This is a genomic window from Arcobacter siniprincipis (SeqCode), assembly GCF_048571125.1.
Lineage (GTDB): Bacteria > Campylobacterota > Campylobacteria > Campylobacterales > Arcobacteraceae > Arcobacter > Arcobacter siniprincipis.
Genome location: NZ_CP182343.1, coordinates 2763378 through 2821048 on the forward strand (window position 1 = coordinate 2763378; position 57671 = coordinate 2821048).

At 29.5% G+C, this 57671-nt stretch carries 59 protein-coding genes and 8 tRNA genes (2 of these 67 cut by a window edge); 61 read left to right on the forward strand and 6 right to left on the reverse strand.

Going from position 1 to position 57671, the window contains the following annotated elements:
- Both ACNI3D_RS14020 and ACNI3D_RS14025 read left to right on the forward strand, forming a co-directional pair.
- Positions 1-1009: the 3' portion of an ABC transporter permease gene (locus ACNI3D_RS14020; protein WP_419767443.1), read on the forward strand. The gene continues 569 nt to the left of window position 1, outside the view; 1009 of the gene's 1578 nt are visible here — the last part of the coding sequence; the start codon falls outside the window, past its left edge; its stop codon occupies positions 1007-1009.
- Positions 1010-1020: 11 nt separating this feature from the next.
- Positions 1021-2010: an ABC transporter ATP-binding protein gene (locus tag ACNI3D_RS14025; protein WP_419767444.1), complete on the forward strand. Its 990-nt coding sequence runs from the start codon at positions 1021-1023 to the stop codon at positions 2008-2010.
- A gap of 20 nt (positions 2011-2030) precedes the next feature.
- Here ACNI3D_RS14025 and ACNI3D_RS14030 read toward each other — a convergent pair whose 3' ends face one another.
- Positions 2031-3842 carry a menaquinone biosynthesis decarboxylase gene (locus ACNI3D_RS14030; protein WP_419767445.1) on the reverse strand — a complete coding sequence of 604 codons (1812 nt, stop codon included), beginning with the start codon at positions 3840-3842 and terminating at the stop codon, positions 2031-2033.
- An 85-nt stretch (positions 3843-3927) separates the two neighbouring features.
- On the opposite strand from ACNI3D_RS14030, the gene ACNI3D_RS14035 reads away from it, so the two are divergent.
- From ACNI3D_RS14035 to ACNI3D_RS14240, 42 genes are all read left to right on the forward strand, one after another.
- On the forward strand, positions 3928-5076 hold the full coding sequence (locus ACNI3D_RS14035) for a MalY/PatB family protein (RefSeq protein ID WP_419767446.1): 1149 nt from the start codon (positions 3928-3930) through the stop codon (positions 5074-5076).
- A gap of 132 nt (positions 5077-5208) precedes the next feature.
- Positions 5209-5571, forward strand: coding sequence for an NADH-quinone oxidoreductase subunit A (locus ACNI3D_RS14040; protein WP_013136445.1), 363 nt, complete (start codon positions 5209-5211; stop codon positions 5569-5571).
- A complete protein-coding gene (locus ACNI3D_RS14045; protein WP_419767447.1) occupies positions 5562-6077 on the forward strand; it encodes an NADH-quinone oxidoreductase subunit B in 516 nt (171 codons plus the stop codon). The genes ACNI3D_RS14040 and ACNI3D_RS14045 overlap by 10 nt, the downstream gene beginning before the upstream one ends.
- On the forward strand, positions 6070-7704 hold the full coding sequence (locus ACNI3D_RS14050; RefSeq protein WP_419767448.1) for an NADH-quinone oxidoreductase subunit D: 1635 nt from the start codon (positions 6070-6072) through the stop codon (positions 7702-7704). Before ACNI3D_RS14045 ends, ACNI3D_RS14050 begins: the two co-directional genes overlap by 8 nt.
- A complete protein-coding gene (locus ACNI3D_RS14055) occupies positions 7704-8180 on the forward strand; it encodes an NADH-quinone oxidoreductase subunit NuoE family protein (protein WP_013136448.1) in 477 nt (158 codons plus the stop codon). The genes ACNI3D_RS14050 and ACNI3D_RS14055 overlap by 1 nt, the downstream gene beginning before the upstream one ends.
- A 14-nt stretch (positions 8181-8194) precedes the next feature.
- The gene (gene nuoF, locus ACNI3D_RS14060; protein ID WP_419769000.1) at positions 8195-9451 is read left to right on the forward strand and encodes an NADH-quinone oxidoreductase subunit NuoF; all 1257 of its coding nucleotides are present in this window, start codon (positions 8195-8197) and stop codon (positions 9449-9451) included.
- Between the two features lie 9 nt (positions 9452-9460).
- The gene (locus tag ACNI3D_RS14065; protein WP_129099678.1) at positions 9461-10747 is read left to right on the forward strand and encodes a citrate synthase; all 1287 of its coding nucleotides are present in this window, start codon (positions 9461-9463) and stop codon (positions 10745-10747) included.
- 34 nt (positions 10748-10781) lie between these two features.
- Complete coding sequence (locus ACNI3D_RS14070; protein WP_419767449.1) at positions 10782-12218, forward strand: NADH-quinone oxidoreductase subunit G; 1437 nt, start codon at positions 10782-10784, stop codon at positions 12216-12218.
- On the forward strand, positions 12215-13498 hold the full coding sequence (locus ACNI3D_RS14075; protein WP_419767450.1) for a complex I subunit 1/NuoH family protein: 1284 nt from the start codon (positions 12215-12217) through the stop codon (positions 13496-13498). Before ACNI3D_RS14070 ends, ACNI3D_RS14075 begins: the two co-directional genes overlap by 4 nt.
- A 1-nt stretch (position 13499) precedes the next feature.
- Positions 13500-14012: a NuoI/complex I 23 kDa subunit family protein gene (locus ACNI3D_RS14080; protein ID WP_419767451.1), complete on the forward strand. Its 513-nt coding sequence runs from the start codon at positions 13500-13502 to the stop codon at positions 14010-14012.
- Entirely contained in the window at positions 14005-14520 is a 516-nt protein-coding gene (locus tag ACNI3D_RS14085; RefSeq protein WP_419767452.1) for an NADH-quinone oxidoreductase subunit J family protein, read from the forward strand. Before ACNI3D_RS14080 ends, ACNI3D_RS14085 begins: the two co-directional genes overlap by 8 nt.
- On the forward strand, positions 14517-14828 hold the full coding sequence (gene nuoK, locus ACNI3D_RS14090; protein ID WP_013136455.1) for an NADH-quinone oxidoreductase subunit NuoK: 312 nt from the start codon (positions 14517-14519) through the stop codon (positions 14826-14828). The genes ACNI3D_RS14085 and nuoK overlap by 4 nt, the downstream gene beginning before the upstream one ends.
- Complete coding sequence (gene nuoL, locus ACNI3D_RS14095) at positions 14828-16717, forward strand: NADH-quinone oxidoreductase subunit L (RefSeq protein WP_419767453.1); 1890 nt, start codon at positions 14828-14830, stop codon at positions 16715-16717. The genes nuoK and nuoL overlap by 1 nt, the downstream gene beginning before the upstream one ends.
- A 1-nt stretch (position 16718) precedes the next feature.
- Positions 16719-18200: a complex I subunit 4 family protein gene (locus tag ACNI3D_RS14100; protein WP_129099672.1), complete on the forward strand. Its 1482-nt coding sequence runs from the start codon at positions 16719-16721 to the stop codon at positions 18198-18200.
- Positions 18200-19702: an NADH-quinone oxidoreductase subunit N gene (locus tag ACNI3D_RS14105; protein ID WP_129099671.1), complete on the forward strand. Its 1503-nt coding sequence runs from the start codon at positions 18200-18202 to the stop codon at positions 19700-19702. Before ACNI3D_RS14100 ends, ACNI3D_RS14105 begins: the two co-directional genes overlap by 1 nt.
- Before the next feature lie 237 nt (positions 19703-19939).
- On the forward strand, positions 19940-20731 hold the full coding sequence (locus ACNI3D_RS14110; RefSeq protein ID WP_129099670.1) for a fumarate reductase cytochrome b subunit: 792 nt from the start codon (positions 19940-19942) through the stop codon (positions 20729-20731).
- Positions 20731-22716: a fumarate reductase flavoprotein subunit gene (locus ACNI3D_RS14115; protein ID WP_419767454.1), complete on the forward strand. Its 1986-nt coding sequence runs from the start codon at positions 20731-20733 to the stop codon at positions 22714-22716. Before ACNI3D_RS14110 ends, ACNI3D_RS14115 begins: the two co-directional genes overlap by 1 nt.
- Positions 22716-23447, forward strand: a complete 732-nt coding sequence (locus tag ACNI3D_RS14120) for a fumarate reductase iron-sulfur subunit (RefSeq protein WP_013136461.1) — start codon at positions 22716-22718, stop codon at positions 23445-23447. The genes ACNI3D_RS14115 and ACNI3D_RS14120 overlap by 1 nt, the downstream gene beginning before the upstream one ends.
- A gap of 153 nt (positions 23448-23600) precedes the next feature.
- A complete protein-coding gene (locus ACNI3D_RS14125) occupies positions 23601-25937 on the forward strand; it encodes a dynamin family protein (RefSeq protein ID WP_419767455.1) in 2337 nt (778 codons plus the stop codon).
- The gene (locus tag ACNI3D_RS14130; RefSeq protein ID WP_419767456.1) at positions 25934-27949 is read left to right on the forward strand and encodes a dynamin family protein; all 2016 of its coding nucleotides are present in this window, start codon (positions 25934-25936) and stop codon (positions 27947-27949) included. Before ACNI3D_RS14125 ends, ACNI3D_RS14130 begins: the two co-directional genes overlap by 4 nt.
- Positions 27950-28044: 95 nt before the next feature.
- Positions 28045-28119, forward strand: a tRNA-Gln gene (locus ACNI3D_RS14135).
- Positions 28120-28135: 16 nt separating this feature from the next.
- Positions 28136-28222 (forward strand) — tRNA-Leu (locus ACNI3D_RS14140).
- Positions 28223-28229: 7 nt separating this feature from the next.
- Positions 28230-28306, forward strand: a tRNA-Gly gene (locus ACNI3D_RS14145).
- A 13-nt stretch (positions 28307-28319) separates the two neighbouring features.
- A tRNA-Lys gene (locus tag ACNI3D_RS14150) sits at positions 28320-28395 on the forward strand.
- A gap of 14 nt (positions 28396-28409) precedes the next feature.
- Positions 28410-28486: transfer RNA gene (locus ACNI3D_RS14155), tRNA-Met, on the forward strand.
- Between the two features lie 17 nt (positions 28487-28503).
- Positions 28504-28580 (forward strand) — tRNA-Met (locus tag ACNI3D_RS14160).
- Positions 28581-28592: 12 nt separating this feature from the next.
- Positions 28593-28669: transfer RNA gene (locus ACNI3D_RS14165), tRNA-Thr, on the forward strand.
- A 30-nt stretch (positions 28670-28699) separates the two neighbouring features.
- Positions 28700-28788: transfer RNA gene (locus ACNI3D_RS14170), tRNA-Ser, on the forward strand.
- Between the two features lie 91 nt (positions 28789-28879).
- Positions 28880-29392, forward strand: coding sequence for a hypothetical protein (locus ACNI3D_RS14175; RefSeq protein WP_419767457.1), 513 nt, complete (start codon positions 28880-28882; stop codon positions 29390-29392).
- Positions 29389-29748 (forward strand): S24 family peptidase, encoded by a 360-nt coding sequence (locus ACNI3D_RS14180; RefSeq protein WP_419767458.1) that lies wholly within the window; start codon positions 29389-29391, stop codon positions 29746-29748. Before ACNI3D_RS14175 ends, ACNI3D_RS14180 begins: the two co-directional genes overlap by 4 nt.
- Before the next feature lie 116 nt (positions 29749-29864).
- Positions 29865-31010, forward strand: coding sequence for an NAD(P)/FAD-dependent oxidoreductase (locus ACNI3D_RS14185; protein ID WP_419767459.1), 1146 nt, complete (start codon positions 29865-29867; stop codon positions 31008-31010).
- A 109-nt stretch (positions 31011-31119) separates the two neighbouring features.
- Entirely contained in the window at positions 31120-32007 is an 888-nt protein-coding gene (gene mmsB / locus ACNI3D_RS14190) for a 3-hydroxyisobutyrate dehydrogenase (protein WP_419767460.1), read from the forward strand.
- A gap of 47 nt (positions 32008-32054) precedes the next feature.
- On the forward strand, positions 32055-33107 hold the full coding sequence (locus ACNI3D_RS14195) for a TRAP transporter substrate-binding protein (RefSeq protein ID WP_419767461.1): 1053 nt from the start codon (positions 32055-32057) through the stop codon (positions 33105-33107).
- Positions 33108-33127: 20 nt separating this feature from the next.
- On the forward strand, positions 33128-33733 hold the full coding sequence (locus ACNI3D_RS14200) for a TRAP transporter small permease subunit (RefSeq protein WP_129099660.1): 606 nt from the start codon (positions 33128-33130) through the stop codon (positions 33731-33733).
- Positions 33723-35114, forward strand: coding sequence for a TRAP transporter large permease (locus ACNI3D_RS14205; protein WP_419767462.1), 1392 nt, complete (start codon positions 33723-33725; stop codon positions 35112-35114). Before ACNI3D_RS14200 ends, ACNI3D_RS14205 begins: the two co-directional genes overlap by 11 nt.
- A 21-nt stretch (positions 35115-35135) precedes the next feature.
- Positions 35136-36635 (forward strand): CoA-acylating methylmalonate-semialdehyde dehydrogenase, encoded by a 1500-nt coding sequence (locus tag ACNI3D_RS14210; protein WP_419767463.1) that lies wholly within the window; start codon positions 35136-35138, stop codon positions 36633-36635.
- 59 nt (positions 36636-36694) lie between these two features.
- Positions 36695-37342, forward strand: a complete 648-nt coding sequence (locus ACNI3D_RS14215; RefSeq protein ID WP_419767464.1) for a CoA transferase subunit A — start codon at positions 36695-36697, stop codon at positions 37340-37342.
- 1 nt (position 37343) lies between these two features.
- Positions 37344-37985: a 3-oxoacid CoA-transferase subunit B gene (locus ACNI3D_RS14220; protein ID WP_419767465.1), complete on the forward strand. Its 642-nt coding sequence runs from the start codon at positions 37344-37346 to the stop codon at positions 37983-37985.
- 16 nt (positions 37986-38001) lie between these two features.
- A complete protein-coding gene (locus ACNI3D_RS14225) occupies positions 38002-38778 on the forward strand; it encodes a 3-hydroxybutyrate dehydrogenase (RefSeq protein ID WP_419767466.1) in 777 nt (258 codons plus the stop codon).
- An 8-nt stretch (positions 38779-38786) separates the two neighbouring features.
- A complete protein-coding gene (locus tag ACNI3D_RS14230) occupies positions 38787-39986 on the forward strand; it encodes a thiolase family protein (protein WP_419767467.1) in 1200 nt (399 codons plus the stop codon).
- 24 nt (positions 39987-40010) lie between these two features.
- The gene (locus ACNI3D_RS14235) at positions 40011-41123 is read left to right on the forward strand and encodes a PAS domain-containing sensor histidine kinase (RefSeq protein ID WP_419767468.1); all 1113 of its coding nucleotides are present in this window, start codon (positions 40011-40013) and stop codon (positions 41121-41123) included.
- Between the two features lie 7 nt (positions 41124-41130).
- The gene (locus ACNI3D_RS14240) at positions 41131-41781 is read left to right on the forward strand and encodes a response regulator transcription factor (RefSeq protein ID WP_129099652.1); all 651 of its coding nucleotides are present in this window, start codon (positions 41131-41133) and stop codon (positions 41779-41781) included.
- Positions 41782-41797: 16 nt separating this feature from the next.
- Here ACNI3D_RS14240 and ACNI3D_RS14245 read toward each other — a convergent pair whose 3' ends face one another.
- Positions 41798-42193 (reverse strand): hypothetical protein, encoded by a 396-nt coding sequence (locus ACNI3D_RS14245; protein ID WP_419767469.1) that lies wholly within the window; start codon positions 42191-42193, stop codon positions 41798-41800.
- A gap of 131 nt (positions 42194-42324) precedes the next feature.
- Between ACNI3D_RS14245 and ACNI3D_RS14250 the strand changes: the two genes are divergently transcribed.
- The 9 genes from ACNI3D_RS14250 (at position 42325) to ACNI3D_RS14290 (ending at position 47417) form a co-directional block, all read left to right on the forward strand.
- Positions 42325-42456, forward strand: a complete 132-nt coding sequence (locus ACNI3D_RS14250) for a hypothetical protein (RefSeq protein WP_419767470.1) — start codon at positions 42325-42327, stop codon at positions 42454-42456.
- Positions 42449-42901: a Fur family transcriptional regulator gene (locus ACNI3D_RS14255; RefSeq protein WP_419767471.1), complete on the forward strand. Its 453-nt coding sequence runs from the start codon at positions 42449-42451 to the stop codon at positions 42899-42901. Before ACNI3D_RS14250 ends, ACNI3D_RS14255 begins: the two co-directional genes overlap by 8 nt.
- A gap of 88 nt (positions 42902-42989) precedes the next feature.
- Positions 42990-43304 carry an HMA2 domain-containing protein gene (locus ACNI3D_RS14260; protein ID WP_129099649.1) on the forward strand — a complete coding sequence of 105 codons (315 nt, stop codon included), beginning with the start codon at positions 42990-42992 and terminating at the stop codon, positions 43302-43304.
- Positions 43305-43982, forward strand: coding sequence for a ferritin-like domain-containing protein (locus ACNI3D_RS14265; RefSeq protein WP_419767472.1), 678 nt, complete (start codon positions 43305-43307; stop codon positions 43980-43982). It abuts the gene before it with no gap.
- Between the two features lie 3 nt (positions 43983-43985).
- Entirely contained in the window at positions 43986-44216 is a 231-nt protein-coding gene (locus tag ACNI3D_RS14270; RefSeq protein WP_419767473.1) for a hypothetical protein, read from the forward strand.
- The gene (locus ACNI3D_RS14275) at positions 44213-44575 is read left to right on the forward strand and encodes a magnetosome protein MamC family protein (RefSeq protein WP_129099646.1); all 363 of its coding nucleotides are present in this window, start codon (positions 44213-44215) and stop codon (positions 44573-44575) included. The genes ACNI3D_RS14270 and ACNI3D_RS14275 overlap by 4 nt, the downstream gene beginning before the upstream one ends.
- Complete coding sequence (locus ACNI3D_RS14280) at positions 44568-44909, forward strand: YtxH domain-containing protein (protein WP_419767474.1); 342 nt, start codon at positions 44568-44570, stop codon at positions 44907-44909. The genes ACNI3D_RS14275 and ACNI3D_RS14280 overlap by 8 nt, the downstream gene beginning before the upstream one ends.
- Before the next feature lie 4 nt (positions 44910-44913).
- Entirely contained in the window at positions 44914-47010 is a 2097-nt protein-coding gene (locus tag ACNI3D_RS14285; protein ID WP_419767475.1) for a heavy metal translocating P-type ATPase, read from the forward strand.
- 179 nt (positions 47011-47189) lie between these two features.
- Complete coding sequence (locus ACNI3D_RS14290) at positions 47190-47417, forward strand: hypothetical protein (protein WP_258238610.1); 228 nt, start codon at positions 47190-47192, stop codon at positions 47415-47417.
- Between the two features lie 139 nt (positions 47418-47556).
- Here the strand turns inward: ACNI3D_RS14290 and ACNI3D_RS14295 are convergent, their stop codons facing one another.
- Both ACNI3D_RS14295 and ACNI3D_RS14300 read right to left on the reverse strand, forming a co-directional pair.
- Positions 47557-48057 carry a flavodoxin gene (locus ACNI3D_RS14295; RefSeq protein WP_129099643.1) on the reverse strand — a complete coding sequence of 167 codons (501 nt, stop codon included), beginning with the start codon at positions 48055-48057 and terminating at the stop codon, positions 47557-47559.
- The gene (locus ACNI3D_RS14300; RefSeq protein WP_129099642.1) at positions 48029-48472 is read right to left on the reverse strand and encodes a hypothetical protein; all 444 of its coding nucleotides are present in this window, start codon (positions 48470-48472) and stop codon (positions 48029-48031) included. The genes ACNI3D_RS14295 and ACNI3D_RS14300 overlap by 29 nt, the downstream gene beginning before the upstream one ends.
- A gap of 203 nt (positions 48473-48675) precedes the next feature.
- Between ACNI3D_RS14300 and sucC the strand changes: the two genes are divergently transcribed.
- The 6 genes from sucC to ygiD all read left to right on the forward strand — a co-directional run bounded on the left by sucC (position 48676) and on the right by ygiD (position 55089).
- Positions 48676-49848, forward strand: a complete 1173-nt coding sequence (sucC, locus tag ACNI3D_RS14305) for an ADP-forming succinate--CoA ligase subunit beta (protein WP_129099641.1) — start codon at positions 48676-48678, stop codon at positions 49846-49848.
- The gene (sucD, locus tag ACNI3D_RS14310) at positions 49848-50720 is read left to right on the forward strand and encodes a succinate--CoA ligase subunit alpha (RefSeq protein ID WP_129099640.1); all 873 of its coding nucleotides are present in this window, start codon (positions 49848-49850) and stop codon (positions 50718-50720) included. Before sucC ends, sucD begins: the two co-directional genes overlap by 1 nt.
- A gap of 13 nt (positions 50721-50733) precedes the next feature.
- Positions 50734-51468 (forward strand): phytanoyl-CoA dioxygenase family protein, encoded by a 735-nt coding sequence (locus tag ACNI3D_RS14315; RefSeq protein ID WP_419767476.1) that lies wholly within the window; start codon positions 50734-50736, stop codon positions 51466-51468.
- Positions 51461-53569 carry a helix-hairpin-helix domain-containing protein gene (locus tag ACNI3D_RS14320; RefSeq protein ID WP_419767477.1) on the forward strand — a complete coding sequence of 703 codons (2109 nt, stop codon included), beginning with the start codon at positions 51461-51463 and terminating at the stop codon, positions 53567-53569. Before ACNI3D_RS14315 ends, ACNI3D_RS14320 begins: the two co-directional genes overlap by 8 nt.
- Before the next feature lie 132 nt (positions 53570-53701).
- Positions 53702-54136 carry a hypothetical protein gene (locus ACNI3D_RS14325; RefSeq protein WP_419767478.1) on the forward strand — a complete coding sequence of 145 codons (435 nt, stop codon included), beginning with the start codon at positions 53702-53704 and terminating at the stop codon, positions 54134-54136.
- 86 nt (positions 54137-54222) lie between these two features.
- Positions 54223-55089: a 4,5-DOPA-extradiol-dioxygenase gene (ygiD, locus tag ACNI3D_RS14330; protein WP_419767479.1), complete on the forward strand. Its 867-nt coding sequence runs from the start codon at positions 54223-54225 to the stop codon at positions 55087-55089.
- A gap of 4 nt (positions 55090-55093) precedes the next feature.
- Here ygiD and ACNI3D_RS14335 read toward each other — a convergent pair whose 3' ends face one another.
- Positions 55094-55468, reverse strand: coding sequence for an acyl-CoA thioesterase (locus ACNI3D_RS14335; protein ID WP_129099635.1), 375 nt, complete (start codon positions 55466-55468; stop codon positions 55094-55096).
- 136 nt (positions 55469-55604) lie between these two features.
- Here ACNI3D_RS14335 and ACNI3D_RS14340 point away from each other — a divergent pair, with 136 nt between their 5' ends.
- Positions 55605-56717: a glycosyltransferase gene (locus ACNI3D_RS14340; RefSeq protein WP_419767480.1), complete on the forward strand. Its 1113-nt coding sequence runs from the start codon at positions 55605-55607 to the stop codon at positions 56715-56717.
- A gap of 20 nt (positions 56718-56737) precedes the next feature.
- On the opposite strand, the gene ACNI3D_RS14345 is transcribed toward ACNI3D_RS14340, so the two are convergent.
- Positions 56738-57565, reverse strand: a complete 828-nt coding sequence (locus ACNI3D_RS14345) for a LysR family transcriptional regulator (protein WP_419767481.1) — start codon at positions 57563-57565, stop codon at positions 56738-56740.
- 89 nt (positions 57566-57654) lie between these two features.
- Between ACNI3D_RS14345 and ACNI3D_RS14350 the strand changes: the two genes are divergently transcribed.
- A protein-coding gene (locus ACNI3D_RS14350; RefSeq protein WP_419767482.1) for a YbfB/YjiJ family MFS transporter crosses the window boundary here: on the forward strand, positions 57655-57671 show its start. It continues 1168 nt past the right edge of the window; 17 of the gene's 1185 nt are visible here — the first part of the coding sequence; the start codon lies at positions 57655-57657; its stop codon lies beyond the right edge, outside the window.

Here is a 57671-nt window from a genome sequence, read left to right on the forward strand (position 1 = left end):
ACCAGCGATTGTTGCAGGGGTTATTTTAGCTGTTATGGAAGCTGTTTCTGATTTTGGTGTTATGGATTATTATGGAGTTTCTACTTTTGTAACAGGAATATTTAGAACTTGGTTTGGAATGGGAAGTGTTGAAGATGCTTCTAAACTAGCTTCTATGCTTATGCTATTTATATTTTTATTAATATTTTTGGAAAAGTATCAAAGAAAAAATACACGATATAGAAGTGCTGGAAAAGATTTTAAACCAATTAAAAAAGAAAAATTAACTGGATATAAAAATGTATTAGCTTTTATTTTATGTTTTATTCCATTTTTTTTAGGATTTTTACTTCCTTTTTCTCAAATGAGTTATTGGTTTTATTTATCATATAAATCAACAATAAATGAAGACTTTTTGACTGTCTTTTATCAAACCTTGTCTTTAGGAATTGGAACATCTGTTCTAATTACTTTTTTAGCTTTTATTTTTACATATAATGTTCGAGTGCACAAAAGTAAATTAGCAGATTATATAACCCAAATATCAAAGCTTGGGTACTCTATTCCAGGTTCAGTTATAGCTGTTGGAATTTTATCATTCTTTTTAATTGTAAATAAAGCTTTTGATATTTTACTTGTAGGAAGTATTGTGGCTGTTATTTTTGGATATGTAGTTAGATTCTTAGCAATTTCAATCAACAACTATGAATCTGGATTTGCAAAAATACCCCAAACTTATGATGATGCTTGTAAAACTATGGATATAAGTACATTTGGAACTTTTTTTAGAGTTATATTCCCTTTGATAAAAAACTCAATAATTGTAAGCTTGATAATTATATTTATAGAAGTAATAAAAGAGTTACCTTTAACTATGATATTAAGACCCTTTAACTTTGATACACTTGCAGTATTTTCACATGAGTTAGTTGGGCAAGCCCAAATATTTGAATCAAGTGTTCCTGCAATGTTTATTGTAATACTTGGAATTATATCTGTTTTAATTCTCGCACAAAAAATGAAAAATTAATAAGGAATTTAATGATTGGCATTAGTATAAAAAACTTTTCTATAGCTTTTGGAGATAATGAGATATTAAATGATATCTCTTTTGATGTTCAAGCTGGAGAAATAGTTACAATATTAGGACCTAGTGGTTGTGGTAAAAGTACTATATTAAGAAGTATAGCTTCACTAGAAGAAGGATATACTGGTTCTATATTTCTAAATGAAACCTGCTTAATAAATGGGGCAAATAAATGTAATAAAGATATTGGTTATATATTCCAAGACTATGCTTTATTTCCCCATTTAAATGTAAAAGAAAATATAGAGTTTGCTTTGTTTAAGTTAAAATCAAATGAAAGACAAAAAAGAGTTGATGAGTTATTAAAACAATTCGATTTAGTAGAACATAAAAATAAACAGATTCATGAGTTAAGTGGAGGGCAACAACAAAGAGTTTCAATAGCAAGAGTAATAGCATATAAACCCAAAATATTACTACTTGATGAGCCTTTTTCAAATCTTGATTCTATTTTAAGAGCAAAAACAAAACTGTGGCTAAAGAATCTAATAAAAGAGTTAGGACTATCTGCTATATTAGTAACGCACGATCAAAAAGAAGCCTTATCTATGTCTGATAAAATAGGAATTATTCATAATAAAAGAATCGTACAATTTGATACTCCAAAAAATATATACAAAAATCCTAATAGTTTTTATATTGCAAACTTTTTAGGGGAAGTTAATACTTTACCAAAATTTATTGCTCAAGATTTAAATTTAGACGAGGATAGAACAAGTATCATTAGAATACATGAGACAAAAATAACAAACAAAACAAACAATTATAAATTAAATATTGTAAACAGATTATATTGTGGCGAATATGAAGAAGTAATTCTTAGCTTTGAAAAAGAGTTAAAGTCTCAAATTAAGCTAAGAGTATATATAGATAGTGATATCTCTTTAGAAGAAGAGATATATTTAGATATAAATAAAGACAAAGTCATAAGTGTAAAAAACTAAAGTAGCTTTTCTACTTTAGTTTATATTTGAAATTTAGAAATAAGTTCATCTGAGCAATCTAAAATTCCACGACTTCTCAAATCATCAATCACACTTTTTGTGCAATCAACATCATCCGGCCATCTTCTTTGAAAATTATCATATGAATTTTTATTTGTAGCATCAACACCTAAAGTATCATTTGATATAAAAATATCTCTATTTGAATCAATATTATTACAAACTCTCCAAATAAGCATGTAAGGATTGCTTACATCATTTTTAGCCTCATCTACTATGATTAGAATTCTTAAGTGCTCATAGAGAGGTTTAAGCTCTTCAAATAGATATTTTTGGCTTCTAGTTTTATTTACAGTTATTATTGTAACTGGATTTTTTGTATATTTATAATATTGTTTTAGATTAATAATATCACTTGAAATATCTTTCATCTTAGTTAATAGTTCATCATCAGCTAAAACTTTTACTCCACTATCACTTATCTCTTTTCCTGTACAATCAAGTCCTAGTTTTCCACCTACTGCAAATTTTGGACTTGAATGGTCAAGTGCATCAACTACACCCCTTGAGATAAAAAGATCATTTATATCTATTCTATTTAAAATATGTTTTGTTATCTCTTCATGGTTTGTGAGTTCTGGCGCATCATGGTTTACAAAAATAGCATGTTTTACAAAACTCATTTGCCCTACTCCCCAAAATGCATGCATCATTTGACTTGCATGTCCTGGGTATAGAGTTTTTATTTTTGCAATTATAAGATTGTGAAAAACACCATTTTCAGGCATATAATAATCAATCAAATCAGGTGCAGTAGTTTTTAATAAGGGTAAAAATATTCTCTCAGTTGCATGTCCCATATATTTATCTTCTAATGGTGGTTTTCCAACAACTGTTGCTAAATATGTAGGTTTTGCCTTTGATGTGATTGCACTAACTTCCATAAATGGATATTCTTCTTCTAAAGTATAGTAACCAGTATGGTCACCAAAAGGTCCTTCAATTCTCATTTTTGAAGGATCAACAAAACCTTCTATTATAAAGTCATTATCCCTTGGTACATATATATCATTTGTTATACTTTTCACAAGTTGCGCATTTTTATTTTTAACAAAACCATAAAGCATAAGTTCAAAAATTCCAATAGGTAAAGGTGCTTGTCCACACCAAATATACATAGGATCTCCACCAACACCTATTGATACTGGCATTTTTTTACCTGCGGCTTTATATTCATGAAAGAAATGATTACTATCTTTATGTATTTGCCAATGCATTCCTAAAGTATAATCATCATAAACTTGAAGTCTATACATTCCTAAGTTTTTAAGCTCTCCATTTAAACTAGTTGTATAAACTTGCCCCATAGTAATAAAAGGCCCACCATCTTGCTCCCAAGTTGTTAAAATAGGTAAATCAGATAATTTAGCATCCTCTCCTAGTTTTATTACTTGTTGACATTCACCTTTTCCTTTATTTTTTTTAGGAATAGTGTTTTTTAGTGCGAAAAGTTTTCCAAAAGTTGAGAGTTTTTCACTAAAAGTTGTTGGTGGTTTCATTTTTAGTAAGCTTTCTATCTCAGTTCCTATCTTATCACCATCACCAATGAAGAGTTTTACAGCTTTTTCATTACAAAATACATTCATCAATACTGGAATATCAAATTTCTTTCCAGTTTTTTTATCAATAGGATTTGTAAATAAAATCGCCTTTGAATCTTCTTTTTTAACCTCTACATATGCGATGTGTGGTATCTCTAAGTAAATATCCAAATCATCGTCAATCACTTTTAATAAATCATTTTTTTTAAGTAGTTCTATTGCTTTTTCCATATTTCCCTCTAAAGTAAACAAATAATTAGTATAAATCTTATATCATTTTATCGTTAAAAAATAGTTTATAATAGAGGTTTTAAATATGTTTGATAAAATAATTGATAGAAAAAATAGTTCGTGTAGTAAATATGATAATTTAGAACAATATTTCGGGAAAACTGATTTAGATCCATTTTGGGTAGCAGATATGGATTTTGAAATACCAGAATTTTTACAAGAGGCTATACAAAAAAGAGCACAACACAATGTCTTTGGATATGGAAAACAAAATAAAGAGATATTCGAAGCAATAAAAAACTGGATGAGTTCTCAACATCAATGGAATATAGATACTTCTTCAATATCATTATGCAATGGTGTAGTTCCAGCATACGCAGCTTGTATTGAAGCATTTAGTAATGTTGATGATGAAATTATAGTTCAAACTCCTGTTTATTTTCCCTTATTTCAATGTATTAAGGCAAATAATAGAAAAATTCTAGAGAATCCATTAAAAGAAGATAATGGATATTATACAATGGATTTAGAGCACTTAAAATCAATTATTACACCAAAAACAAAAATGATTGCTTTATGTTCTCCCCATAATCCAGTTGGAAGAGTTTGGAATAAAGAAGAGTTAGAAGACTTAGCTAATATATGTATTGAAAATAACATTACTATTGTAAGTGATGAAATACATTCAGATCTAACATTTAAAAAATTTATACCAATTGCTTCTATAAATGACAAAATTGCAAATATTACTGTAACCTTAAACTCTCCGGGAAAGACATTTAATATTGCAGGTTTAAATGCTTCATATTGTATCACTTCAAATGGTAAATTAAAAAACACATTAGATGATATTATAAAACAAAGAGTAATAGGAACTATAAATGTCTTTGGTTTGATTGCTATGCAATGTGCATATGAGAATGGAACACAATGGTTAGAAAATCTAAAAAAATACCTTGAATCTAATATTGATTATACAATTGAAACACTCAAAAATAACACCAAGATAAAAGTTCAAAAGCCCGAAGCTACCTATCTTTTATGGCTTAATTTTGAAGAATATAATTTATCACATCAGAAGATAAAAGAGATATTATTAAATGATTGTAAAGTTGCTTTAAACGATGGATTAACTTTTGGAAAAAATGGAAAATCACACTTCAGATTTAATGTAGCAACATCAAAAAATCAACTTAAAATAGGTTTAAATAAAATTATTAACTTCAACAAATAAAATTAAATGAAAAATAAAGTATTACCTTTTTTCTCACTTTTTTCTCTTTGCTTTTTTTTGTAACAAATGCTAGCTATTTGAAATAAACTTAGTGTACAATGAAGTTACATATTATTATGAAATGGATTAAGCATGTCAAATGAACTATTATTGTCAGCAGCAATTTTTGTTGTTATAGGTATTGTTGTTGTATCAATATTTATACTTTCAAAATTTGTTGGACCTCAAAATAAAGAGGACAAATCAAAAAATACCGTTTATGAATCTGGGGTAAGTAACCCAGTTGGTGGAACTAAACTTAGGTTTAGTATCAAATTTTATTTAGTAGCAATTTTATTTGTACTATTTGATGTCGAAATAATTTTTATGTTTCCATGGGCTGTAAATATTAGAGAACTAGGATTTTTAGGTCTTGGCGAAATGTTTATGTTTATGGGATTATTATTTGCAGGTTTAATTTACATCTATAAGAAAAAGGCATTATCATGGGAGTAGGAGCAGAATCAGTATTAGGTGATTCAGTAATCACAACAAGACTTGACAAAGCAGTAAACTGGGCAAGATCATATTCATTGTGGCCAATGGTATTTGGAACTGCATGTTGTGGGATTGAGTTTATGTCAGTAGCAGCAGCGAAATATGATATATCAAGATTTGGAGCAGAAGTTGTAAGATTTTCTCCAAGACAAGCAGACTTATTAATTATCGCAGGAACTATTACATATAAACAAGCACCTGTATTAAAAAAGATTTATGATCAAATGTGTGAGCCTAAGTGGGTTATATCAATGGGAGCATGTGCGAGTTCTGGTGGGTTTTATGACAACTACACAACTTTACAAGGTGTTGATCAAATTATTCCGGTTGATGAATATGTTTCAGGTTGTCCACCTAGACCAGAAGCAGTACTTGATGCAATTATGAATATTCAGAAAAAAGCTCAAAATGAATCTATTATTGTAGATAGAGTAAAAAAGTTCAAAGGAATCCTTGATGCTTAAACCAGATATGTTAATTTCACAAAATGAAGTTAAATCAACTATCAAAAGATTAAAAGAAGAAGAAGATTATATTTTACTTCTTGATATCACGGCAATTGATTATTTAAAATACCCAGATGTAACTCCTTCAAGATTTGCACTTATATATATACTAAGAGATAAAACTTTTAAAAAACAAATTGTTATAAAAACTTATGTTGCAGATAACAACTTAAATGTTGATACTATTAGTGATTTATATGAAGCTGCAAATTGGGCAGAAAGAGAAACTTATGACCAATATGGTATTAATTTTATTGGTCATCCAAATATGAAAAGAGTTTTAAATCATCATCAATTTGTTGGATATCCATTAAGAAAAGATTACAACATAACTGATGGACAAATTTGTACTGAAACTGAAGATTTGATGGATGAAATGGTTCCATTACTAAAATCTAAAGGTTATAGTCAAGATGATTTAGAAGAACTTATGTTATTAAATGTAGGTCCTTCTCACCCAGCTTCTCATGGTACAATTAGAAATTTTGTTGCAATGGAAGGTGAGACAATCACTGCCTGTGTTACAGAGATTGGTTACTTACATAGAGGTTTTGAAAAAGCCTGTGAAACACATAATTATTCTCAAGTTATTCCATATACAGATAGACTTAATTATTGTAGTGCTATTTTAAATAATATTGGATATGCAAAAGCAGTTGAAGATATGTTAAAAATAGATATTACTCCAAGAGCAAAAATGATTAGAATCGTTATTGGAGAACTAAGTAGAATAACTGATCACCTTGTTTGTAATGCAGCAAATATGGTTGATATGGGTGGTTTAACAAACTATTGGTATCTTTTTGCTCCAAGAGACAAAGCTTATGATATTTTATCAAAACTAACTGGTGCTAGATTAACTAACTCTTATACTAGAATTGGTGGTTTAGAGTTTGACTTGTATGATGGTTTTGAAAGAGATTTAAATGAAGTTTTAAGAGATGTTGAAAAAGCTATTGAAGATGCTTTATCATTAGTTGAAAGAAATAGAATATTCCAAGATAGAACACAAGATGTTGGTATTATAAATTCAGAATTTGCTTTAAGTGCTGGAATTACAGGTCCTAACTTAAGAGCAACTGGAGTTGCTTTTGACTTAAGAAAAGACAAACCATATTATGGTTATGAAAACTTTGACTTTGATGTTGTAGTTGGTTCTCATGGTGATGTTTATGATAGATTTATGTGTAGATTTGAAGAGATGAAACAATCTATTAGAATCATTGAACAAGCAATGAAAGAGATGCCAGATGGTCCTATTAATGTAGGAGCTCCGGGAATATTTTTACCAGCCAAAAAAGATGTTTATGGAAACATTGAAGGTTTAATGAATCAATTCAAACTTACATTTGAAGGTATTAAAGTTCCAAAAGGTGAATACTATGGATTTACTGAAGGTGGAAATGGTGAATTAGGTTTCCACATTACAAGTGATGGTACAGGAACACCTTATAAAGTAAAATGTAGACCACCTAGTTTCTATTCACTTGCAGCATATGCAAAAATTGTAGAAAATTCAATGTTAGCTGATGCAGTTATTACAATGGCATCAATGAACTTTATTGCAGGGGAGTTTGATAGATAATGGCAAAATTTCAATATACAAAAGAAAATGAAGAAAAATTCCAAATAACAGCTAAAAAATACCCAAAAATAGATGCTATGTTATTACCAGCTTTATGGTTAGTACAAGAGCAAGAGGGATGGGTAAGCCCAGAAGCCATGATTTTCGTAGCTGATAAAATTGGGAAACAACCAATTGAAGTTTATGAGTTCGCAACATTTTATACAATGTTTAACTTAAAACCTATTGGAACATATCACATTGAGTTATGTAAAACTTTATCATGTATGTTAATGGGTGCAAATAATCTTAAAAAATTTATAAAAGATACAATTGGAATAGAACCAGGTCAAACTTCTGCAGATGGAAAATTTCACTTAAGTGAAGTTGAGTGTCTTGGAGCTTGTGGTGGTGCACCAATGTTTGCTTTAAATGGTCAATACCATGAAAATCAAACAGTTGAATCTCTTAAAAATCTTATAGAGGAGTGTAAATAATGGCTGCAAATAACATGATTGTAAAAATCGTAAGTAAAAATTTTGACATTCCTGATTCTCATAAATTAGATGTTGCACTAAAAAATGGAAGATATACTTCAATTGATAAACTATTTACTATGGCTCCCGATGAAGTTACAGAAGAAGTTTGTAAAAGTGGATTAAGAGGAAAAGGTGGTGGAGGTGCTGCTTGTGGACCTAAGTGGAAACTTATGCCACCAGTTGATGAAAGACCTAGATATTTAATCGTAAATGGGGATGAATCAGAACCAGGAACTTTTAAAGATAGACAAATATTCCAATATGATCCCCATCTTTTAATAGAAGGTATCATTTGCTCTTGTTATGCAATAGGAGCACATGATGCATATATTTATATTAGAGGTGAATATAAGTGGTTTATTGATAGATTAGATGCAGCTATTGAAGAAGCTTATGCAGCTGGAATTATTGGGGCTAAAATCATGGGAAAACATGATTTTAGAGTTGATATTACAGTTCACAGAGGTGGTGGAGCATATATTTGTGGTGAAAAATCTGCACTTATTGAATCTCTTGAAGGTAAAAGAGGACATCCAAGACTTAAACCACATGGTAAAGAGTGTGAGTGGTTCTATGATATGCCAGCAACTGTAAATAATGTTGAAACAATTGCATCAGTACCAAATATCGTTGAAAATGGTTTTGAATCATATACAAAATATGGAACTGAAAAAGCTCCCGGAACTATGCTTTTTGCAATGAGTGGTCCAGTTAAAAACCCAGGTGTTTATGAATTACAATATGGTTGTAAAATGACCGATGTAATCAATGAAATTGGTGGAGGAATGAAAGATGGCTTAAAATTAAAAGCTGTTATTCCAGGTGGAGCTTCTTGTCCTATCTTAACTGCCCAGGATGTTGAAAAAGCATATTTAGATTATGAATCTATGTGGGAAATTGGTTCAACTTTAGGAACAGGAGGAATGATGATAATTCCAGAAGGCGTTTCTATGGTGGATGTTGCTAAAAATCTAATTGAGTTTTATCACCATGAATCTTGCGGTCAGTGTACTCCTTGTAGAGAAGGAACTGGTTGGATTGATAAAATTTTAAAAGAATTAATAGAAGGTGTTGCAAAAGAAGATGATATAGAAACACTTTTAGAAGTATGTGACACAATGAATGGAAAAACAATTTGTGTTTTTGCACCAGCTGTAAAAGATATTATTAAAAGTATTGTTGAAAAATATAAACATGAATTTCTTGAATTAATTGAAAATAAACTATAAGGAAAATAGATGGCAAAAGATACATTTACATTAACAGACAATAGAAGTGGTAAAGCTTATGAGTACAATATTATAGATGGTACAAGAGGCCCAAGTGTTGTTGATATTAGAACATTTTACAAAGATACTGGAATGTTTACTTATGATCCTGGTTATACATCAACTGCATCTTGTGATTCAAAAATCACATTCATAGATGGTGAAAATTCTGAATTAAGATACAGAGGATATGATATTGCTGATTTAGCTGGTAAACACTCATTTTTAGATGTTTCTTATTTACTTATGAGAGGTCAACTTCCAACAGAAGAAGCTTCAAGAAACTTTGATTTAGAAATTAGACATAGATCATTTTTAAATGAAGGTATTATTAGATTATTTGATGCCTTACCTGATGGTGCTCACCCAATGGCAACTATGGGAGCGGCAACTATGGCATTAGCAGCATTTTATAAAGATCACTTACATTTAGAAGATGAAGAACAATTTAAAATGATGAGAAGAAGAATCTTAGCTAAAATGCCTACAATTGCTGCAATGGCTTATAGAAATTCTATTGGTACACCACTTATTTATCCAGATGTGGATAAATATTTCACTGAAAACTTCTTATATATGTTAAGAGCATATCCAGGTGGAAAGATGAAATACCTAGGAAATGGTAAAAGCCAAGAGATAAGACAAGTAGAAGTAGATGCTCTTGATGCTATTTTTACTTTACATGCTGACCATGAGCAAAATGCCTCTACAACAACTGTAAGAAATGTTGGTTCTACTGAAGCTCACCCTTATGTTGCAATTGCTTCTGGTATTTCTGCTTTATGGGGTTCTGCACATGGTGGAGCAAATGAAAAAGTTATGGATCAATTAAAAATGATAGGTGATGTTAAAAATGTACCTTCTTATATTGCTAAAGCAAAAGATAAAAATGATCCATTTAGATTGATGGGATTTGGGCATAGAGTTTATAAAAATAGAGACCCAAGAGCTGAAGCATTAAAAGGATTACAAGATAAATTAAGAGAAGAGTTAAATCTTGATTCTAAATTACTTGATATCGCAGCAGCAGTAGAAGAAGCAGCATTAAGTGATGATTATTTTATCCAAAGAGGATTATATCCAAATATTGATTTCTATTCAGGAGTTATTTTAACTGCTCTTAGAATTCCAATTGCAATGTTTACACCAATCTTTGTTATTGGTAGAACACCAGGATGGTTAGCACAATGGTCAGAATTAAAACATGATAAAACTGCAAAAATTGCAAGACCTAGACAGTTATATACTGGAAAATAATTAATACAACAAAATTTTAAAGAGGATTTATTAAATGAGCGAAATGGTAAAACTGATAATCAATGATCAGGAGATGGAGGCAGAAAAAGGAAGTCTCTTAATTGATAAATTATTAGATGAAGATATACATATTCCTCATTTTTGTTATCACAAAGCATTGGGGAAAGATGGAAACTGTAGAATGTGTATGGTTGAAATCGCTGGACAAAAAAGACCCCAAATTGCCTGTGATACTCCTGTAAAAGAAGGTATGGTAGTTAGTACAACAAGTGATAATATTATGGCTGTGAGAAGAGATATCTTAGAGTTAGAACTAATCAATCACCCTATTGACTGTCCTACCTGTGATCAAGCAGGAGAGTGTAAACTACAAGATTTTTACATGGAATCAGGTTTTTATGAATCTAGAATAAATGTTGAAGAAAAAAATCATGCAAGAAAAAGAGAAGACTTAGGTTCTAATGTAATGCTAGACCAAGAAAGATGTGTTCTTTGTACTAGATGTGTTAGATTTTGTTCAGACATAACAGGAACAAATGAGTTAGGTGTTATCAATAGAGCTGACCATTCAGTTATTGGTACATTCCCAGGAAGACCACTTAGTAATCCTTATGCTATGAATGTAGTAGATTTATGTCCTGTAGGTGCTTTAACTTCAAAAGACTTTAGATTCAAACAAAGAGTTTGGTTTATGGAGACATTTAATTCTATTTGTAATGGTTGTTCAAAAGGATGTAATATCTTTGTTGACCATAGAAAAGAAAAGTATGAAGATGACAAAATATTCAGATTTAGACCTAGACTTAATAATGATGTTAATGGTTATTTCATGTGTGATTACGGTAGATTATCATATAAAAATGAAGAAGAAAATAGATTAGAAAAAGCAATAGTAAATGGTAAAGAAGATACTACAAGTAATGCAATAGCTGCTTTATATACAGAAGTTGCAAAAAATAACAATGCCTTATTTCTTGTAAGTCCAAACTTATGTTTAGAAGAATTACAAAATGTAAAAGCATTTGCAGATGCTGTAAAAGCGAATATTTCTGGATATTCACCACAATACATAGATGAAACTTTTGGTGATGATTATTTGAAAAAGAATGACAAAAGTGCAAATAGAGCCTCTTTTCAAGAAGTAGGTATAGAAGAAGATGAGTCTTCATTTAAAACTTATTTTGATAAAGCATCACTTGTAGTAGTTTTTGATAATAATTATTTTGATGAGAATATTGAACTACTAACAAATAAGAAAGTTATCTCTTGTTTTTCACATAAAGTTAAAACTATTGAAAAATCAGATGTTGCAATTCCTACTGCTTCATTTTATGAGAAAAGCGGGACTTACATAAATCTTGATGGAATCAAACAAAAAGCAATTTCAGGTATGAAAAGAAATGATCAAGCAAAAACAATATCATCAATAGTTGAAACTATTAAAACAATGATAGAAAAAGGAAATATATGAATACAGCATCAATAGTTGTTATTATAGTAAATATTCTTTTAGCTGTAGTACTAGCAGTTGGTTTAACACCTGTGTTTGTATGGTGGGAGAGAAGAATAGCTGGATTTATCCAAGATAGATCAGGACCAAATAGATGTCATATTGGACCAATGCGACTAGGAGGATTAATCCAAAGTTTAGCAGATATGTTAAAACTTGTATTTAAAGAAGACTTCACACCAGGACATATTAAATATAAATTTATGTTTACTATTGCTCCTTCCATAGTATTTGTTTGTTACTTTCTAACATTTGCAGTTATTCCTTTTGCAGATAATGTAGTAATTGATGGTCAAAGCCATGCAATGCAAGCCTTACCAATGCAATTAGGAGTAATGTGGTTTTTAGCATATGCTGGATTATCTGTATACGGAATCATTCTAGGTGGTTATGCATCAGGAAGTAAATATGGTCTTTTAGGTGCAATTAGAGCATCAGCTCAAGTTATCTCTTATGAAGCATCAATGGCGTTAGCTTTAATCTCTATGTTATTAACTTATGGTTCTATTCACTTAAATGAAATTGTACATTTTCAAGGTGGAACTTTTTGGGAAATAATTCCTTCATGGGGTGCATTTATGCAACCATTAGCTGCTATTATTTTTATTGTTTGTGCTTTTGCAGAGACAAATAGAACTCCTTTTGATATTGCAGAAGGTGAATCAGAAATTGTTGCAGGTTATCATACAGAATACAGTGCAATGAGATTTGGACTTTTCCAAGTATCAGAATTTGCAGCAATGGCAGGAGCATCAGCTATTATTGTAACCCTATTCTTTGGTGGATATCAAATTCCATGGCTAGATACACAAACATTAAAAGCAAATATTGATATTGTTATTATTGTACTTATGGCTTTATTGCCTATTAAGATTTATATCTTCACAAAATGGATTAAGAAAAATAATAATTGGGCAGATAAAAATGATTCAAGATCAAAAGAAACAGGTATTTTAGTAAAAGCATTTTGGACTATTGGTATAGTTTCATTTATAGCCCTAGGTGCTTTATTAGCTACAGGGTTAGGTGAGAATGGTTCAAGTATTGCGGTTGCTGTTATTCAAGTAGTAACTTTCTTAGTGAAATTTTTAATGATGGTATTTGTTTTCATGTGGGTTAGATGGACTTTATTAAGATTTAGATATGACCAACTACAAATGCTAGGATGGAAAATTTTACTTCCATTATCACTATTAAATATTGTTATAACTGCTTCAGTTATAGTTTTGACAGGAATGTAATATGGGTATTAAAATAATAAAAAGACAAGGTCAAACTTTTAAAGATAAGCTTTTCATACCAGCTATTATGGGTGGTATGAAAACAACTTTTGGACACTTTACAAAGAATCTAAAAGATGTTTCAAATTTAAAAACTATTCAGTATCCAGAAGAACAACCAACAGATGTAGCAACAAATGATAGATACAGAGGTGTTCATAGACTTACAAAGTGGGAAGATGAATCTGAAAAATGTGTTGCATGTTATATGTGTGCAACTGCATGTCCAGCTGAGTGTATATTTATTGATGCAGAAGAAAGATTTGATGGTAAAGCTGAAAAGAGACCAAAAGAGTTTAAAATAGATCTTTTAGAGTGCGTATATTGTGGATATTGTGTTGAAGCTTGTCCGTGTGATGCAATTAGAATGGATACAGGTATTTTAAGTTTTACTGGAAGTTCAAGAGAAGAATTTCTTGTAGATAAAAAATACTTAATGAATAACGAAAGAGCAAAGGATTTATCAAATGACTGATATTTTATTTATTGGTTTAAGTTTTATGGCAATAGCTGGTGGTATCACCATGTTAATACATAAACAACCTATGTATGCAGCACTTGGATTATTAATATCTATTTTATCTGTTTCTGGACTTTTTGCATTGTTGAGTGCAACTTTTCTTTTCATGGTTCAAATAATAGTTTATGCAGGTGCAATTATGACTCTTCTATTATTTATATTAATGTTTTTAAATATTGATGAGCATGATTTACCAAAAGAGCCTAAAAAAACTAGAAATATTATTATAGGTGCAATTGTTATGTTACCGTTGAATATTGTAATATTAACAGCTGTATCCGCACTACCAAAAAAAGACATGAGTATTATTGAGACAAATTTTGGTGGAATAAAAGAGATTGGAATGCTTTTATATCAAAATTGGTTAATCTCATTTGAGTTGATTTCAATACTACTTTTAGTTGCATTAGTTGGTGCTATTGTATTGGCTAAAAGAAAAAAAACTAGAGGAATACAATCATGATATCACTAACATCATATGCATTTGTTTCAATGATGCTTTTTTCAATTGGTGCAATTGGAGTTATTGCAAGAAGAAATATTTTTGTAATATATATGTCAATAGAACTTATGTTAAATGGAATAAATCTATTTTTAGTTACTTTTGCTAGATACCATTTCAATATGGACCCACAAGTAATTACAGTAATGGTTATTGCAATAGCTGCTGCTGAAGCTGCGATTTTCTTATCAGTAATAATACTTTTATTTAGAACAAAAAGATCACTAGATACTGATTTATTTACAGCACTTAAACAAGGAGAGAAATAATGCATACAAATCTATTAGTATGGATAATATTAGCTCCATTACTTGGTGCTATATTAAATGGTGGATTCTATTTTTATAATATAAAGAAAAGAGCTTTACCACAAAGATTATTTTCATTAATAGGTACTATAGCTCCAATTATTGGTTTTATTTTTACTTTAATAATCTTTATAGATATGGTTAATAATAACACTACATATCACCAAACTATCTTTACATGGTTAGAAGTAGATAAATTAACTATTGAAATGAAATTTTTAGGTGATAATTTATCAATTTTTATGGCTATGTTTGTAACTTTTGTTGGATCTTTAATTCATATTTATGCAGTTGGTTATATGCACAAAGATGAAGGCTTTGGTAAATTTTTTGCTTATTTTAACCTTTTCTTAGCATCAATGTTAATTTTAGTACTTGCTGACAATCCAATTATTTTATTCATTGGTTGGGAAGGTGTTGGAGTTTGTTCTTACTTACTAATTAAATTCTATTATGGTAATAAAGAGAATGTTCTTGCAGCAAACAAAGCATTTATTGTAAATAGAGTTGGAGACTTTGGATTTATATTAGGTGTGATTACTCTATTTTTTGCAATTGGACAAGGAAATTTATCATTTACTTCAATAGAAGCTAACTTAGGTAATGCCTCAACTGAACTACTTATTCTTTCTGGTTTCTTATTATTTGTGGGGGCAATGGGTAAATCAGCACAGATTCCATTATATACATGGCTTCCAGATGCGATGGCAGGACCTACACCAATTTCAGCACTTATTCACGCTGCTACAATGGTAACAGCTGGTGTTTATATGGTTGCAAGATTTCATTTTCTTTATGAAGGTATTGAAGGTGTTGGTACATTTATTGCTTACATTGGGGCTTTTTCAGCTTTATTTGCAGCAATTATTGCAACTAAGCAACAAGATATTAAAAAGATACTTGCATACTCAACTATGTCACAACTTGGATATATGTTTATAGGAGTTGGTTTAGGTTTTTATTCAACAGGTTTATTTCATGTATTTACACATGCATTTTTTAAAGCAATGTTGTTCATGGCAGCAGGTGGGATGATTATGGCTCAACATCATGAACAGAACATCTTCAAAATGGCACAACATAGAGTAAGTACTCCAATCGTTGGATTTTGTATGTTAGTTGGTGTTATTGCAATTTCTGGTATTCCTCCATTTTCTGGTTTCTTTTCAAAAGATGCAATTTTAGGTGCAGCATTTCATGAAGGAGAATATGTAATTTGGGCAATTGGAATGTTTACAGCATTTTTGACAGCCTTTTATATGTTTAGATTATATTTTATTCTTTTTGTTGCTCCAAATAAAAACAATACCAACCAATATGTTTATACATCTAAAACAATAACCTTACCATTGTTAGTGTTAGCAATTGGTGCCATATCTGCTGGTTTCTTAAACTTACCAGAAGTTTTAGGTGGTCATCACATGGTTGATACATGGCTTGCACAACTTGATTCAAAAGAGTTACATATGAGTCACAGTACAGAATATATTTTAATGGTAGTATCTGTTTTATTTGCAGTTGCTGGAATATATGCAGCATATAAAAAATATGCAAACTTTGATATATATAATCCTGAAAGTGAACAAGGACTTGTTGCTAATAAATTCTATGTTGATGAAATATATAACGCAGTATTTGTTCAAAGTGCAAAAAAATTATCAACTTTTATTGATAAAGTAGTAGATGAAAAAATCATTGATAACTTCATCATGGGAAGTTGTAACCAGTTTATCAACCTTGGTAAAGTAGTTGGTAGGCTTCAAAATGCAAATGTAAGATTTTATGGTCTATTCATGCTTGTTGGCATGAGTGCAATCTTCATTTATTTATTTATTTCGTTAGGATTGTAGTATGAGTGCAGAAAGTTTATCATTTATTATATTTTTACCAGCAATTGTTGCCTTTGGTTTGATGATTACAACAGCAAATGTGGAAGCAGTTAGAAATATAGCATTTTTAACTACTACTGTTGTATTAGCATTAGTTTTAAAAATCTATATCAACTTTGACCCAAATGCTGGAATGCAATTTGTCACAAATGCACCTTGGATTCAAACTTACGGTATAAATTATTATGTCGGAGTTGATGGTTTTTCTTTAACTATTTTAATGCTTATTGCTATTTTAATTCCTACTTCATATTTACTATTATGGGAAGGTAGAACAAAAGGTTATTGGATTAATATGCTACTTGTACAAACAGGTGTTACAGGTGCATTATTATCTTTAGATGTTATTTTATTCTACTTCTTCTGGGAAGTTATGTTATTGCCAGTATTCTTAATGATTGGTATTGATGGTTTTGGGGATAAAGTATTTACAACTATTAAAGTTACTATTTATACAATGGCTGGTTCATTGTTGATGTTTATTGGTATTATTTACCTTGGTGTTACATTTTTTAACGAGTTTGGTTTTTGGTCTTTCCAATACAATGATTTTACAAAAATTACAACCTTGTCTTATCATGAGCAAGTATACTTATTTTTAACATTTGTTATTGCTTTTGGTATTAAAATTCCAATTTTCCCATTACATACTTGGATTATGGATACATATAAAAATGCTCCTACTGGTGCTGTTTTCTTATTATCTTCAATCATGGCAAAACTTGGGGTTTATGCAATCGTTAGATTCATGATTCCAATATTTCCAGAAATTTATATTGAATACTCTACTTGGTTTGTATTTATTGGATTATTTGGTTTAGTTTATTTTGGAATTGCAGCACTAATGCAAAATGACATTAAAAGAATGTTTGCATATTCATCGGCATCTCACTTAAGTTTTATAGCAGCAGGTATATTTTCATTAAATGCTTACGGTATTAATGGAGCATTATATTTAATCATTGCTCATGCAATTGCAACAGGTGCTTTATTTTTACTTGTTGGTATTTTACATGATGAATCTAAATTTAAAACTATTAGTGACTTAGGTGGAATTGCAAAAGTTGCTCCAATATTTACTTTCATATTTGCAATCATGTTATTTGCAAATATTGGATTACCTGGAACAAATGGATTTGTATCAGAATTATTAATCATTTTTGGAATTTATGAATTTAATCATACATTAGGTTACATCTCAGCTCTTACAGTTATCATTGGTGCTTCATATATGTTATGGATGTTCCAAAGAGCTATTTTACAAGATAGAGTTGGAGAACCAAGAAAAATGAGAGACCTTAAAATAAAAGAGATTATCGGTTTAGCACCATGGATAATCTTAGTATTTCTAATGGGTGTTTACCCAGAACCATTCATTGATAAGTTTGAGCCAACTGTAACTCACTTTTTAAATGACATATTAAAAATTGGAGTGATGAGATAATGACTGAATTCTTATATCTAGTACCCCTTCTAACCGTACTTGTAGGTGCTCTTGTATTGATGTTTATGAGTATGTATGACAAGTTTACACTTAAGCATTTTATTACGACTACATCAATATTTTTGATAATTGCCTTAGGTTTTTCTGTTGCAGAATTTGGTGATCTTTTTTCTGTTAAACCATATAATCAATTATTTAATAATGCTTTAGTTTTTGATACATATGCAAACTTTTTTGGTGTATTATTGATTTTTGGTACATTACTTATTGTACTAATTGGTGAACATTACTTTTATGAACATTCATATTTTAAAGGTGAGTTTTTTTCAGTATTGATGTTTGCTCTATTTGGAATGATGTTAATTGCTAATTCAAACGAGCTAATTACTGCTTATATTTCACTAGAAATTGCATCATTTGCAATATACATATTAGTTGGTTTCCAAAGTGAAGATGCTAAAAGAGTTGAAGCTATGTTTAAATACTTAGTTTTGGGTTCATTTATTGGTGCATTTTTCCTATTAGGAACAGTATTAATTTATGGTGTAAGTGGAAGTACAAACTTAAATGATATTTCAACTTATATTACAACACATAGTGGAAGCGATTTAAATCTTATTTATATTGGTATAACACTATTATTATTTACTTTCCTTTTCAAAATTGCAGCTTTCCCATTCCAATCTTGGGTTTTAGATGTATATAGAGGTGCTCCAATGCTAGTAACTGCATATATGGCATCTACATTTAAAGTAGCAATATTCTCACTATTTTTAAGAGCATATTTACAAACATTCTCAACTATTCAAAATTTTTGGGATCCTATTTTATATGTACTTATTATATTTACACTTGCTTATGGTACATGGATTGCAATTACTCAAAAAATTATTAAAAGAATGCTTGCTGCATCTTCAATAGTTCATACAGGATATATCTTATTAGGATTTATATCTTTAGGACAAAATATTGACAATGCTTATGCAATTATGTTCTATTTAATATCTTATTTATTAACTGCAATTGGTGCATTTGGACTTATTTCTCATATTATTTCTGAGACAAAAGTTAGAGTTACATACGAAGATTTTAAAGGGTTAGCACATGAAAGACCTTTCTTAGCAGCTGCTATGACTATTTTCTTATTTTCTTTAGCAGGTATTCCTTCTACAATTGGATTTATTGGAAAATTTTATATCTTTACAGAAGCCATTAATTCAGGATATGCAAGTTTAACAATAGTTGCAATTATTGCAACTATCATTTCGGTATACTACTACTTTAGATTAATTGCAATGATGTATTTTTATCCAGCAACTGATGCTTGTACAAGTGAAGGATTCAATGATAAAAGGATATCTACATATATTGTAGCGTTTTTGGCTGCTTTAGTTGTATGGGGTGGTATAGGTTCTGCTATAGTATTTTTCATTCCTGCACCAAATATTGATGCAATAATAGAGGTTTCAAAATTAGCAATTGAATCTTTGTTTCTAAAGTAAACACTGTTAATAAATTAGTATATTAGTATTAAAAATTATTTTTTTAGTACTAATTTTTTAAAGGTCGATTTTATCGACCTTTTTTTTAAGGCAAAAATTATTAAAGATAATTTAAGATAGAATTAATTGAATTTTTAAAATTCTATTCAAGATTATCTTCGCTATAATAATGCTATGTTTTAAAAGGAATTTTTTGTTTGAAATATTCCATCATAAATTAAACACAAAGGATTGATAATGAGTGACCTAATAGAAGGTTATTTAGGCAAAACAGTTGAAGGGAAGAAAAGTAGAACTCCTGCAAAATTAGATTATTTGCAAAGTGCGACGGGATTATTCCTTGGTCTATTTATGTGGGGACATATGCTATTTGTCTCAACAATTTTAGTCAGTAAAGATTTTATGTATTCAGTTACAAAATTCTTTGAAGCTAGTTTTATTTTCAATGAGGGGCAACCTATAATTGTTTCTGCAATTGCATTTTTTGTATTTGTAGTATTTATTTCACATGCTGCAATGGGTATGAGAAAATTACCAGCTAATTTCAAACAATATCAAGTGATGAAAGCACATGCAAATAGCATGGCTCATGAAGATACAAAATTGTGGTTTGTTCAAGCATTTACTGGTTTTGCAATGTTCTTTTTAGGTTCAGTTCACTTATATATTATTATGACTCAAGCAGATGCAATCGGACCATATGCAAGTGCAGATAGAGTTTGGTCTAACTGGATGTGGCCTTTATATATTCTTTTACTATTAGCAGTTGAATTCCATGGAACTATTGGATTATATAGACTTGCTGTTAAATGGGGATGGTTTGACGGTAAAGATCCAAAAGCTTCAAGAAAAAAATTAAAAGCTTATAAAAAAATTCTTACAGTGTTCTTTTTAGTTTTAGGTTTCGCTACATTAGCAGCTTATATGAAAATTGGTATGGATCACGCAGCTGCAGGAAAAGTTGGGGAAAGATATACTCCAACAGCACAAGTAATGGAATATAAAATAAATAATGGGAGAGTGGCATAATGAAAATTAATTATTGTGATGCATTAGTTATTGGTGGTGGTTTAGCAGGTTTAAGAGCTGCAGTTGCTGCACAAAAAAAAGGCTTAAATACAGTAGTTTTATCACTTGTTCCAGTTAAAAGATCACATAGTGCTGCTGCACAAGGTGGTATGCAGGCATCTTTAGGTAACTCTAAAATGAGTGATGGGGATAATGAAGATTTACACTTTGCAGATACTGTAAAAGGTTCGGATTGGGGATGTGACCAAGAAGTTGCAAGAATGTTTGTAAATACTGCACCAAAAGCTATTAGAGAATTAGCTGGTTGGGGTGTGCCTTGGACAAGAGTTAGAGAAGGTGCAAGAGAAGCAGTTATCAATGCTAAAAAAACAACAATAACTGAAGATGCTGATAGACATGGATTAATTACATCAAGAGACTTTGGTGGAACTAAAAAATGGAGAACATGTTATACAGCTGATGCAACAGGACATACAATGTTATTTGGTGTTGCAAATGAAGCTTTAAAACATGAAGTTGATATTAGAGATAGAAAAGAAGCTGTATCAATTATACATGAAGATGGAAGATGTTATGGTGCTATTGTAAGAGATTTGATTTCTGGAGAATTAGAAGCTTATGTTGCTAAAGGAACATGTATCGCAACAGGTGGATATGGAAGAGTATTTAAACAAACAACTAATGCAGTTATTTGTGAAGGTATTGGTGCTGCTATTGCACTTGAAACAGGAATTGCAACTTTAGGAAATATGGAAGCTGTTCAATTTCACCCAACTCCAATTGTACCATCAGGTATTTTATTAACTGAAGGGTGTAGAGGTGATGGTGGAATTTTAAGAGACGTTGATGGACATAGATTTATGCCAGATTATGAGCCTGAGAAAAAAGAACTTGCATCAAGAGATGTTGTTTCAAGAAGAATGATTGAACATATTAGAAATGGTAAAGGTGTACCTTCTCCATATGGTGATCATATTTGGTTAGATATCTCTATTCTTGGTCGTGAACACATTGAGAAAAACTTAAGAGATGTGCAAGAAATTTGTCAAATTTTTAATGGTATTGATCCAGCTGATGAAGGTCCAAAAGGTTGGGCTCCAGTTTTACCTATGCAACATTACTCAATGGGTGGAATTAGAACAAAACCAACTGGTGAATCACAAACATTAAAAGGTCTATTTGCTTGTGGTGAAGCTGCTTGTTGGGATATGCATGGATTCAATAGACTTGGAGGAAATTCTGTTTCTGAAACAGTTGTTGCTGGTATGATTATTGGTAATTATTTTGCTGATTTCTGTTTAGAAAATGATGTAACAATTGGTACTAAAACAGTTCAAAAATTCCTTGATGAAGAAGATGCATATTTAAATGAGATTTTATCTTACAATGGAAATGAAGATATATTTAGAATCAAAAATAGAATGCAAAATCTAATGGATCAAAAAGTAGGTATCTTTAGAGATGGACCTCACTTAGAAGAAGCTGTTAATGAATTAAAAGAATTATTAGTTAAAACTAAACAAATTACTGTTAAATCAAAAGAAAGAGTTGGAAATCCAGAACTTGAAGAAGCTTATAGAGTTCCAAAAATGTTAAAAATTGCATTATGTGTTGCTAAAGGTGCTAGAGATAGAACTGAATCAAGAGGGGCACATTATAGAGAAGATTATTTAAAAAGAGATGATGCGAACTGGTTAAATAGAACATTAACTTCTTGGCCAGATAAAAATGCAATCGAACCAGAAATCACTTATGAGCCATTAGACATTATGAAGATGGAAATGCCTCCAGCATTTAGAGGTTATGGTGCTAAAGGGATGATTATTGAAAATGATTTATCTGCAAAAAGACAAGCCCAAGTTGATGAAATAACTGAAAGAATGCAAGCAGAAGGTAAAGATAGACATGAGCTACAACATGCACTTATGCCATTTGAATTACCAATGAATTATAAAGAAAAAAATGAAAGAGTAGGAGATAAATAATGAGTGACCACAAAGGTAGAGAAGTTACTATAAAAGTACTTAAATTTAATCCAAGAAGTAAAATTTCTAAACCTCATTATGTAGAGTATAAATTAGAAGAGACACCAGGTATGACTCTTTTTATTGCACTAATGAAAATTAGAGAAGAGCATGATGCAGATTTATCTTTTGACTTCGTTTGTAGAGCTGGTATTTGTGGATCTTGTGGAATGGTAGTTAATGGAAAACCTGCACTTGCGTGTAGAACACTAATTGCTAATTATCCAGATGGAGTTATTACTTTACTTCCAATGCCTGCATTCGAACTAATTAAAGATTTATCAGTTAATACAGGTAAATGGATGGATGCAATGTCTAATAGAGTTGAATCATGGATTCATACAAATCATAAACCAGACATCACAAAAATCGAAGAAAAAATTGACCCAGATATTGCAGATCAAACATTTGAATTAGATAGATGTATTGAGTGTGGAATTTGTGTTGCTTCTTGCGGAACAATGTTAATGAGACCTGATTTTGTTGGTCCTGTTGGATTAAACAGAATTGCAAGATTTGAAGTTGATCCTCATGACAATAGAACTGCTGAAGATTTTTATGAATTAGTTGGTGATGATAATGGAATCTTTGGTTGTATGTCATTAATGGCATGTGAAGATCATTGTCCAAAACATTTACCATTACAAAATAAAATTGCATATTTACGAAGAAGATTAGTAGCATTAAGATAATTATACAAGAGAGTTTTCTCTTGTATAAATTAAAAAGTATAAAAAGTTAATTATCCTATGGGTAATTAACTTTTTGTATTTTAGGGGTATTAAAATTAATTTATTTTTTAATTATTTCTCATGTGTACAGAAAAAGCCTTTAATGGAGATTGAATGTCATTAGTTAACGATTATTTTTTGCTTTATCATGGTAAAACTTGTGAGCAGAAAATTACATATGGAACAGAGCACTACAAAAATAGAGATGAGTTTTTTGAAGTAGCAGCATTAGTACTAGCCCCTACAAGAAAAGATTATGAAAAGTATATATCATTAGATAGTTTTAAAAAATTAATTACCCATGTTACAAACAAAAAAGTAAAAAGTTTAGATGAGTTAAATCAACTACAATATTGCATAATAGATTCAATTGAAAATGATACAAAGAATTGCCAAATTGAGAAACTTCATGAGAGTTTAGAGTATCTAAAAAAAGAGCGTATTTTAGACTCTTCAAATTTTAATAAACTAATATCTCTTTTTGATCCTAAAGAACTAGGACTTTGTGATGAAGATTCAAAAGATGACCATATTCAAATTGATGAATCAAAATCATTTAAAGAAATAAAAATTGATTTTGAAAACCTAATAATAGAATTAGAAGAAATTTTTCAATCACAAGAGTATAAAGAAGAATTAGCAAATACAAAAGAATATCTAGAAAACCAGAAGTTCTCAATAGGAATTACAGGTGTTATGAATGCTGGTAAATCTACAATGCTAAATGCTCTAATGGGAAAAGAAATTCTAGGTAGTGCAGTAGTTCCAGAAACAGCAAATTTGACTATTGTAAAGCATGGTACACCAGAAGCAAATGTTTTTTATTGGAATAAAGAAGAGTGGAATAGAATTGAACAATCAGGAAAACAATTAGAGTCAATCAAAGAGTTTGTACATGAAACTAAAAAAATATTTGGTGATGAAATAAATAATTATATACAAGAAGATTCATATAGCGAAAAAGTTGATATTAATAATCTTGCAGCTTATACATCAGCAGAAGCCAGCGGTAAAAAATGTAATTTAGTAAAATATGTTGAACTAAAATCTGATTTAAGATTTTTGGAAGATGGAATAGAAATCGTTGATACTCCAGGATTAGATGACCCCGTAATTCAAAGGGAAGAGATAACAAAAGAGTATTTAAATCAATGTGATTTAATGATTCACTTAATGAATGTATCCCAAAGTGCAACACTAAAAGATGTAGAGTTTATAATAGATGCCCTACTTTATCAAAATATAACAAAACTTTTAATTGTAATAACAAGAGCAGATACTGTTGAAAAAGAGCAATTACAAGAAGTAATAGACTACACAAAAACTTCCATTGAAGCTCAATTAAAAGCTCAAAATAAAGATAGCCAGCTAGATTACATACTTAGAAATATAAAATTTATACCAATTTCTGGAATGATGGCATTGTACCATCGAACAGGAAGAGAAAAGAAAGCATTAGATGCTGGCTTTAAAGTAGAAGATACAGGTATTATAGACATTGAAAACTATCTTGAAGAAACACTATTTGGTAAAAGCTCCTCAAAAACTGATTTGATAATAAAAGGTATTAAAACTCAACTTAGAAAAACAATAGAAAAAGAGATAAAATCTTTTAATTATGAATTGATTTTATTAGGTAAATCAAAAGAAGAATTAGAAGAAGATTTAAAGGACTTTGCAAAGAAAAAATCTACAAATGAATCAATTTTTGAAGCAATGAATGAAGACATTGTTGTATATAAAAATGATGCCAAAAGTTATATTCTTACCTTAGAAACATTTTTGGAAAATGAGCTTTTAGATTTACAAGAGATTATTAGAAAAAGAGTTTTTTCAGATGTTAAATACTCTTTTGAAAAGACTAAAAAAAGACCAGAATCAAAGAGAATCAAAAGTATAGTTGAAACAGCTATAAAAGATGGAATTGTAGATGTCATTAGAGACTATAGATACAAATTTATTAAAAAGTCTCAGAATATTGGTGAAGTATTTGAACAAAAATATCAAGAAATGGGATTTACTATTGGGCATAAAAATGAAAATTTTGATGCTAGAGGATTCTTTGAAAATGATTTTAAAACAGGATTTTTGACATCATCAAATGAAGTATTAATAAATAAAATAACAAATGAAGTTTCAAAAAGTAAAGATTCAAAACTAGGTGAATTAGATAGAAGTTTACAAGAGTTTATAAAAGAAGAATTTGAACCAATCGAAAAAAACATAAAAGAAAAAGCCCAAAATGTCTCACAAATTTTAATTGATAATTTCTTTACACAAATTTCTGAACCACTTAAAGTTTTTGAGAAAAAATTAATAAAAGACGAAAAAGCTTTACAAGATAGAATTTCTTCATTTGAAGAAAATGACTCACAAAAAGATGAGTTAACTATAGAGATTCACAAAAAAATCAAAAAACTTGAAACATTTAGCAGGGAGCTTAAAGCATGAGTATCTTAAATAGTTTTGTAAAAGAGTACAGCGATAAGTTTTTTGAAAAAGAAGAGGTATTTGAGACTGGATTAGTAGGTGATATAAAAAAAGTAAGTGTAAAGCTTATGGATGAAAAGTTTCACCCATCTTTTCAATTAAAATCTATATTAGATAAACAATTAAGACGAGCAAGATACCCTATGGAAGTTGCAATTACTGGACAATTTTCTTCAGGTAAATCTACATTTTTAAATGCCCTACTTTCAAAAAATATTTTGCCAACAGGAATTACTCCTGTTACTTCAAAAGTTAACTTTTTAAATTATGGAGAAGAGTATAAATTAAAAATAACTTATTACTCAGGTGCTCAAGAATATGCCCCTATTGAAGCAATAGCTGACTTTACAGATCAAAGAAAGAGTGAGATGAGTGAGATCAAGTATCTTACACTTTATGCGCCTATGGACATATTAAAAGATATCTCTTTTGTGGATACACCAGGACTTAATTCTCAAAGTCAAAGTGATACAGATACTACAAGAAAAGTATTAAGAGATGTTGGTGGTATTATTTGGTTAACACTTATTGATAATGCAGGTAAAAAATCTGAAGCAGAAGTGCTAGAAGAGTATATGGAACAATTTAAAAATAAATCTCTTTGTGTACTTAATCAAAAAGACAAATTTACCCAAGAACAAATCGAAACTACAACAAAATATGTAAGAGAAAAATTCTCTAAATATTTTGCCCAAGTTACACCAATCTCAGCTAAAATGGCACTTCAAGCAAGAGCCCATGATAAAGATGTTTTGATAAATGATGAATATGAAAAATTCATTAGTGAATTTAAAAATGATTTAAAAAATAACGAAGTTGAATCTTTAAACTTTTTTGAAAATAAATTTACAGAATACAAAAATAAAATATCAAAAATAAATCTTCAAGACTCAAAAGATAATATAAAACTTCAAGAAGAATCAAATATACAAAAAGTAATTGATTTCATAGAAAATACAATAAGACCACAAGCACTAGAATCAAAAGAATTTGCGATTAAAAGAGACCTTATGGGGATTTGCGATATTTTAGTAAGTGAATATCAAAATATTCTAGGAGTATATGATAATCTAGTAGAAATTCTGAAATCATCAGAAAATGATGTGTTAAATGCCTTAGACAATATTCATAAAAAATACTCTAAAGAGCTATTTGCCATTTACAACTCATTAGAAGCTATTATGGAAAAAATGGCACATGAAACATTTAAAAATATCAAAACAGTAAAAGCAAATAGATACGAAAATAAAACAGGCTTTTTAAATAAAGAAAACTATGCAAAAATAGAATACAATACATATTGGATAGACAGTGATAATGTATATAAAAACCTATTTTATGACGACCAAACAATTGACAAAATGTTTAAAAAATCAATTAAAGATTTAAAACAAATAGAACTAAGTGCAGATGAATCATTTAGAGATGTTTATCGAACAATAAAAAGTAATGTTCACAGATGGCAAGAACCGTATGAATTAATTAAAAAAAATAGAGATGTTGCTTCAGATGTAGAGTTTTCAACAACAAGACACTTTGCAGCAAAAGTTTATGAAAATGTACTAATTTCATACCATAGAGCAATATTAGAAAATATTTCAGCACTTAGAAAAAAGTTTGCATATTTTAATGGTGCCTTATCATATAGCTATATTCAAACGACACAAGCTACTATTGCTCACTTTGAACAACAAATAGCTGAATCAATAATATTATATGAAAAAGAACCAACAAAATTTACAGTATATCATCCAAGAGAAGATGAGATACTAACAAAATTAAAAGCAAATTTTGGATTTGAAAAAATTGAAGACTTTTTAACTTCAAAAAGAAACTATTTATTTAAAATTATAAAATATTCAAAAGAACAATATCTAGAAATAAATGAAGAGAGAATAAACTTTGTTGAATCAAGAAAAGGTGAATATATAGATAAAATCGAGGATTTGAAAAAGATAAAAGATGAAATTTAATAAGTTTTATCTTAAATTTCCAAATTTAGATAGATTTAAGCTAAATACTATTGACAATATTGCATTTTTTTAATATTATTTCAGTCCATTTTGATTGGGGTATCGCCAAGTGGTAAGGCCTCGGCTTTTGGTGCCGATATTCGCAGGTTCGAATCCTGCTACCCCATCCAAATTGTTTTTTTATGTGCGAGTGTGGCGGAATAGGTAGACGCGTGGGACTTAAAATCCCATTCCGGTTTCGGAGTATCGGTTCGATTCCGATCATTCGCACCATAAAAGAGCGGGAGTAGCTCAGTTGGCTAGAGCTTCTGCCTTCCAAGCAGATTGTCGCGAGTTCGAGTCTCGTCTCCCGCTCCACTTTATATGTAATGACCCGTTAGCTCAGTTGGTAGAGCATCTCACTTTTAATGAGGGGGCCAATGGTTCGAATCCATTACGGGTCACCATTACAATTTTATACCGCGGAATAGAGCAGCCCGGTAGCTCGTCGGGCTCATAACCCGAAGGTCGTAGGTTCAAATCCTGCTTCCGCAACCAAAAAATTTAGCCATAGTGTCAAGGTAGCTCAGCTGGCTAGAGCGCTGGTCTCATAAGCCGGAGGTCGGGAGTTCAAGTCTCCCTCTTGACACCATTTCTAACACACGCTGGTGTAGCTCAGTTGGCTAGAGCAGCTGATTTGTAATCAGCAGGTCGGGGGTTCAACTCCCTTCACCAGCTCCATTTTATAAATTACACACTAATAACAAACATAGAGAGTTGCCAGAGTTGGTCGAATGGACCGGTTTTGAAAACCGGCGAGGTTCACGCCTCCGAGGGTTCGAATCCCTTGCTCTCTGCCACTATTTAATTACTTTTTAAAACTTATCTTCTTTTAAACAAAAAATAATCATATTTGGAATATACTTCGCAAAAATAGCAGGGACTTCTCAAATGAGCGAAGAAATAGAAAATATTGTCACTAAAAAAGATAAAAATTTATTTGAAAGATTTTTTTCAAATATTACAAATTTTGACCGTTTTTTAGATCAAAAAATTGACTTTGTATTATTAAAAATAATCAATATCCTTAGATATGCTTTTATAATAGTTATGATTATGTATCTTGCCGTTTGTCTTATGAGTTTATCCCATAAAGTTATTGCTATGACTATTAATCAAGGAGTATTAGACTTTGACTCAATAAAAAATATTTTAACAGATGGTTTATTTATCTTGATTATTTTAGCAATCGTAAAATCTTTTTTTATCAAACATAGTTTTGATTATGCAATTACATTTTTAGAAATAGCCTTTGTTGTTTTGGTTCGAAAACTAATACTACTTCAAACTGAACCATCAGAAACATTTCTTTTACTTGTTTTAGGTTTTACCTCTGCTTTATTTTTTGTTCTTATAATATATGTGCATCAATACATAAAAAAAGAAAAGGTGGAAAATAAATGATTAATTTAGAATATACAGATATTTTTGATGGTAATAAAATAAAAAAAATACAATTTTCTAAACACCTTATAAAAAGTCCATATAAAGAGAAGTCACTCTTTGCCATTTTAGTTGATGGTAAATCAATGGAGCCTGTTATAAATCACAAGGCAGTAATAATTGCAGACTTATCAAATAAAAAACTTGAAGATTCAAGTATTTATTTAATTTATTATGAAAATAAAATGTGGGTTAAAAAATATGATTTATTAAATAAAATTTTTATCTCTATCAATCCTGATTTCTCTCATTTAGTTTACAAAGAAGAAGATATTCATTTAGTAGCCAAAGTAATACTCACTTTTACCACATTTTAACCTTCATAAAAAAAACTACACAATTTCTTTCAAAATCACTAATCAATAATACTATGCCATAAATATGCCATTATTTATTTGTACTATTTTTTCAATTAAATATAAAAGGTACAATTATGAAAAAAGTAATTATTATTGGGGCAAGTTACGCGGGTTTATATGCGGCAAAAGAACTTTCAAAGAATAAAAATATTGAGATTTTACTCTTTGATAAAAATGACTATCATTACATGCAAGTGGAAGCTTATGGCTTTGTTGCTACAAAATATGATACTTCAGAAATAACAATAAGTATAAATAATTTTGTACAAAAGTTAAATTCAAATATCACATTTTACAAAAAAGAAATTCTCTCCTTTGATGCAAATTCTAATACTATCACTACAAAAGATAAAAATACTTTTAACTATGATTATTTAATTATAGCTACAGGTTCTCTCACTAATTTCCCAATTCAAGTTCCAAATATACAAAAATATTCTACAGGAATAAAAACTCTCCAAAGGGCAACTCAAGTAAATAAAATGTATCTAGATATCCTAGAAAAAATGAATATGAGTTCTTCTGATATAGAGGAATATAATATTGTTATTGGTGGAGCTGGACTTTCAGGTGTTGAGATTGCAGCAGAAATGTCAACAGTATTTAAAAATAAGAATATTTCTAAAATAAATATCTCTATTGTTGATGGGATGAATATGGTCCTACCAAATATGAATGAAAGATTAGTTTCAGAATGCCAAAAAAGACTAAAAGAACTAGGTATACAAATATATTTAGGATCTTTTATAAAAGATGTAGATGAAAAAAATATATATTTAGCAAATGATACACAAATAAAATATGACTATTTCATATTTACAGGTGGAATAAAAGGAATAACAATTGATTCACAAAAAGATTACGAAGTAAATAAACTTAATCAATATATTACGGATGACTACTTACATCTAAAAGGTGAAGATAATATATTTGTAATTGGAGATGTTGCGGAAGTTACTTATAATAATAAATATTTTGCCCCTACTGCACAATTAGCCATCAGTGCAGGTCATTATGTTGCTTCATATATTCAAAAAGAAATTAATAATTCTCAATACAATATCATGGATACTTTCAAGCCAAAACTAAAAGGTACACTTATCTCTCTAGGTGGTAATTATGCCATTGGATTACTATTTAATAAGTACTTTGCAAAAGGATTCTTCATCCATATGTTAAAACATTTTGTTACAAAACTTCATAGAAATGCACTTTCATAAAATATAAAGTAATGACATAATTTTGTCATTTTTTACAATTATAATCATTTTGGAAAAAGAGAACTGGTATTTTTATAACAAATGTAACTTATAAATTAAAGGAGTATAAATGTCAAAAATAGCTTTTATTGGTTTAGGGAATATGGGTGAACCTATGGCTATAAATTTAATCAAATCTGGACATAAATTGAAAGTATTTGATTTAGCTGCTGAACCATTAAAAAGAACAGAAAAACTTGGTGCAACTATTGCAAAAACTGCAGGGGAATGTGTTGAAGATGCAGAGTTTGTTATTAGTATGTTACCAGCTGGTAAACATGTAGAGGGGTTATATTTAGGCGAAACTAATCTATTAGAAAAAGTTTCAAAAGATTGCATTGTAATTGATTGTAGCACTATTGATGTAGCTACAACAAAAAAATTATCACAAGAAGCAAATAAAAGAAATATTAATATCCTTGATGCACCTGTATCAGGTGGTGTAGGTGGAGCGAAAGCTGGAACTTTAAGTTTTATGGTTGGGGGAACTAAACAAAACTTTGAAGTAATTAAAAGTTTATTATCGTGTATGGGTAAAAATATATTTCATGCAGGAGAATCTGGTGCTGGTCAAATGGCAAAAGCTTGTAATAACATGTTATTAGGAATTTTGATGGTGGGAACATCAGAAACTTTACAACTTGGAATTGCAAATGGCTTAGATCCAAAAATTTTATCTGAAATTATGTTAAATAGTAGCGGAAGAAATTGGACCTTGGAAGTTTACAATCCATCACCTAATATATTAGAAAATGTTCCATCAAGTAATAACTATGAAGGGGGATTTGCATTGGATTTAATGTTAAAAGATATGAATTTAGCTATGCAAGCTAGTTCTGAAAGTAAATCAGCTACACCCTTAGGATCTCTGTCTAGATGTTTATATGCACAATACTCAAATATGGGTAATGGACACAAAGATTTTTCATCTATTTATGATTATTTTTCTACAAAGTAAGAAAGATATTAATATAAAAATTAAATTATAAAAAACAAAGGACTACTATGAAAATTACGAATTTAGCGATGGCATCTGTTATCACTTTAAGCATTGGTGCCACTTCTGGTTTGGCTGAAGATAAAAAAGTTTTACTTAAAGTTCCAACAGCATATACAACTAATTTAGTTGGTTTAGGAACACCGTTAGTCTCTTTTAAGAAAACAGTAGAATCAATTTCTTCAACAATAAAAGTAAAGATTTATGAACCAAATAAACTTATTGCTCCATTTGAAATCTTAGATGCTGTATCTGATGGTAAAGTAAATGCAGGTTGGGCATATGCTGGTTATTGGAAGGGTAAAATTCCTTCGGCAGCAATTTTCTCAGCTGTACCATTTGGTCCAGAAGCTCCAGAATTTATTGCTTGGATGTATAAAGGAAATGGATTAAAGCTGTATCAAAAAATGTATGATACTGCAAAATATAATGTACATGTATTACCTTGTTCAATATCTTCTCCAGAAACTGCTGGTTGGTTTACAAAAGAAATTAATGGCCCAGAAGACTTTAAAGGTCTAAAAATGAGATTTGCAGGTTTAGGGGGAGATGTTTTAACTAAATTAGGAACATCTGTATCATTACTTCCAGGTGGTGAACTATTTTCGGGATTAGAAAAAGGTGTAATTGATGCAACTGAATTTTCAATGCCTGCAGTTGACCAAAAATTAGGATTTTCTAAAATTGCTAAATATAATTATTTCCCAGGTTGGCATCAACAAGCTACATTTTTTGAATTATTAATTAATAAAGACACATGGAATGGTATGAGTGCACAACAACAAAGTGCAGTATCAACTACTTGTGAAGCAAATATAACTGATTCATTAGCAGAAAGTGAAGCTATACAAGGTGCTGTTATTAAGAAAAATATAAAAGAAAGAGGTGTACTTGTAAAAAAATTATCGCCAGAAACATTAGAAGCGCTTAGAGGTGCTTGGAAAGAAGCATTAGTAGACCTTAGAAAAGATCCAGAATTTGATGCCGTATGGAAAGATTTATCAGAATTTAGAGCTAATTATAAATACTGGAATGACTTAGCATTTTTACCTAGAAACTAAAAAATTTAAAAAGGAATACTATGAAAATAACAGACCACATAGTTGAACCATTAAAAATTTATGATGATATTACACATACAAGGGATAGTGAAGTAACTTCAAAAGATGAAGAGTTTCCTAAAATTTGTAAAATTTTAAATGCTTTTGTATTTAAAGTTGGGACAGCCATTTCATGGCTGTCTATTCTTTTAATTGCAATAATAGTTATACAAGTACTTTTAAGATATTTATTTTCTATAAATTTAGTGCAACTAGAAGAGTTACAGTGGCATCTATATGCCACCATTATAATGTTTGGATTATCTTATGCAATGGTTAATCACTCACATGTTAGAGTTGATATTTTAAGAGTGAAGTTTAATCCAAGACTACAAAGAAAAATTGAAATATTTGGTGTTTTAATATTAATGATTCCATTTATATTAATTGTTATTAAATATGGTGTGGATCTGACAGAAGAAGCACTAAGAATAAACGAAAGATCAAGTTCACCTACAGGATTACCTTATAGATGGATTGTTAAAAGTGTTATGCCAATTAGCTTTAGTTTATTATTAATTGCAAGTATTTCAAGAGTTATTAGACATACGAGCTATTTATTAAAAGGCAGAAAAAATGGAAATTAATGATTATTTAGTTATTTCAATGTTTGTATCATTTATTTTACTACTTATCACAGGAATTCCAGTTGCTTGGGTTCTAGGTGGAGTGGGAATATTATTTGTAGTAGTGGGATATATTTCAGATATGTATTTTGGGACAATAACAGGATTAGATTTTAGTACGATTGGACTTGTATCAAATAGAATATTTCAAATAATGCATAATTGGGTTTTAGTAGCATTGCCTTTATTTATTTTTATGGGCTTAGCTTTAGATGAATCAGGAATTGCAGAAAAACTTTTAAAATCTTTACAAATGTTTTTTGGGAAAATGAGAGGTGGATTAGCAATCACTGTTGTACTTTTAGGAGTACTACTTGCTGCATCAACAGGAATAATTGGAGCATCAGTTGTTCTTTTAGCTGTAATGAGTTTACCAATTATGTTAAAGCAAGGATATGACAAGCAAACAGCATTGGGTGTTATAGCAAGTTCAGGAACCCTTGGAATTTTAATACCACCAAGTATTATGCTTATTATTATGGCAGACCAATTAAGTATTTCAGTTGGAAATCTTTTTATGGGAGCAGTATTTCCAGGATTGATTTTAGGTTTATTATATATTTCGTATTTAGTAATATTAGGATTTATTAAACCTAAAAAAATGCCTTTAATTCAAGATAATGAAGAACCACATGAAGGCTCAGATATTGTTTTATATTGGGATTTATTTAAAAATATTATTCCTCCAGTTATTTTAATATTATCAGTATTAGGTTCAATATTTTTTGGATTAGCAACAACAACAGAAGCTTCTGGGATTGGTGCACTTGGAGCCTTAATTTTGATGGCAATAAATGGACATTTAACATTAAGTAAAGTTAAAAAAATATGTATGTCAACTATGAATACATCAGGATATATATTTGCTATTTTTGTAGGGGCTACATGCTTTTCATTAGTATTAAGAGAATTAGGTGGAGATGAAGTAATAATATCTGCCCTACACTCAATTTCTGATAACCCTGTTATTGTTATTTTATTTATTTTAGGATTAGTGTTTCTTTTAGGTTTTGTTTTAGATTGGATTGAAATTACACTAATTATTTTACCTTTAGTTGCACCAATTATCTCTCATCTTGCCATTGAAATTAATGGTTTTGGAATTGATAATGCAACCTTAGTTTGGTTTGTGCTACTTGTAGCAATGACCTTGCAAACCTCATTTTTAACACCACCAGTTGGGTTTGCATTATTTTATTTAAAAGGTGTATGTCCACCAGAAATTCAGTTATTAGATATATATAAAGGTGTAATTCCTTTTATAATCTTACAACTTATTGGGTTAGCGATAGTATTTTTCTTCCCAGAAGTAGTAACTTGGTTACCTTCAATCGCATATTAAATTAAATTATAAGGAAATTAAATGAAAAAATTAGAAATTATAGTAAGTAATAAATTTATAGAAAGTGAAACAACTCAATATTTTGATAAAGTTTCTCCATTAACACAAGAAGTACAGGTACAAGTACCATTATGTACAAAAAATGAGATAGATGATGCAGTTGAAAAAGCTCATAAAGCTTATTTGTCATGGAAAGATACTCCAATAATGACAAGAACAAGATTAATGTTTAACTACCAAACTTTGATAAAAGAAAATATTGATGAAATAGCTGAAATATTAAGTATTGAACAAGGGAAAACTTTTGATGATGCAAAAGGAGATATCGTAAGAGGATATGAAGTTGTTGAGTTCGCTTGTAGTGCACCAACACTTATGATGGGAGAAACTGTTGAACATGTTTCAAATAAAATGAATACATACTCTTACAAACAACCATTAGGTGTTTGTGCAGGAGTTACACCATTTAATTTTCCAGCAATGATTCCTCTATGGATGTTTCCAATGGCAATAGTTAGTGGTAATGCATTTATTTTAAAACCATCAGAAATGGTTCCAAATACAACTATGAAACTTGCAGAACTATTCATTAAAGCTGGAGCACCTAAAGATTTATTACAAGTTGTTCATGGACAAAAAGATCAAGTTGATTACTTATTAGATAATCCAAAAGTTAGAGCATACTCTTTTGTTGGTTCACCAGAAGTTGGTGCATACATTTATTCAAGAGCAACTGCAAACCTAAAAAGAGCACAAGCTTTTGTAGGAGCAAAAAATCATATGGTTATTATGCCTGATGCAAATAAAGAAAATGTATTAAATGCCTTAGTAGGATCTTCTATGGGTGCAGCAGGACAAAGATGTATGGGAATTTCAGTTGCTTTATTTGTAGGAAAATCAAAAGAGTGGATTCCTGAATTAATTCAAAAAATAAAAGAAGTAAAACCTGGAGCATGGAATGATAAAAGTGCCAATTATGGACCAATTATCACAAAAACTGCCCTAAATAGAATCGAAAGTATCATAGAAGAAGGTGTTAAAGATGGAGCATCTCTAGTACTTGATGGAAGAAATGCAAAAGTTGATGGATATGATGAAGGGAACTGGGTTGGACCAACTGTTTTTACAGGAGTAACAACAGATATGTCAATTTATACTAAAGAGATTTTTGGACCTGTACTATCTATATTAGAACCAAAAAATTTAAATGAAGCACTAGATATTATAAATAATAATATGTTTGGAAATGGAACATCAATCTTCACTTCAAGTGGAGCAAGTGCAACAAAATTTAGAAGAGAAGTTCAAGTAGGACAAGTAGGTGTTAACTTACCAATTCCTGTGCCTTTACCATTTTTCTCTTTTACAGGATGGAGAGGTTCTTTCTATGGTGATTTACACGCTTACGGAAAACAAGCAATAACTTTTTATACAGAAACAAAAACTGTTACTGAAAAATGGTTTGAAGATGAAGAGAATGAAGATGTTGCATTTGATTTCAAAGCTGATCATTCAAAATAATAATTAACAAAAAGGCTTATTAAGTATTTAATAAGCCTTTTTATAAAGAGGAAAATCTTATGGAAAAAGAAATAACAATTGATAAGATAAAAGATTTTTTATATGATGGAATGACAATTGCTATTGGTGGTTTTATGGGGTGTGGAAATGCCCATAACATTATAGATGAAATTCTAAAAACAAATGTAAAAAATTTAACTTTAGTTGCAACAGATACAGCAAGAGATAATTTTGGCATTGGAAAATTAATTGATGATAAAAGAATAACAAAATTATTAGCATCTCATATTGGTACAAACAAAGAAACACAAAAACAAGTAAATGAAAGCTTTTTAGAAGTTGAATTAATACCCCAAGGGACACTAGCAGAAAGAATAAGATGTACAGCAGCTGGTCTTGGTGGAGCTTTGACTCAAACAGGTTTAAATACTGAAGTACAAATGGGAAAAGAGGTTATACATATTGATGGGAAAGATTATATTTTAGAAAAACCAATTCACATAGATATTGCATTTATATCTGCACATAAAGCTGACAGGGCTGGCAATCTTATCTATAAAGGTTCAACTAGAAATTTTAATGTTCCTATGGCTGGAGCTGCTAAAATCACTATTGTTGAAGTAGAAGAAATTGTTGAAACTGGAATCCTTGATCCAAATTTCATTCATACTCCATTTGTTTATGTAAATCACATCATAAAGGCATAATATGGAAGCTAAAGAAATTATTGCAAAAAGAGTTGCACAAGAATTTAATAATGGAGATTTTATTAATTTAGGAATAGGACTTCCAACACAAGCTGTTAATTTTATTCCAAAAGATATACATATAAATCTACATTCTGAAAATGGATTTGCAGGTATTTGGGACAGAGCAAATGAAAATAATATAGATAAAAATGTTGTAGATGCAGGAGGCTCTAATGTGATTTTAAGAGATGGTGGAATTTTTTTCGATTCTGTTACTTCTTTTGAAATAATTAGAGGTGGGCATATAGATATTACAGTTTTAGGAGCTTTGGAAGTTGATGAAGAAGGTAATTTAGCTAACTGGAAAATACCAGGGAAACTTTTACCGGGAATGGGTGGAGCGATGGACTTAGTTAATGGTTCAAAAAAAGTTATTATTTCTATGCTTCATACTGCAAAAGGAAATCCAAAAATATTGAAACAATGTACTTTACCTTTAACAGGAAAAGGTGTAGTTGATATGATTATTACTGAAATGGGTGTTTTTGAATTTATTAATAATGAATTAGTATTAATAGAATTAATGCAAGGTGTTACATTAAATGATATTAAAGAAGTAACTCCAGCATCATACAAAATTGCATCAAATCTAATAAAATAAAATTTAAAGGTTATTCATGATCAAAAATAAAGTTACTATAATAACAGGAGCAGCTTCAGGAATTGGACTTGATATTGCAACTACTTTTGCAAAAAATGGTGCAAAAGTAGTTCTATCAGATATAAATGAAGAAGCTTTAAATGAGGCAGTAAATAGTTTGCGAGAAAAAGGCTATGAAGCACTTGGAATAAAGTGCAATGTCTTAAAAGAAGATGAAATTAAAGATCTTATAAATATGACAGTTGAACACTACAAGACAATAGATATTTTTATATCAAATGCAGGTATTCAACATGTAAGTAATATTGAGGATTTTCCAACTGAAAAATATGAATTAATGCTAAAACTTATGCTTGTAGCACCTTTTATTGCTATAAAAGAGGTATTTCCTATCATGAAAAAACAAAAATGGGGAAGAATCATAAATATGGCTTCAATAAATGGACTTGTAGGATTTGCAGGTAAAGCTGGATATAACTCAGCTAAACATGGACTACTTGGATTAACTAAAGTTGCTGCATTAGAAGGTGCACTAGACAATATAACAGTTAATGCTTTATGCCCAGGATATGTAGATACTCCACTTGTGAGAAATCAAATTGCTGATTTAGCAAAAAATAGAGGTGTTAGTGAAGAAGAAGCCTTAGAAAAGGTTATTTTTTCTTTAGTTCCTCAAAAAAAGTTATTAACTACAGATGAAATTGCAGATTATGCAATGTTTATTGCAAGTGAAAGTGCAAAATCTATAACAGGACAAGCCTTAGTTATGGATGGTGGATATACAATTCAATAAGGAATAAAATGAAAGTTTATATTGTAGAGGCAAAAAGAAGTGCCATTGGAAAATATTTAGGATCATTGAAAAATATTGATCCTGGACATTTAGCGGGACAAGTAATAAAAGATTTAGTGAAAAATATTGATAATACTTTAATTGATGAAGTTATAGTTGGAAATATATTATCAGCAGGACATGCGCAAGGAGTTGGTCGTCAAGCTTCGATATATGGTGGACTTCCAAATTCTACTGTTGCTTATTCTTTAAATATGTTATGTGGTTCAGGAATGAAAGCTGTTATGAATGCTGCATCTGAAATAAAATCAGGGAACAAAAATCTAATTGTAGCAGGGGGAGTAGAGTCTATGTCAAAAGCTCCTTTTTTAATTTCATCGAAAGCAAGATTAGGAATAGGTTTAGGTGATTCTTTAATGGTCGATTCTATGATTAATGATGCATTAACTGATGCTTTCGGTAATTACCATATGGGAATTACAGCAGAGAATATTGCAGAGAAGTTCAATATCACTAGAGAAGCCCAAGACGAATATGCACTAAATTCTCAAAGAAAGGCCTTAATCGCCAATGAAAAGGGAAAGTTTATTGATGAAATAACTCCAATCACAATACAAGAAAGAAAAGAAGATATAGTTTTTAGTACGGATGAATTTATCAATAAAAATACATCTTTAGAGAAACTTACTAATTTGAGAGCTGCATTTAAAGATAAAGGAACAGTAACAGCTGGTAATTCATCTGGAATAAATGATGGTGCAAGTTTTACATTATTGGCCTCTGAAAAAGTTGTAAAAGAGTACAACCTTACCCCTTTAGCTGAAATAGTTGATTATGCAGAAGTTGGAATAGATCCATCAGTTATGGGACTAAGTCCTGCTTATGCTATTGAAAAACTTTTAAATAAGACAAATATTTCAATAAATGATATAGATGTAATAGAAATTAATGAAGCATTTGCAGCCCAATCTTTAGGAGTATTTGAACTTTTAAAAGATAAAATCAAGCTAACCAACCAAACCATACAAGAAAAAATAAATGTAAATGGAGGAGCTATTGCACTTGGTCATCCTGTTGGAGCGAGTGGTAATAGAATTATCGTTTCATTAGTCCATGAAATGCTAAAACAAAATTCAGAATATGGATTGGCTTCTCTTTGTATTGGTGGAGGATTAGGAACTGCTATTTTACTCAAAAAAGTAAAATAGTAAGACTTTTACAAGGAAAACTTTATGGGAAAAAAACTTCATAATGAATTAGATAAACAACTAGATTTTGAAGAAATTTTATTAGATTCATTACCAAATCCTATTTATTATAAAGATATAAATGGTGATTTCATAAGATGTAATTCTAGGTTTTCAAAACTTTTGGATACATCAAAAGAAAATATTATAGGAAAATCTGCTTATGATTTTTTTCCTATTTCTGTAGTTACAAGACATAAAATAATTGATGCAAATATAATGAAAACATTAAAATCAAATAAAGATGAAGTTCATTTTGTAAAAAAAAGTGGGGAAGTAAGATATTACAACCTAAGTAAAACTGTTTGTTTAAACCAAGAAGGTAATGTAGCAGGTATTATTTGCATAATGACAGATATCACTCAAAGAATCACAGAAAAAGAGTTCTTAATTCAACAAAGTAAATTTGCAGAAATGGGAGAAATGATAGCTTCAATTGCCCATCAATGGAATGAACCATTAGTTGAGTTATCTGCCCAAGTTCAAAGGTTTGAATTGCTCCATGCTATGAATAAGATTAATGAAAATATGATGCATGATTTTGTAAATGACACAATGGTTCAAATAAAATATATGTCAAATACACTTAGTGATTTTAGAAATTTTTTAAAACCATCAACTGTTAAAAAAAGTTTTGAAATAAAAAAAGCGATAAAAGAGATATTTGAGATAATTGGAAAACAAATTTTTTATTTAAACATTAATGTTAGTTTAGAATATAAAAATGTAAATGAAGAAATCTATATTTATGGTTATGAAAATGAATTGAAACAAGTTCTATTAAATATAATTAACAATGCAAAAAATAAAATAATTAAAATTGAAAATGAGAAAGTCTTTAATCCACTTATCAAAATAAAAGTTTACCAAAATGAAAGATTCAATATTATTGAAATCTCAGATAATGCAGGACCAATTCCTGAGGAAATTATAGGTCAACTATTTGAACCTTTCTTTACAACTAAAAGTGAAGGTACTGGACTTGGATTATATATGGCTAAACTCATTGTTGAAGATAAAATGTCTGGAAAAATTAGTGTGAAAAATGATGTTGATAATGTTATTTTTTCAATCAAAATACCAATAAAGAAAGAGTAGGCAAACTATGAAAATTTTTTTACTTGAAGATAATAAAACATTGAATGAAACTATAAAGTTGAAATTTGAGAAAAATGACCATAAGGTTTACGCTTTTTTAGATGGGAAAGATGCATATGAAAATATTACGGAAGGTTTTTCATGCTTTATTTTAGATATTAATGTACCAAATATTGATGGTATTAGAATATTACAAAAAATAAGAAAGTATTATGAAGAGGTTCCCATTATAATTATATCAGCAACTGTCGAATTTGAAATAATAAAAAATGCTTATGATTTTGGTTGTAACGATTACTTAAAAAAACCATTTTTTATTGATGAATTATTAATAAAAGTTAATAAATTATGCAAAATTTCTAAAAAAGAAATAACAATAGATAAAGATTGTACTTTTAATTTTAGCGATGGAGTAATCAAATTTAAAGATGAAAAAGTAATACTTACAAAAAAAGAAAACTTAATGATGAATCTTTTTTTAACGAATATAAATAAATTAGTAACTTATGAAAATATACAAAACTATGTGTGGGAAGGTGAATATGCATCTTTAGACGCAATAAGGACACTTATAAAAAGATTAAGAAGAAAACTTCCAAAGCAGTATATTTATGCTTCATCAAATAGTGGATACTTTTTCAACTCTGAAGAGGGATAACTCAAAAGAGTTACCTTTAATTATATAATCGAATATTTCTTTGTAAATAACCAATCATATCTTTATTTACAAAATCTATACTACTTTCTATTCTTCTTGTACTTTTTAATTTTATTAATGTACTTGTATATGTTTCTATTTTATTGGTTAATTTTCTATCATTTAATAATAGAATTATTTTTGCTGATGTTTTATTTATCTGTCTTAATTGTTCATCAACATTTTCATGACCCATTGATAAAATGTCTTCTGTTAATTTTGAAAATAGCTCTAGTTTAGTATTTCTAAGCCATTTATTTTGTTCTATTTTATTATTTATTTTTGTAGAAACAAAGGTATCAACCAATTTTGTGGCAACTGCCCCAACTAATGCACTTTTTGCTACTGAAGAAATTAATGTTAAATTTAGCATAATAATCCTTTCCAATTTCCTGATTATATGAACAATAAACTTAAATCTAAATTATAATGATAATAAGTATCATTAATATTATTTTAAGGTCACAATTAGTATCATTTTATAACAATAATCAAGGTTATAAAATGAAAAAAGTTAAAAAGATGTCTTTACTTCAGAAAAATATAAAAATACATGCTAATTTATGGAAAGTATATTACTCTGCACTTTTTGTAGCTGTTTCTTTTGTTATGATAAAAGAACTATTCAATGCTTGAAAAGAATGAAGCACACTTTAATAACTTATTAAAAAGATATAAACAGCACTTTCAAAATCTTAATTTAAAAAATACTATCCAAAAAGATTATGTTTTAAAAGCCCTCTACTACTCAGAAGGTCACTTAACCGCAGAAAATATAAATCAAGAACTTAAAATTCAGTATAATGTAAATATTTCTATTGCAACTGTATACAAAATTTTAAAATTATTTGAAGAACTTAAAATAATAAAATGCCTAAATATACTTGAAAAAGCAAACTACTATGAACTTGACTATTCAAACCACCATGATCATCTTATTTGTAATTCATGTCACACTATAATCGAATTTGAAGATGAAATTATGGAACAAAAACAATTAGAAATAGCAAAAACAAATAACTTTCTTCTAAAAGACCATGTAGTAACAATATATGGTTTATGTCAGACCTGTCAAAAATAAACTAAAATACTTTTTTTGATAATGATTACAAATTTACAATAAGATATTATTAAGATTATATATATAATAATCATTAAAAGGAATAAAATTGATTACTACAGAAGAAATTATAAATATAGCAAAATTTTTTACAATAATTGCACATACTCCAGGAAGATTGAGAGTAAGAGTCAATCCTAAAATAAAGGATTCTGCTGGAAATATTTCTATTGAAGATATTCAGACCCTTCCAGAAAAAATATCTGGGATAGAACACATTAAGATAAATAAAATTATTGCTTCAGTTACAATTAAATATGACCCAAAAGTATTTAAGCCAAAAACATGGGAAGATTTAATAAATCAAGAGAATATAGATGAAATAACTGATTTAATAAATAATTTAGCAAAGGAGGTTATTTAATTGGAGACAAATATAGATGAACAACTTTTATTAAGTGCTAGAGTTGATATAAATAGTCAAATACCTATTACAACTCAAATACTTAGAATTGCTGTATATGATGAATATAAAGCTTATGAAACATACACAAAAATAATCGAAAAATTTGGTTTAGTGCAACCATTTGTAAATATCAAAGAAGCAGAAGCAATACATTATGGTGCCTTGATTAAACTAATGGAAAAATATGCAGTTGAAGTGCCTATTAATGATTGGTACGAAAAGATTGAAATCCCAAATACTATTATTGAGTGTTGTGAGATGGGAGTTGCAGCAGAGATTAATAATATAGCAATGTACAATAATCTATTAAGTCATGTAACTCAAGATGATATAAAAAATGTACTTTATCAATTACAAGCAGCATCTTTTAATAATCATTTACCAGCTTTTAGAAATGCTGTACTTATGCATTATACAAGCAATACAAATGCAAATGTAAATCAAGAAAATATGATGGAAAAACTTGGCGAATATCAAGTTTTACTTGATGATATTATGTCAGGAAATATTGATGAAAGTTCGATTACAAAAATATTTTCAAAACTTAATTTATCTATGACAAGTGGTGCTATTTTTGGTGGTGCAATCATTGCACTTATGAATAATTATATTTCAAAAAATCAAAATGAGGAGTAGAAAATGCCATTACCATTCTTAATCGGGGTAGCCGTAGGAGCAGGTGCTGTACTTGCTTATAACAAATCAGATAAAGTAAAAACTAAAACAGATGAAATAGTTGGTAAATCAAAAGAATTTGCAAATGAAACAATAAGTAAAACTAAAAAAAATGTTAGTGACTTAAAAGATAACTTATGCAAAAAAAAAGAGACAAAAGAAGTTAAAGAAGAAATAGACAAGGAAGAAAAATGAAAGAGATCGTTATAAATACTGGAGCTCAAAGAAATGTCCTAGGACATGTAATTAGTGGAGCTATTGCATCTGCTGTAATTAGCGGAGCTATCAATTATAAAAAAGTAAAATCAAATGAATTAGAAAAAAAAGCTGCAATTAAAGATACTATTAAAAAGACTTCACAAGGAGCAATTGCAACTGGTGCTGCTATTGCTACTGCTAATTATTTAGGTGAAAAAGGTGGATTATTGAAAGCTGTTACTGCTCTTTCTGTTGGAGCTATGGGAATCTATGCCCTAGAAGTTATTGAAGAACAACTTGATAAAAAATATCTAACAAACGAAAACTGTCTTTTGGAAGAGGAAATCAATGAATAATCAATACGATATAAATATAGAAAGTAGCAGACCAAGTGATATAAAAACAACTGCTAACATAAATCAAAATCCATATATAAATCAAAATGCAAATCTTATGAATAATCCACAACAACAGAATATTGAACAATCACAAAACGGATTTAATACAGGAGATTTTGTAAAAGGAGCATTAATTGGTGCAGCAGTTACATACCTACTTACAAATAAAAATGCCCAAGAAAAAGCTATGCAAGTCTTTGGAAAAGGGAGTGAACTTTTTCAAGCAGGAGTTGAAGAGTTAAAAGAAAAATATGAAGACATGAAAGCTCAAATGCAAGCGAATAATGAATAAACCTATGAATAAATTTATTAAAGTACACCAAACCTCTTCAAGACTTAGATATAAATATTTCTTGTTAAAAGAAAAATTTTTAGATGAAGATATCTTAAAAAATTATCTTAAAAAAATTAATCATGTTGAAACTGTACGAATAAATAAAAAAGCTCTTTCTATTATTTTTGAAATAAGTAAAGACATTACAAATGAAATTGAAGCTATTTTAAGAGAATTAACACTTGATGAACTCTTAAGTAATTGCCAAAATGAAGCTGTTTGTGTATCTTGCGTAAGTGATAAAGAACCCTCAATTAAAGGTATGGTAAGAGCTTCAAGTGCACTTATTTCTGAAAGATTTATTAGCAATGATTTATTAAAAGCTGGAGTAACTACAAGTGCATCTATTCCACTTTTAATTGATGGTTCAAAAGAGCTTTTAGAAGAAGGTTTAACTTCAAAGGTTTTAGAAAGTGCAGCTGTTGCCATCTCAATTTATAGAAAAGATTATCTTGCTGCAAACTCTACAAATATGATGTTAGAACTTGGTGAATATATTGAAGAGACGACTGTTCATAAAAGTGATGATTTATTAAAAGAGTTAGCAAAACCAAATGTAGAAGAAGCTTGGGTTGAAAAAATAGTTGATAACAAGGTTACTGAAGTTTTAATAAAAAGTAATGAAGTGAAAGTTGGAGATATCGTAGTTGTTGGTATTGGAAATACAATACCAGTTGATGGACACATTTTAGAAGGAACAGGTAGTGTAAATCAAGTATCTATGACAGGAGAAGCTGAACCAATCGTAAGATATAGAGGGGATAGAGTTATCTCTGGAACTATTGTTGAAGAGGGAAGATTTAGAATCTGGGCTGAACATGTAGGTTCAGATACAGCAACTCAAAGAATTAAACACTATATTGAAAATTCACTAAATGAAAAATCATCAGTTCAATTAAAAGCAAATAAACTAGCAAATAAACTAGTTCCTGTAACACTTGGGCTTGCTGGAGTTTCTTATATTTTTGCAAGGGATTTTGAAAGAGTAGCTTCTATTTTACAAGCAGATTACTCTTGTGCTTTAAAACTAGCAACTCCAGTTGCTTTTAAATCAACTATTTCAAAAGCTGGACATAATGGAATTATGATAAAAGGTGCAAAATCTATTGAAGCACTTAGTAATGCAGATACTTTTGTATTTGACAAAACTGGTACTTTAACTTGCGGAGAATTAGAAGTAATCTCTGTAGAATCCTATAGTGATGATTGGACAGAAGAGGAAGTTTTAAATTTAACAGCTTCAACTGAAGAACACTATTTCCATCCAGTAGCAGAAGCTGTTGTAAAAGCAGCAAAAGAGAGAGGTTTTGTTCATATGCACCATGAAGAAGTTGAATTTATTGTTGCACATGGGGTAAAAACAGAAGTAAAAGGAAAAGCTGTAGTAATTGGAAGTAGACACTTTGTGGAAGATGATGAAAAAATAGATTTCAAAGAACATAAAGATAAGATAAACAATTCACTAAAAGATGGGAAGACATTACTATATATAGGATACGATGGAAAGCTTTTAGGAACTATTGGACTTTCTGATGAATTGAGAGAAAATACAAAAGAATCTATTAGTAAACTAAAAAAACTAGGTGTAAAAAATATCATAATGCTAACGGGTGATACAAAAGAAAAAGCAAAATTAATTGCAGATGAAATTGGAATAGAAGAAGTAAGAGCAGAACTACTTCCTCAAGATAAAGCAAAAATTGTAAAAGAACTTATGGCTGAAGGCAAAAAAGTTGCTTTCATTGGTGATGGAATAAACGATGCACCTGCATTAATATCTGCCCATGTTGGAATATCTATGAGTAGAGGTGCAGATATTGCAAAAGCAACGGCTGATATTAGTCTATTAAAAGATGATATTGCTGCAGTTGTTGAAGCAAAAGAATATGCTAATAAAACAATGAATCTGATTAATAACAATTTCAATGCAACTGTTGGAATCAACTCTTGCATACTAGCAGGTGCTACATTTGGTCTATTTTCTCCAATTGTGACAGCTGTTTTACATAATGGTACAACCATTGGATTATTGCTTAATTCAATAAGGGGTGTAAAATAGTAGTATATTGATAATAGTTATTAGTTTTATTTAAGTTTTTTTAGATAAAATATTGATAATTATTATCAAAAGGATTAATATGCCATTTTTACTACCACTTGCAACAGCTTTAACAGCAATTTTAACGGTAAAAACTGTAAATAAAACTGCAAAAGTTCTAGATAAAAGGAAAAAAAGAAATGAAAGAAATGCCAATTGATTTAGAGATTCAAAAAGAAGCTGCAAAGATTGGAATGACAGCAACTTTAGGAGCAACAGTAGTAACTTCTATGTTTATGAAAAATAAAGTTGCAAAAAAAGTTCATGTAGTAGCTGGCGTTGCTTTTTGCGGATTTGCATTGTGGCATCACATGCTATATCAACCAAAAAATAAAATTAAAAAATCTAATACACTAAAAGAAAGCTAAGGGCATTAGTACCCCCTTAACTTTTCTTATTTCTTTGTTTTAAAAATTTTCTTATTTGTTAAACCAACCTCTTCTTTTAAAATTTGTATTTTTTTCAATAACTTTTCTATATTTACTTTTTTATTATTCATCTTAACTCCTAAATAAAATCATCTTTTATGTAAGATACCCATTTTGAAACTCTTTGATTAGTCAAATCATCTTGTGTATCTTCATCCAAAGCCAAACCTACAAATTTATTATCAACAAAAGCTTTTGAGTCATCAAACTCATAGGATTCATCTCTTTCCCATTCCCCTACCACATTTGCACCCATACTTTTTAGTTGTTCATAAACAATACCCATAGCATCTAAATATGTATCTGGATATCCATCTTGATCTCCTAATCCAAACAAAGCTACTTTTTTTGATGAAAAATCTACTTCTTTTAATTGTTCAAAATTATCATCCCAGTCATCTTGTAAATCACCATCACCCCAAGTTGATATTCCAAATATTACATTTTCATACTCATTAATTTTTGATAGACTTACATCTGCAATATCATGAATTGAATCTATTGATAATTCTTTTCCTATTAATTCTGCTATATTTGAAGTATTTCCCGTACTACTTGCATAAAATATTGCTGTTTTCACTACAACTCCTTTTTTTAATAATGTCATTTAATGAATAAGGTATCAATTTCACCATATATTCACTACAAGATTCTTCAAGTAATGGTATTTTTACTTGAATATGTTTATTGAAATTTCTATTTTTTGGATATACAAAATATACATATTTATATTCGCTGTTAAGTACTATATCGCAAGCAATTTTCACTTCATTTTTTATTGATAAATTTTCTTTATTCATATTTGTGCATAAAGGAATAACTTTTATGGATGGATGGTTTGATAAAACGATATCAATACAATCTTCATACTTTTCCACAAATCTATTTTTTGTATTTCTTGCTATTTTTTTATATACATAATTAAAAAAATTTTCATTTGTATTTTTATTATCATGTATTGAATTTATTAAATTAGTACATTCATTAAAACTCATTTTTATCCTTTATATTGATAATCAATATCAAGTATTATAAATAAAAGAAACTTAATTTTTTCTTATTATGATAATTATTATCAAAATAAACATTTTATTATACTTTTTTTGTGTATAGCAATTAAGCAAATTTCTATTTCAATTTAGATATAAATAGGCAATTAAATTAATAAAAATTACTATGATTAAAATTCGGAGAAATTATGAATTTACATGAGTATCAAGCAAAAAACTTATATAGAAAATACGACATTCCTACTACAAAAGGCAAACTTTTAACTCACCCTTCTCAACTAGATGATATCTTAAGAAGTGTTGGAAAAAACAAATGGGTAATCAAAGCTCAAGTTCATGCAGGTGGAAGAGGTAAAGTGGGTGGAGTTGTTTTAGTTAATTCTAAAAAAGAAGCCAATGAAGAAGTAAGAAGATTATTGGGAAGTACTCTAATAACGCACCAAACAAGTGCACAAGGACAACCTGTAAATTCTATTTACATAGAAGAACCTTGTGATATAAAAGATGAAATATACCTAGCCTTTATTGTTGATAGAACATCTCAGAGAATTATGATAATTACTTCTAGTGAAGGTGGTATGGATATTGAAGAAGTGGCGGAGCGATTTCCTGAAAAAATCCTAAGAAATCCAATAAATCCGATTGTTGGAATCATGCCAGCTCAATGTAGACAAATCTGTGAAGACTTAGGTTTTGACAAAGACCTTAGTGCTCAAATGATAGATTTAATGAAAAATATATATAAAATGTTTGTACAAAAAGATTTATCACTAGTAGAGATAAATCCTTTAGTTGTAACAAAAAATAATAAACTTATCTGTTTAGATGGAAAAGTTGTAGTTGATAATTCAGCACTTTATAGACAACCAAAAATGAATGAGATAAGAGATGATTCACAAGAAGATGAAAGAGAACTAAAAGCTGAAAAATTAGATTTAAATTATGTAAGTTTAGATGGAAATATTGCTTGTATGGTAAATGGTGCAGGTTTAGCAATGGCAACTATGGATTTAATAAAAACTCATGGGGGAGAACCAGCAAACTTCCTTGATGTAGGGGGAAGTGTAAATGAAAAAAGAGTTATTGAAGCTTTTGAAATTATTCTTTCTGATACAAAAGTAAATGGTATTTTAGTAAATATTTTTGGTGGAATTGTAAGATGTGATATTATTGCTGCTGGTATTATTGGAGCTGCCCAAAAGATGAATATAAATATTCCAATTGTAGTAAGACTTGAAGGAACAAATGCAAAAGAGGGACTTGAGTTGATAAAAAATTCAACTGTAACAGTTTATGAAGAGGCTGATTTAGATAAGGCCGCTTTAAAAATCATTGAGCTTTCAAATAAAGGAGTTAAATAATGGCTATTTTAATTGATAAAAATACAAAAGTATTAGTTCAAGGTTTAACAGGAGCACAAGCTAGTTTTCATACTCAAAGAGCCATAGCATATGGTACAAATGTAGTTTCAGGAGTAGTTCCAGGTAAAAGAGGTCAAAGACATTTTGACTTACCTATTTACAACACAGTTGAATGTGCTAAAAGATTAACAGGAGCAAATGCTTCAATTATATATGTTCCAGCACCTTTTTGTAAAGATGCTATTATAGAAGCAAGTGAAAATGGAATAGAGACTATTGTTTGTATCACAGAAGGAATCCCTACAATTGATATGCTAGATATAAAAGCAGTAGTTGATTTAAATGGTTCAAGACTTATAGGTCCAAATTGTCCAGGAATAATAACTCCCAATCAATGTAAAATGGGAATCATGCCAGAAAATATCCACATGGCTGGAAGTGTTGGAATTGTTTCTCGTTCTGGAACACTAACCTATGAAGCTGTAAATCAATCAACCCTAGCAGGATTTGGACAAAGTACTTGTGTAGGTATTGGTGGAGATCCCGTTCCAGGAAGTGATTTTATAGATATTTTAAAAATGTTCGAAGAAGACCCTGATACAAAAGCAATCGTAATGATTGGAGAAATTGGTGGAGCAAAAGAAGAAGCTGCTGCTGAATACATCAAATATAATATTACTAAACCTGTTGTTTCTTATATCGCAGGAGTAACAGCTCCAAAAGGCAAAAGAATGGGACATGCAGGTGCAATTATTGATGGAGGAAAAGGAACAGCTGAAGAGAAATACTTAGCCCTAGAGAGAGCAGGAGTAACAACAGTTAGAACAATTACTGCCATTGGTGCTGCTTTAAAAGAAGTTCATCCTAAATAATAGTGAGTATTAAATGAAATTAACACAAGAACAAATAGAACAATTTCACAAAGATGGTTTTATACTTATCAAGGATTTTGCACCACATGATTTATGTGAAAAAATCTTAGAAAAAGCAAATTATCATTTAAAAAATAAAATTAAACCAATAGAGACAGAATCTGAATACTTAGAAGCAAATGATGAGACAAATACAGTAAGACGATTAAGACAAGTTTACCAAAGAGAAGATGTTTTTAAAGAATGGATGACATATGAAGAGACTCTTCCAATGCTTCAACAACTATTTGGTGAAGAGGTAGTTTTAACCTTAGCTCACCATAACTCTATAATGACAAAGATGCCAAAGGATTCATCAAGAACATCTTGGCATCAAGATAGAAGATATTGGCACTTTGATAATAATGATTTGATTTCTATTTGGCTTAGTCTTGATGATGAGTTTATAGAAAATGGTCTTTTAGAATTTGTTCCAGGAAGTCATAAACTAAATCTTGAAAAAGATCAATTTGATGAAAAATCAAACTTCCTAGATGAACACCCTAAAAATATAGAGATAATCAAAAACAGAGTTCATACAAACCTAAAAAGAGGGGATATAGTTCTGTTTCATTGTAAAACTTTGCACCATGCAGGCAAAAACATAACAGATAAACCAAAAATCTCTTTTGTTTATACAACAAGAGCTATTAGTAACAAACCTCTAAAAAACACAAGAAGTGATGTATCAGAGGTATTGCTTGGATAACTTAATAACACTTTTAGAAGAGAAAACATCTTTTTCTAAAAGTGTTATCAAAAATATCTTACAACTTCTTGATGATGGGTGTACTATTCCTTTTATTGCAAGATATAGAAAAGAACAAACTTCAAATGCAAGTGATGAAGAGCTAAGAGTTTTTGAAGAGATTTATAATTATTCACTAAAACTTTTAAAAAGAAAAGAGGAGATATTAAATCTTTTACAAGAAAAAAACTTCTTAGATGATAAAATCAAAGCAAATATAAATTCTGCCACAACACTTCAAGCACTAGAAGATATTTACACACCCTTTAAAGACAAAAAATCATCTAGAACTACAATTGCCATACAAAATGGTTTAGAACCTCTAGCAAACTTTATACAGTGTTTAAAATACAGTAAAAAAGAGTGCCAAGAAAAAGCCAAATCTTTTTTAAATAAAGAAGTTACAAGTGTAGATGAAGCACTAAAAGGTGCAAGTGATATTATCGCCCAAAGATATGCAGATGATTTTAAATCAAAAGAAGTAGTTAGAAATAGTATTTTAAACTACGGAACAATACAAACTAAGCCCACAAAAACATTTGATAAAAATGGCCTTTATAAAAACTTATCAGAAGTAAATGAAAAAATAAAATATATAAAATCATATAGATTTTTAGCCATAAATAGAGCAACAAATGAAAAAGAACTAACTTTTAAAATTGAAGTTGATGAAGATTTTATTTGTGAAAATATAAAAAAATACAAAATCCCAACTTGGGCAAATAGTTCAAGTGAGCTTGTATTTGATGCCTATAAAGATGGACTAAAAAGACTTCTACTTCCTAGTTTAAAAAGAGAAGCTATAACAATCTTAAAAGAAAAAGCTTCATATGAAGCCATAAATCTTTTTGGAAAAAACCTAAAAGAACTACTTCTAACTCCACCCCTAGTTAATCAGACTATTTTAGGACTAGACCCTGGATTTAGAACTGGTTGTAAAGTGGCAGTTATAAGTGATGATGGACTTTTTTTAGATAGTGCAGTTATTTATCCAACAAAACCAAAAGAAGACTTTACTAACTCTGCTAAAACTCTGTTGGCTTTGATAAAAAAACACAAGGTAAACTCAATAGCCATAGGAAATGGAACAGCTTCAAATGAAACTGCCTCTTTTGTATCAAACTTTATAAAAGAAAACTCTTTAGATGTAAAATTTGCAGTTGTAAGTGAAATAGGGGCAAGTGTTTATTCTGCTTCAAAAATAGCCAATGAAGAGTATCCCAACCTTGATGTTACAATTAGAGGTGCCATTTCAATAGCTTCAAGGCTTCGTGATCCAATGGCAGCTTTGGTTAAAATAGACCCAAAATCACTTGGTATTGGACAATACCAACACGATGTAAATCAAAAAGATTTAGCTTCAAAACTAGAAAATGTAACAATAGACTTAGTAAATAAAGTAGGAGTTGACATAAACTCTGCTTCATATAAGCTTTTATCTTTTGTATCAGGTTTTAGTGAAACTATGGCAAAAAACATTATAGCCCATAGAGAAAAAATCAAAAAATTTAAATCAAAAAAAGAACTACTTGATGTAAAAGGTATAGGTTCAAAAGCTTATGAACAAGGGGTGGGATTTTTAAGAATAAAAGATGGAAGTTCTATTTTGGATAATACTGCAATTCACCCAGAAAATTATGCTTTAGTAAATACCTTACAAAAAAAATATAAAATAGAAGATATAAAAACAAGTGATATTGAAAATATAACAAAAGAGCTAAACACTTCAAAACTTCTTTTAGAAGATATTATAAATGAGTTACAAAAACCAGGATTTGATGTAAGAAGCGAATTTGATGAAATAGAGTTTTCAGATGATATCAAAACAATAGAAGACTTAAAAGAGGGATTTTTTGTCTCTGGAATCGTACGAAATATCACAGACTTCGGAGCTTTTGTAGATATAGGTCTAAAAAATGATGGAATGATACACATCTCACAAATGAGCGAAAAAAGAATCTCACACCCTAGTGAAATACTTAGCATAAACCAACAACTAAAAAAGATAAAAATCATATCAATAGATTTAGAAAAAAATAAAGTAGGACTTAGTTTAAAATAAATACTAAAAAAATGTGAGCATTTTCGAAATAGCATTAAGAAAAATCAAATTTAAATGTTGATTCTAATCAATGCCATTAAATCCAATACTGATTATAATTATCACTAGTTAATTTATAATTAAGGATTTCTAATGGAATATACCTTCGTACTAATCTTACACCTACTAAGTGCAATTATTTTTATAGGTTTTATTTTTGCAGATGTAATTATTTTTCCAGCAGTTAAAAATAAATTGGGAAAAGAATTACATGCAAAAATGATTGAAGCAATAGTTGGGCGTGGACTTAAAATATATCCTCTTATTGTTTTGGTTCTTATATTCACTGGTGGATATATGTTTAGTAAATACATAAATAGTGAAGTAGGAGTTATAAATTCTTCACTACAAATTTTACTATTAATCAAAGTTTTTTTTGTATTTCTTATCATTATTGGTGTTATTTATACTATGTATTGCAAACTCACAAAAAAAGAACCAATAGCTTTTATGAATTATTTTCATACATATGCTTTAGTTTTATCAATAGCAATTGTCATTCTTGCAAAATTGATGTTTGTAGTATAAACCCCTATTTTACACATATTAATAATCAATTAATAAAATAATCTTATACTTCAAAATAAACTATAATTATTAGGATAATTTGAAATATGAGTATCACTCGAAGAAAATTTACTTACTTAGCTGGTATTAGCACCCTTCTTGCCACCCTACCTTCATGGGCAAAAGAGAGTACTAAAATAACTCCTGCCTTATTTATAGGACATGGAACACCTATGAATGCCTTTGTCGAAAATAGATTTACTAAAGAGTGGGAAAAAATCGCTCAAATAATAAAAAAACCAAAAGCCATCTTAGTAGTTTCAGCACATTGGGAGACTATGTTTCCAGCTGTCAGTACAGCTGCTAATCCTGAGACAATATATGATTATTATGGTTTCCCTGAATTTATGTATGAATTTAAATATCCAGCCCCTGGTACCCCAAAAATTGCAAAACATGTCTCAGAGACATTCAAAGAAGAAGTATTTAACGATCCAATTAGAGGTTTAGACCATGGTGCTTGGACTGTATTATCAAGACTTTTCCCAAAAGCTGATGTACCAGTATTTGAGTTTAGCTTAGCCCAATCAATGACTCCAAAAGAGCATTTTTTATTAGCAAAAGAGATGTATGAGCTAAGAAAACAAGGGATTATGATAATAGGTTCAGGAAATATTGTTCATAATATTCCCAGTGCAAAAAGTGATACTATGCATGGTACTAGAGATGTAGTTCATGATTGGGCAAAAAGTTTTGATGAAAAAGTAACTTCAAAAATAGATAGTGGTGATTATGAGGCTTTAGTAAATTACCAAGAAATGGGCAAAGATGCTCTAATGGCAGTTCCTAGCCCTGAGCACTTTTTGCCACTTTTATATGTTTTAGGATGTGTAAAAAAAGATGAACAACATAAATATTTTGCTCAAGGATTTCAAGAAGGCTCTTTTTCTATGAGGTCAGTTCTTTTCTCATAAAAAATTATTTAGCCATTTTCTCTTTATAAAGTTTGTGTGGAGTTGGTTTTTTGTTAAAATCAATTGTTACTAAAACTACTTCTTCAACTTGAACTATTACTTTATTTGTTGTTTTATTTCTAAGTTCACATTTTAATGTAATTGAAGTTTTTCCTACTCTTACTAGTTCAACTCCTGTAATTAAAATATCACCAATATTTGCAGCACTATTAAATACGACTTCTGATACTTTTGCAGTAGCAATTCTACTAGTATCTAATAAATTTGCAGCATAAACCATAGCATCTTGGTCAATCCAAGATAAAGCTGTCCCACCAACTAAAATACCAGCAGCATTTAGATGAGGATAAGTTACCATTCTTTGTGTTGTATATTCCAATCCAAAACCTTTTTTCTTATTTTCGACTATTTTTTATAAAAACTTGATTAAACCTAGGTCAAAAATCAGCTGTATTTCGAAATGCTTTTTTAATGCTATGTAAAATTAGTATACTCGGAAGTAAAAAGGAGTATTCATGCAAAAGTTTTTATATATTACTGACCAAACAGAATATAGCGATAATAGTTTTATTGGCCCTTTATTTGAAAAATACTTAACTAAACATTTTGAAATACATATCATCTATTTTTCTAAATATAAAGCATCTTTTGAAAGAAAAGATAATAATAAAATCATTATTCCCCTTGCAGATAAACTAAATGTTATAGATGTTTTAGGACATAATGGAATAGATTTAAAAGAGTATAAAATAGTAGCTGTAAGAAATGATACAAAAATATTAAAAGAAGTACTTAAAAAAAGAATCGTTTTTGATTATAAAGTTGCTTTTAGATTATCATTTCCAAAAAGAATTGCCAAGCTTCAAATTGATGAAGCAAACAACAAAAAAAGCTATTTTGATATAATCTCAAATAAAATTAAACTACACCAAGAAACATCACTAATAAACGATTGTGACCTATTTCTTCCAACAACTATAAAAATGAGAGATAACTATTTAAAAGATGTGAAAACAAAAACTTTTGTTATTCCTTCAGCTATTGATCCAGAAGTTTTACACGAAAATATACAACATGAAAGTGAAGAAAAAAGATTTTTTTATGCAGGAACTTTAGATAAATTAAGAGAATTTGAAACAGTATTAGATGCCTTTTCTCAAATTGAGAGTAAAAGCTTTAAAATCATGATTTCTACAAAAGACCCAGAATATGCCCAAGAGTTATTAGCTAAATATCCTAACTTAAGAGCAAATTTTGAATTAAATAATGCCACATCAAAAGAGGAGTTATTGGATTTAATTGCAAAAGCTGATATTGGTTTATCAATTTTACCTGATATTGCTTTATTTAACACCTCAACACCTGTTAAAATCATGGATTATTATGCTTCTGCTGTTCCTTGTATAATGTCAAAAAATGATAACAATCTTTCTATTTTTGATGATAATAAAACAGCTTGGCTTTGTGACTTTGACAAAGATTCAATTAAAACAAAACTTGAAGAGATAATCTCATTACCAAAAGAAAATATCACTCAAGTTGGAATTGATGGACAAAAAAGACTTTTAGATATAAGAAACTATGAAAGAATCGCTGATGCTTTAGCTCATCAATTAAATATCTTATAAAAATATGCATTTGCATATTTTTATAACGCAAGTTCTTTTAAATAGTCTGCAATTTTAGGAATATTATCTTTTCTACATACTAAACAAGTAGGAATATCCCAAGCTTTTTTATTTAACTTCAAAATTTTAACCTCATCTTCAAATCTTAATTTTTTTACAATACTTAAAGGAAGTATTGATTTTCCCATTCCAGCTTTTGCACATCCTAAAATAGTATCATAGCTGCCAAATTCTAACTTTTTGTGTTCCACTTGTGTTAGTTCAAAAAGATAATCTTGAGCAAAATCACTGTATGCACACCCTTTTTTAAAACTCAAAAATACATTTGGAACCACTTCCTCAAAAGGTTCAACTAAAACCAATTCTTCATCAACTTTATTTAATACAAGGAGTTCATTTTCTTGAGGTACACCACTAACAAAAGCCATATCTACTTTGTAGTCCATTATCATTTTTTTGATTTCACCTGTTGTATTTGTGATAAGTTCTAGTTGAATATCTGGGAATTCATTGTGTATATTTATTAAAAAGTTTACTATTCTTGTCACAGCATTTGATTCAGTTGAAGCAACAATTAACTGCTCTTGCTTTAGCATATCTTTCATATCTAAAGTTGCTAACTCTATTTTTTTTATAATATCTACTGCATGTGGGTAAAGTCTTTCCCCTTCATGTGTTAAGATAACTCCAGAAGGAACTCTATGAAAAAGTTTACATTCAAGATTTTTTTCTAACTGTTTTATTCTAGAAGTTACATTTGACTGAGCATATTTTAAACTATTTGCAGCTTTTGAAATAGACTTCTTATTTGCAACACTTACAAATACTTTTAGTAAGTTTGAATCCATATCACTTTTCCTTATATCACTAATCATGATTAATTATTTGACATAATATCATTTTTAGTGATATTATGTCAAAAACAAAGGAATAGAGTTTGAAAAAAATAAACCT

What these genes read in the sequence shown, in the direction of transcription:
- ACNI3D_RS14180 (WP_419767458.1), top strand. Translation starts at nt 29,389, where the DNA reads ATGATTAATTTAGAATATACAGATATTTTTGATGGTAATAAAATAAAA.
- ACNI3D_RS14185 (WP_419767459.1), top strand. Translation starts at nt 29,865, where the DNA reads ATGAAAAAAGTAATTATTATTGGGGCAAGTTACGCGGGTTTATATGCG.
- ACNI3D_RS14270 (WP_419767473.1), top strand. Translation starts at nt 43,986, where the DNA reads ATGCCATTACCATTCTTAATCGGGGTAGCCGTAGGAGCAGGTGCTGTA.
- ACNI3D_RS14240 (WP_129099652.1), top strand. Translation starts at nt 41,131, where the DNA reads ATGAAAATTTTTTTACTTGAAGATAATAAAACATTGAATGAAACTATA.
- ACNI3D_RS14055 (WP_013136448.1), top strand. Translation starts at nt 7,704, where the DNA reads ATGGCAAAATTTCAATATACAAAAGAAAATGAAGAAAAATTCCAAATA.
- ACNI3D_RS14030 (WP_419767445.1), bottom strand. Translation starts at nt 3,842, where the DNA reads ATGGAAAAAGCAATAGAACTACTTAAAAAAAATGATTTATTAAAAGTG.
- ACNI3D_RS14045 (WP_419767447.1), top strand. Translation starts at nt 5,562, where the DNA reads ATGGGAGTAGGAGCAGAATCAGTATTAGGTGATTCAGTAATCACAACA.
- ACNI3D_RS14115 (WP_419767454.1), top strand. Translation starts at nt 20,731, where the DNA reads ATGAAAATTAATTATTGTGATGCATTAGTTATTGGTGGTGGTTTAGCA.
- ACNI3D_RS14040 (WP_013136445.1), top strand. Translation starts at nt 5,209, where the DNA reads ATGTCAAATGAACTATTATTGTCAGCAGCAATTTTTGTTGTTATAGGT.
- nuoF (WP_419769000.1), top strand. Translation starts at nt 8,195, where the DNA reads ATGATTGTAAAAATCGTAAGTAAAAATTTTGACATTCCTGATTCTCAT.
- ACNI3D_RS14280 (WP_419767474.1), top strand. Translation starts at nt 44,568, where the DNA reads ATGAATAATCAATACGATATAAATATAGAAAGTAGCAGACCAAGTGAT.
- ACNI3D_RS14075 (WP_419767450.1), top strand. Translation starts at nt 12,215, where the DNA reads ATGAATACAGCATCAATAGTTGTTATTATAGTAAATATTCTTTTAGCT.
- ACNI3D_RS14105 (WP_129099671.1), top strand. Translation starts at nt 18,200, where the DNA reads ATGACTGAATTCTTATATCTAGTACCCCTTCTAACCGTACTTGTAGGT.
- ACNI3D_RS14085 (WP_419767452.1), top strand. Translation starts at nt 14,005, where the DNA reads ATGACTGATATTTTATTTATTGGTTTAAGTTTTATGGCAATAGCTGGT.
- ACNI3D_RS14325 (WP_419767478.1), top strand. Translation starts at nt 53,702, where the DNA reads ATGGAATATACCTTCGTACTAATCTTACACCTACTAAGTGCAATTATT.
- sucC (WP_129099641.1), top strand. Translation starts at nt 48,676, where the DNA reads ATGAATTTACATGAGTATCAAGCAAAAAACTTATATAGAAAATACGAC.
- mmsB (WP_419767460.1), top strand. Translation starts at nt 31,120, where the DNA reads ATGTCAAAAATAGCTTTTATTGGTTTAGGGAATATGGGTGAACCTATG.
- ACNI3D_RS14235 (WP_419767468.1), top strand. Translation starts at nt 40,011, where the DNA reads ATGGGAAAAAAACTTCATAATGAATTAGATAAACAACTAGATTTTGAA.
- ACNI3D_RS14025 (WP_419767444.1), top strand. Translation starts at nt 1,021, where the DNA reads ATGATTGGCATTAGTATAAAAAACTTTTCTATAGCTTTTGGAGATAAT.
- ACNI3D_RS14120 (WP_013136461.1), top strand. Translation starts at nt 22,716, where the DNA reads ATGAGTGACCACAAAGGTAGAGAAGTTACTATAAAAGTACTTAAATTT.
- ACNI3D_RS14250 (WP_419767470.1), top strand. Translation starts at nt 42,325, where the DNA reads ATGAAAAAAGTTAAAAAGATGTCTTTACTTCAGAAAAATATAAAAATA.
- ACNI3D_RS14290 (WP_258238610.1), top strand. Translation starts at nt 47,190, where the DNA reads ATGAAAGAAATGCCAATTGATTTAGAGATTCAAAAAGAAGCTGCAAAG.
- ACNI3D_RS14130 (WP_419767456.1), top strand. Translation starts at nt 25,934, where the DNA reads ATGAGTATCTTAAATAGTTTTGTAAAAGAGTACAGCGATAAGTTTTTT.
- ACNI3D_RS14175 (WP_419767457.1), top strand. Translation starts at nt 28,880, where the DNA reads ATGAGCGAAGAAATAGAAAATATTGTCACTAAAAAAGATAAAAATTTA.
- ACNI3D_RS14275 (WP_129099646.1), top strand. Translation starts at nt 44,213, where the DNA reads ATGAAAGAGATCGTTATAAATACTGGAGCTCAAAGAAATGTCCTAGGA.
- ACNI3D_RS14100 (WP_129099672.1), top strand. Translation starts at nt 16,719, where the DNA reads ATGAGTGCAGAAAGTTTATCATTTATTATATTTTTACCAGCAATTGTT.
- ACNI3D_RS14300 (WP_129099642.1), bottom strand. Translation starts at nt 48,472, where the DNA reads ATGAGTTTTAATGAATGTACTAATTTAATAAATTCAATACATGATAAT.
- ACNI3D_RS14065 (WP_129099678.1), top strand. Translation starts at nt 9,461, where the DNA reads ATGGCAAAAGATACATTTACATTAACAGACAATAGAAGTGGTAAAGCT.
- ACNI3D_RS14285 (WP_419767475.1), top strand. Translation starts at nt 44,914, where the DNA reads ATGAATAAATTTATTAAAGTACACCAAACCTCTTCAAGACTTAGATAT.
- ACNI3D_RS14210 (WP_419767463.1), top strand. Translation starts at nt 35,136, where the DNA reads ATGAAAAAATTAGAAATTATAGTAAGTAATAAATTTATAGAAAGTGAA.
- ACNI3D_RS14315 (WP_419767476.1), top strand. Translation starts at nt 50,734, where the DNA reads ATGAAATTAACACAAGAACAAATAGAACAATTTCACAAAGATGGTTTT.
- ACNI3D_RS14070 (WP_419767449.1), top strand. Translation starts at nt 10,782, where the DNA reads ATGAGCGAAATGGTAAAACTGATAATCAATGATCAGGAGATGGAGGCA.
- ACNI3D_RS14080 (WP_419767451.1), top strand. Translation starts at nt 13,500, where the DNA reads ATGGGTATTAAAATAATAAAAAGACAAGGTCAAACTTTTAAAGATAAG.
- ACNI3D_RS14230 (WP_419767467.1), top strand. Translation starts at nt 38,787, where the DNA reads ATGAAAGTTTATATTGTAGAGGCAAAAAGAAGTGCCATTGGAAAATAT.
- ACNI3D_RS14200 (WP_129099660.1), top strand. Translation starts at nt 33,128, where the DNA reads ATGAAAATAACAGACCACATAGTTGAACCATTAAAAATTTATGATGAT.
- ACNI3D_RS14345 (WP_419767481.1), bottom strand. Translation starts at nt 57,565, where the DNA reads ATGGATTCAAACTTACTAAAAGTATTTGTAAGTGTTGCAAATAAGAAG.
- ACNI3D_RS14050 (WP_419767448.1), top strand. Translation starts at nt 6,070, where the DNA reads ATGCTTAAACCAGATATGTTAATTTCACAAAATGAAGTTAAATCAACT.
- nuoK (WP_013136455.1), top strand. Translation starts at nt 14,517, where the DNA reads ATGATATCACTAACATCATATGCATTTGTTTCAATGATGCTTTTTTCA.
- nuoL (WP_419767453.1), top strand. Translation starts at nt 14,828, where the DNA reads ATGCATACAAATCTATTAGTATGGATAATATTAGCTCCATTACTTGGT.
- ACNI3D_RS14205 (WP_419767462.1), top strand. Translation starts at nt 33,723, where the DNA reads ATGGAAATTAATGATTATTTAGTTATTTCAATGTTTGTATCATTTATT.
- ACNI3D_RS14255 (WP_419767471.1), top strand. Translation starts at nt 42,449, where the DNA reads ATGCTTGAAAAGAATGAAGCACACTTTAATAACTTATTAAAAAGATAT.
- ACNI3D_RS14110 (WP_129099670.1), top strand. Translation starts at nt 19,940, where the DNA reads ATGAGTGACCTAATAGAAGGTTATTTAGGCAAAACAGTTGAAGGGAAG.
- ACNI3D_RS14195 (WP_419767461.1), top strand. Translation starts at nt 32,055, where the DNA reads ATGAAAATTACGAATTTAGCGATGGCATCTGTTATCACTTTAAGCATT.
- ACNI3D_RS14220 (WP_419767465.1), top strand. Translation starts at nt 37,344, where the DNA reads ATGGAAGCTAAAGAAATTATTGCAAAAAGAGTTGCACAAGAATTTAAT.
- ACNI3D_RS14340 (WP_419767480.1), top strand. Translation starts at nt 55,605, where the DNA reads ATGCAAAAGTTTTTATATATTACTGACCAAACAGAATATAGCGATAAT.
- ACNI3D_RS14035 (WP_419767446.1), top strand. Translation starts at nt 3,928, where the DNA reads ATGTTTGATAAAATAATTGATAGAAAAAATAGTTCGTGTAGTAAATAT.
- ACNI3D_RS14125 (WP_419767455.1), top strand. Translation starts at nt 23,601, where the DNA reads ATGTCATTAGTTAACGATTATTTTTTGCTTTATCATGGTAAAACTTGT.
- sucD (WP_129099640.1), top strand. Translation starts at nt 49,848, where the DNA reads ATGGCTATTTTAATTGATAAAAATACAAAAGTATTAGTTCAAGGTTTA.
- ACNI3D_RS14215 (WP_419767464.1), top strand. Translation starts at nt 36,695, where the DNA reads ATGGAAAAAGAAATAACAATTGATAAGATAAAAGATTTTTTATATGAT.
- ygiD (WP_419767479.1), top strand. Translation starts at nt 54,223, where the DNA reads ATGAGTATCACTCGAAGAAAATTTACTTACTTAGCTGGTATTAGCACC.
- ACNI3D_RS14225 (WP_419767466.1), top strand. Translation starts at nt 38,002, where the DNA reads ATGATCAAAAATAAAGTTACTATAATAACAGGAGCAGCTTCAGGAATT.
- ACNI3D_RS14245 (WP_419767469.1), bottom strand. Translation starts at nt 42,193, where the DNA reads ATGCTAAATTTAACATTAATTTCTTCAGTAGCAAAAAGTGCATTAGTT.